Genomic DNA, 55765 nt, shown 5'->3' on the forward strand with positions numbered 1-55765 from the left:
AGCGGGTTCTTCGCGGCGGCGTGGCGGGTGGACCACCCCGCGACCGCCGACGTGCTGGAGGCGATGGGGCGGCTGCACCCGGACAAGAAGGTGGCCAAGGAGGCGCGCAAGGCCGCCTTCAAGGCCCGCTCGCAGCAGGGCGGCTAGGCGGAGGCGGCCCGGCGGGCCGGCCGCGCGGCGGAGAGGGCCGCGCGGCGGAGAGGGCCGTGCGCACGGTGGAGAGGGCCGTTCACGGCTGAGCGGCGGCGGGCCGCCGAGCGCGGACACCGGTGGGGCGGGGCGCGCCGGGCCCGCCGCCTGCTGCCTGCCCGCCCGCGGGTGGGGCCGAGCGGCCGCGGCCGGTTCCTTGACCGGCCATGGGGCAGTGCTTACGGATTCATGGAACAGGGACCCCGGCGGTAGCCCGGCGTTCAACTCCCGTTCAGTACCGGCCGGGAGCGTGAGCGCCGACCGCAGGACGCCACCCTCCACGGCACGCCCACTGTCACAGGAGACACCATGTCGCTCAGCCGCAGGGACTTCGCCAGAACATCCGCGCTCACCGGTGCCGGAGTCGCGCTCGCGGGCAGCGTCGGCGCCCTCGCCACCGCCCCGGGCGCCCTCGCCGCCACGGACACCGGCGGCGCGGACGGCGAGTCGGCCCACGGGCAGGGGCACCACGGCGTCGGCTACGGCCCCCTGCTCCCCGACCCCGACGGCATCCTCGCGCTGCCCGCCGGATTCAAGTACCGGGTCATCACCTACAGCGGGAAGACCAAGCTGGAGTCGGGCGAGTTCACCCCGTCCAACCACGACGGCACCGCCACCTTCGACGGCCCGCGCGGCACCACGCTCCTCGTCAACAACCACGAACTCGCCGGGGCCCGCGCCCAGTGGCCGCACCCGGTGCCGCTCACCGAGGGCCTCGTCTACGACCCGGCCGCGGCCGGCGGCTGCACCGTCGTGGAGGTCCGGCGCGGCGGCGAGGTCGCCGAATGGGTGGGCATCGCCGGCACCGCCACCAACTGCGCGGGCGGCAGCACCCCCTGGGGCACCTGGCTCACCTGCGAGGAGACCGAGGACAAGGCCGGCAAGAACGGCTTCACCAAGGACCACGGCTACGTCTTCGAGGTCGACCCCGAGGACCGCCGGGCCAACCGCGACCCCAAGCCGGTCAAGGCCCTCGGCCGGTACGCCCACGAGGCCGTCGTCGTCGACCCCAAGCGCGGTCACCTCTACCTCACCGAGGACGCCTCCGGCCCCAACGGCCTGCTCTACCGCTGGACTCCGCCGGAGGGCTTCCGCCACGGCCGCGGCAAGCTGCGCACCCTCGCCGACGACGCCGGCGTCCTCCAGGCCTTCAAGTGCTTCGACTCCGGCGGCCAGTTCGTGGACGACCTGTCCCGCGCCACGAAGACCGGCACGGTCTACGGCGTCGACTGGGTCACCGTCCCGGACCGCGACGCCCGGCAGGTCTCCATCCGCAAGCAGTTCGGCGACGGCCAGATCACCCGCGCCCGCAAGCTCGAGGGCATGTGGTGGGGTGACGGCGGCGCCTACATCGTCTCCTCCTACGCCCGTGCGGAGAGCCCGGTCCAGCACGACGGCCAGGTGTGGTTCTACGACCCCAAGCGCCGCACCCTGACGCTGAAGGTCCTCATCGGCGTCAACCCGGACCCGACCGCCGACGGCGACTTCGACGGCCCGGACAACATCACCGTCTCCCCCTACGGCGGCTTGGTCATCGCTGAGGACGGCGAGGGTGTGCAGCACCTGTTCGGCGCGACGGAGAGCGGCCGCACCTACCCCATCGCCCGCAACGAGCTGAACCTGGGCACCGCCGAGGAGCCCGAGTACAGCGAGTTCACCGGCGTCACCTTCTCGCCCGACGGCAGGACGCTTTACGCCAACATCCAGACGCCCGGCATCATGCTGGCCATCACGGGCCCGTGGAAGCGGCAGCAGCGCTGAACCGGCCGGTTTCCTCCGGCTGAGCGGCGTCCCGGGGGCGGCGGCCGGCGAGGGGCGGGGCCATGATGGAGGCGTGTCCCGCCCGTCCGCGCCCGGTCCGGCCGCCGCCCCGGGACGGCTCGCGTCGGCGCCCACGCCCCGGACCGCCGTCGCCTGGCTGCCCCCGGGGCCGCTGTGGCCCGCCGTCCAGCGGATCCGCGCCGAGCACGACCCGCAGATCCGCCGGTGGCCGCCGCATGTGAACCTGCTCTTCGGCTTCGTGCCGGAGGACGACTTCCCGGCGGCGCTCCCGCTGCTGGCCGCGGCGGCCGTGGAGCGCGAGCCCTTCGGCATCCGGCTCGACGGGGTCCGCTTCTTCCGCCACCGCGCCTCCGCCACCGTGTGGCTCGACCCCGCGGCGGCCGGACTCGACCCCTGGACCCGGCTCCACGCCGCGCTGGCGGAGCCGTTCCCGGCCTGCGAGCACCACTTCCCGCGCTTCACCCCGCACCTCTCGCTCGGCCGCACCCGGGCCCCGCGGGAGCTGGCGGCCGAGTGCGCCGCCCGGCTCGGTGCGCTGCACGCGCGCGTGGCCGGGGTCTGTGTGCTGTCCCGCCGCGGTGACGGGCCGATGCGCATCCGCGCCACGATCGCCCTGGGCACCGGCGTGATCGGCCGCCGGCCCGGCCCGGACCCGGCCGGCGCCTGTTACGAGCCGCCGGACAGCCGCTGACCGCGGGGCCCGAAGCGCTCCCGGTACTGTTCGGGATCGGCACGGTTCGCGAGGAGTTCCCGGATGACGCAGGCCAGACCCATGCGCGCGGACGCCCGGCGCAACTACGACCGGCTGCTGCGGGTGGCGGCCGAGGTCTTCGCCGAGCACGGGGAGAACGCCTCGCTCGACGACATCGCCAAGCGCGCCGGAGTCGGTTCCGGCACGCTGTACCGGCACTTCCCCAACCGCCGGGCGCTGCTGGAGGCCGCCTACACCGACCGGATGGCGGCGCTCGCCGCACGGGCCGACGAGCTGGCCGAGGCGCTGCCGCCGGGGGAGGCGCTGGAGGAGTGGCTGAACGAGCTGTGCGCCGGGACGATCCGGGTGCGCGGGCTGAAGGCGCTGCTGGGTTCGGCCGTCATGGACGGCGGGGCGGCGCCGATCCCGGTCTGCGGCGCCCCGGTCCGGGACGCGGCCGCCCGGCTGGTGGCCGCGGCCCGGGCCGCGGGCGCCCTGCGGTCCGACGTGGAGCCGCTCGAACTGCTGCGGCTGGCGCACGGCGTGGCGACGGCGTCGGAGTTCGCGGACGGGCAGGGCGGGCAGATCCGCCGCTATCTGGCCCTGCTGATGGAAGGGCTGTACGGGCAGCGGGACCGGCCGGCCGGCGGGCGCCCCGCGCGGGAGCGCCCCTGACCGTCGTACGGGCGGCGGCTACAGCGCCCGGGCTCCCGGGTCGACCATGTTCCGCACCGTGCGCGCCTTCACGAAGTCGCCCATCGCCGTCATCTCCCACTCGCCGGAGTACTGCCGGATGAGCTTGGCCATCATCACGCCGGTCTGCGGCTCGGCGCTGGTCAGGTCGAAGCGGACCAGCTCCTCGCCCGAGGCCGCGTCCACCAGACGGCAGTAGGCCTTGGCGACCTCGGTGAACTTCTGGCCGGAGAAGGAGTTGACCGTGAAGACCAGGCCGGTGACCTCCTGCGGGATCCTGCCGAGGTCGACGACGATCACCTCGTCGTCGCCGCCGCCCTCGCCGGTGAGGTTGTCACCCGAGTGCTTGATCGCGCCGTTCAGGATCGACAGCTTGCCGAAGTAGCAGCTGTCGACCGGGTTGCGCTGCGGGCCGTAGGCGATGACCGAGGCGTCCAGGTCGATGTCCCGGCCGCGGTAAGCGGGCTCCCAGCCCAGGCCCATCTGGACCCTGGAGAGCAGCGGGCGGCCGCCCTTGACCAGGGACACGGTCTGGTTCTTCTGGAGGCTGACCCGGCCCTTGTCCAGGTTGATCTTCCCGGCGCCGGGCGCGGGCGCGGCCGGGGCGGCGGGCGCCTGCGGAGGGGCGGACGGGGCCTGCGCGGGGGCCGGCGGTGCGGCCGGCGGCTGCGGCGGGGCCGCGGGCGCCGCGACCGGCGGTGCGGCGGGCGCGGCGGCGGGCTCCTCCACCGAGACGCCGAAGTCCGTGGCGATGCCGGCCAGCCCGTCGGCGTACCCCTGGCCGACGGCGCGGGCCTTCCACTGGCCGTTGCGGCGGTAGATCTCCATGACCACCAGCGCCGTCTCGGAGCCGAGCCGCGGCGGCGTGAAGGTGGCGAGGACCGCGCCGCCGGCGGCGTCCCGGACGGTCGCCGTCGGCTCGATGCCCTGGAAGGTCTGGCCCGCGGCGTCCGGGCTCGCGGTGACCACGATCTTCTCGATCTCCGGCGGCACGGCGGCGGTGTCGACCTCGATCGCGTCGGGCGCGGCACCGCCGCCGGACCGGTACGTCACACCCGGGCCGCCGGGCTGGTTGTAGAAGATGAAGTCGTCGTCGGAGCGCACCTTGCCGTCGGCGGTGAGCAGCAGGCCCGATACGTCGAGCCGCACCGGTGCGGCGACGTCCACCGTCACGCGGGCGGCGGACAGAGGGATGTTCGAGCCGGGGGTCATAGCTGTCATGACGGGTGAACGAACGGCACCGCTTTACCGTTCCCTTACCGACGGCCCGACCCCCGTTCGGCTCAGGGGACGACGACGATCTTGCGGCCGACGCCCGCAGCGAACTGCTCCAGCGCCTCGGGGTAGCGCTCCAGCGGGATCCGGTCGCTGATGAACACCTCCGGGTCCAGCACGCCGTTCGCGAACAGCTCCGCCGCCCGCTCGAAGCTGTGCAGCACCGCCATGGAGCCCGTGATGGTGATCTCCTGGTTGTAGATCCGGTACGGGTCGATGGTCACCCGGGCCGCGTAGTCGGCCACCCCGAACTGCAGGAACGTGCCGGCCTTCGCCACCCGGTCGAGACCGTCCTGGATGGCCGCCGCGTTGCCCGTCGCGTCCACCACCACGTCCCAGCCCCGCGGCCGGTCCAGCTCGTCCGCGTTCGCGGCCGACGCCGAGACGCCGAGCCTGCGCGCCGTCTCCAGCCGGGCCGGGTTCACGTCGACGACGTCCACGCTCGCCGCGCCGGTGCGCTTGGCCAGCTCCAGCATCATCAGGCCCATCGTCCCGGAGCCGTAGATCAGCACATGGGCGCCGAGGCGCGAGTTGAGCACGTCGTAGCCCCGCACCGCGCAGGACAGCGGCTCCACCAGGGCCGCGTCCTCGGTGCGCACGTGCTCGGGCAGCCTGACGCAGTTCGCCACGGGGGCCACCGCGTACCGCGCGGCGCCGCCGGCCGTGGTCACGCCGATCGCGGCCCACCGCTCGCACAGGTTGTTGTGGCCGGTGCGGCAGTGGCGGCACTCGTAGCAGTACAGGGACGGGTCCACGGCCACCCGGTCGCCGACCGCGACCTCCGTGACCTGCGTTCCGACGCCGACCACCTCGCCCGCGAACTCGTGCCCGGGGACGATGGGCAGCTTGGGCGCGAACTCGCCCTGAAGGATGTGCAGGTCCGTGCCGCACAGGCCGCACGCGGCCACCTCCACGACGACCTCGCGGGGCCCCGGCGTGGGGTCGGGCACCTCGGTGACGACGGCGCGGCCCACGGACTCGATGACGGCGGCCTTCATTTCACGGCTCCCAACGACAGGCCCTGGACCAGCTTGTCCTGGGCGGCGAACCCCGCGGCGAGCACCGGCAGGGAGATGACGAGCGACGCGGCGCACACCTTGGCCAGGAACAGGCCCTGGCTGGTGATGAAGCCGGTCAGGAAGACGGGGGCGGTCTCGGCGACCACGCCCGTCAGGACCCGGGCGAAGAGCAGTTCGTTCCAGCTGAAGATGAAGCAGATCAGGGCGGTCGCCGCGATGCCGGGCAGGGCGATCGGGGCCACCACGCGCGCGAGGACGGTCGGCAGCCGGGCTCCGTCCACCCGGGCCGCCTCGATCACCGCCGCCGGCACCTCGGCGAGGAAGGACTGCATCATCCACACCGCGATCGGCAGGTTCATCGAGGTGTAGAGGACGACCAGCAGCCAGATGTCGTCGAGCATCCCGGTGTTCTTCGCGAACAGGTAGACGGGCAGCAGGCCCGCCACGGCCGGCAGCATCTTCGTGGACAGGAAGAAGAACAGGACGTCGGTCCACTTGCGCACCGGCCGGATCGACAGCGCGTACGCCGCCGGCAGGGCGAGCAGCAGCACGCAGGCGGTGGAGACCACCGAGGCCACCGTGGAGTTGATCAGCGCGGGCCAGGGACTGGCCCCGCCGCCGGTGCCGAAGAACTCGCGGTAGCCGTCCAGGGTGAGGGAGGCGGCGAAGGAGGGCGGGTTGGTCGCCGCGTCCGCCTCGGAGTGGAAGGACGTCAGGGCCATCCAGGCGATGGGCAGGAAGAACACGATGCCGGCCAGCCAGGCCACCAGGCCCAGGCCGGTTCCCGTGCGCACCCTGCGCTTGACGACGGTGGCGCTCATGCGCGGGACACCTCCTCGCGGAACAGGGACGACACCACGCGCAGGGCGAAGGTCGCGATGACGATGGAGCCGACGACCACCAGGACGCCGGCGGCCGAGGCCAGACCGTTCTCGTGGGCCTGGTAGAAGCTCTGGTAGACGGTGTAGGGCAGGTTGGCGCTGCCGAGCCCGCCGGAGGTGATCGTGAACACCGCGTCGAAGTTCTGGACGATGTAGATCGACCCGAGCAGGGCGCCGAGCTCCAGATAGCGGCGCAGGTGGGGCAGGGTCAGATGGCGGAAGATCTGCCAGTCGCTCGCGCCGTCGACCCGGGCGGCCTCGATCTGCTGCTGGTCCCGGCTCTGCAGTCCGGCCAGCAGGATCAGCATCATGAACGGCGTCCACTGCCACACCAGCGAGGCCTCGACCGCGAGCAGCGGGGTGTTCGAGATCCAGTCCGGCTGTGGGCCGCCCACATAGTGCAACAGCCCATCGAGCAGCCCGTATTCAGGGTTATAGAGCACATGCTTCCAGAGCAGGGCCGCCGCCACCGGCACCACGAGGAAGGGTGCGATGAGCAGGGTGCGCACGAGGCCCCGGCCGCGGAACCGCCGGTCCAGCAGCAGGGCCAGGGCCAGGCCGAGGACCAGGCTGGCCAGTACCACCGCCACCGTGAGCAGCAGGGTGGTCCAGACCGAGTGGCGCAGGTCCGCGTCGGTCAGCACCTGGCGGTAGTTGTCGAGGCCGGTGAAGTGGCGGGCCTTGGGGTAGAGGGCGTTCCAGTCGAAGAAGGAGATCACCAGCGTGGCCACGAACGGCAGCTGGGTCACGACGATCATGAAGACGAGGGCCGGGAGCAGCGGGGCCCGGGTGGCCCAGGCGCGCAGCCGGGCCGGGGGGCGGTGCGCCGCCCGTGCGGGGGTGGTCGCGATCGGTGCCGTGGTCGTCGCTGTCATCGTCCCTCGTACTCCTCGGAGATCTTCTCGGCGAGCGCCTGCGACTTCCTCAGGGCCGAGTCGACGGACTGGCGCCCGGCGATGGCCGCGCTGATCTCCTGGGAGACCTTGGTGCCGAGGTCGGTGAACTCGGGGATGCCGACGAACTGGATGCCGGGCGCGGGCCGCGGCTGCACGCCGGGGTCGTTCGGGCGGGCGCCCTCGATGGCCTTGCGGGTCATCTCCTGGAAGGCGGCGGCCGACTCGCGGTAGTCGGCGTTCCGGTAGGTCGACGCCCGCTTGCCCGCCGGGACGTTCGGCCAGCCGCTGGTCTCGCCGACCAGCCGTTCGTAGCCCTTGCCCGACGCCCAGGAGACGAACTTCCAGGCCTTGTCGGGGTTGCGGGAGGCCTTCTGGATGCCCCAGGCCCAGGTGTAGAGCCAGCCGGAGGAGCCGGTCCGCTCGACGGGGGCGGGTGCGTAGCCGAGCTTGCCGCGGACCGGGGACCTGGCCGCCTCCAGCAGGCCGGCGGCGCTCGTGGCGTCGTACCACATGGCGACCTTGCCCTGGGTCATGCCGTTCAGGCACTCGGCGAAGCCGGACTGGGCGGCGCCGGACTCGCCGTGCTCGCGCACCAGGTCGACATAGAACTTTGTCGCTTTGACGAACTCCGGGGAGTTCAGGCGTGCCTTCCAGCCCTTGTCGAACCAGGTGCCGCCGAAGGTGTTGACCACGGTGGTGAGCGGCGCCATCAGCTCGCCCCAGCCGGGCAGGCCGCGCAGGCAGATGCCCTTCATGCCGGGCCGGGCCCCGTCCGCCTTCGCGGCGAGGCCGGCCACCTGCCTCCAGGTGGGGTGGGCGGGCATCTTCAGGCCCTTCGCCGCGAACACGTCCTTGCGGTACATCAGGAAGGACGACTCGCCGTAGAAGGGCTGCCCGTAGAGCCTGCCGTCGTCCGCCGTCAGGGACTGGCGCATCGGCTTCAGCACGTCCTGCTCGTCGTAGGAGGGGTCCCGGGCGACATAGCCGTCCATGTCGTGCAGCCAGCCGTTGCGGGCGTAGATCGGTATCTCGTAGTTGGACAGGGTGGCCACGTCGTACTGGCCGGCCTGGTTGGCGAAGTCCTGGCTGATCTTGTCGCGGACGTCGTTCTCGGGCAGGACCGTGAAGTTCACCTTGATGCCGGTCTCCTTGGTGAAGTGGCCGGCGGTCAGCTTCTGCAGCTCGGTCATCTGGGGGTTGTTGACCATCAGCACGTTGATGGAGTCGCCGCCGGAACCGGTCCCGCCCGCACCGGCCCAGCAGCCGGAGAGCAGCGGGGCGAGCAGCGTCCCCGCGGCGGCCACGGCGAGCGTGGCTCGCGGCCTCCGTCGGCTCGGGATGCGCATGGATCGCTCCTGGATGTGTGGATGTATGGGGAGATAAGGGGCGTACGAGGGTGTGCGGAGGCCCGCGGGGGAGGTGCCGCGGGCGTGCGGACCCGGCGCTCCGGGCCCGGCCGATCAGACCCGGATGACCTGCGGGCCCAGCAGGGAGTAGCGGTGTGCCTCGGTGGCCGGCAGCAGTGTGCTCGTCACGATCGCCTCCAGCGCGCCGATCTCGGCGAACCGGCAGAAGCTGACGGCTCCGAACTTGGTGTGCACGCCCGCGAAGACGGTGCGCCGGGCGGCGCGGACGGCCTGGGCCTTCACTTCGCTGACCGCGGGATCGGGGGTGGTGAGCCCGTGGTCGCGGGAGATGCCGTTGGCCCCGATGTAGGCGAGGTCGATCACGAAGCCGGACAGCATGCGGGTGGCCCAGTGGTCCACGGTGGCCAGCGTGCCGGCCCGGACCCGCCCGCCGAGGAGCAGGACCGACACGTCCTCGGCCTCGGCCAGGGCGCCCGCGACCGGCAGGGAGGCGGTGACCACGGTCAGCGGCCGGCCGGCGGGCAGTGACTCGGCGATGAGCTGCGGGGTGAAGCCCTCGTCCACGAAGACCGTCTCCGCGTCGCCGAGCAGTTCGGCGGCGGCGGCCGCGATCCGGCGCTTCTCCGGGACGTGGCTGGTGGCGCGGAAGGCGAGCGTGGTCTCGAAGCCGGCGCTCTCGACCGGGTAGGCGCCGCCGTGCGTCCTGCGGACCAGGCCGTGGTCCTCCAGGGCGCGCAGGTCGCGCCGGACGGTCTCCTTGGCCACGCCCAGTTCGGCGGCGAGCGCGGTGACGTCGACCGAGCCGGCGGTGCGCGCGGCCCGCACGATCTCGCGCTGCCGTTCCTCCGCCGTCCTCATGCCCATGTCGTCACCCGCTTCCCCGCCGCGCTGCCCGTTCGGGCCCATGGGGGAATTTCTACAGCGGGCGTGCGGCGCTGACCAGGCCTGTTACGGGCCCGATCCTGCCCGGATGTGCCCGTTCGGGGCGTGCGGCGCCCGTCGCGGACCTGCGGGGCCTTCCGGGACGGGGTGGGATCGGGCGGCCCGGATGCCCGTATACGGCGGCGGGCGGGCCCGATCGGTGCCCGCCCGCCGCCGTGAACGGCCTTTTCCGGCCTCGCGGCCGGCCCTGTCAGTACGGCCAGATCGGCGGGTCGTTGACGAAGTGGCCGCCGAGGTGGCTGTGCGCGGGGTTCGCCGGGTCGAGTTCGCCCTGCTCGGCGATGAGCTTCCCGGCGTACGGCTCGGAGTCGTCCCGGGGGTCGTAGCCGAGCGCCCGCGCGCTCGTGAGGTCCCACCACAGGCGGGTGTTGGCTGAGGAGCCGTACACCACGGTGTGGCCGACCCCCTCGGCGGTCAGCGCCGCGTGGAAGAGGCGGGCGCCGTCGTCCGGGCTCATCCACACCGAGAGCATGCGCACGCTGGTCGGCTCCGGGAAGCAGGAGCCGATGCGCACGGAGACGGTCTCCAGGCCGTACTTGTCCCAGTAGAGCTGGGCCAGGTCCTCGCCGAAGGACTTGGACAGGCCGTAGAAGGTGTCCGGGCGGCGCGGGGTGTCGACGGGGATCAGCGGCCCGCCCGGGCGGGGGGCGGGGGTGTAGCCGACGGCGTGGTTGGAGGAGGCGAAGACGACGCGGCTCACGCCCTCGAGGCGGGCGGCCTCGTACAGGTTGTAGGTGCCTTCGATGTTCGACCGGAGGATCTTCTCGAAGGGCGCTTCCAGGGAGATGCCCGCGAGGTGGATGATCGCGTCCACCCCGCGCACCGCCTCGCGCAGCGCGTCCGTGTCCGTGAGGTCCGCGGTGACGGCGTCCGGTTCGCCCTCGACGGGCCGCGCGTCGAACAGGCGCAGCGTGTAGCCGTACGCCGGCAGCAGGGACCGCATCAGGGTGCCGAGCCCGCCGGCGGCGCCGGTGAGCAGAACGGTGCGGGGAGCGGGCATCCTCGGACTCCTTGATCGCCTCGGACGAGGGTGAACGGCCGTGTGCGCGGACATCACTGGCACATCATCGACATGGACATCATTCACATGCGTGGACACGCTAGAAAGCGGTGGCGGATCCAGTCAAGTGTGCCGTGGGGGTGGGAAAGTCCGCCGTCGTGTTGCGCGTTCGCACGCTTGACCGGGCCCGAAAGAGGCCCGTAGCGTGCGGATGTTCAGAAATATAGACGCTGATCAGAAGCATGCACCGACAGGGAGTGCTCGTGACGCCAGCCCCTCTCGCCGCCCGGCTCCGTGATCCGAGCGGGCCGCTGTTCTTCCCCGTCACGGCCTATGGCTCCGGCGGCTCCGTCGACCTCGACGTCTACCGCGCCCATGTGCGCGAGGGCGTCGCGGCCGGTGCCGCCGCCGTCTTCGCGTGCTGCGGCACCGGGGAGTTCCACGCGCTGCTGCCCGAGGAGTTCGAGGCCTGCGTCCGGGCCGCCGTCGAGGCGGCGGGCGGCCGGGTGCCCGTCGTCGCGGGCGCCGGCTACGGCACCGCACTCGCCGTCCGCTACGCGCGCACCGCCGAGGCGGCGGGCGCCGACGGACTGCTCGCGATGCCTCCCTACCTCGTCCACGCCGGCCAGGAGGGCCTGCTGCGGCACTACCGGGAGATCGCCGCCGCCACCGCCCTGCCGGTCATCGTCTACCAGCGCGACAACGCCGTCCTCACCCCGCCGACCGTCGTCGGACTCGCCCGCACCGAGGGCGTCGTCGGCCTCAAGGACGGGCTCGGCGACCTGGACCTGATGCAGCGGATCGTCAGCGCCGTGCGCACCGAGGCCCCCGGCGACTTCCTGTACTTCAACGGGCTGCCGACCGCCGAGCAGACCCAGCTCGCCTACGGCGCCCTCGGCGTCACCCTGTACTCCTCGGCCGTCTTCTGCTTCGCCCCGGAGATCGCCCTCGCCTTCCACCGGGCGCTGCGCTCGGGCGACGAGGCCACCGTGCGGCGTCTCCTGGACGGGTTCTACCGCCCGTTCGTGGAGCTGCGCGCCGAGGGCCGCGGCTACGCCGTGTCGCTCGTCAAGGCGGGCGTACGGCTGCGCGGCCTGGACGTCGGGGAGGTCCGCCCGCCGCTGCACGAGCCGGGCAAGGAGCACGTCGAACGGCTCGCCCTGCTGATCGAGCGCGGACACGCGCTGCTGGAGGAGGAGGCGTGAAGGCGTCGGCGTTCCTCTACCCCTGGGACGTGGCCGGGGATCCCGAAGCCCCCGCGCGGATCGCCTCGCTCGGCGCCGGGCAGGTCACCCTCGCCTCGGCCTACCACTCCACCCGCGCCCTGACCCCCCGCCACCCCCGCCACCGCATCGTCACGGCGGAGCACGCCGCCGTCCTCTACCCGCCGGGCGACCGCTGGGCGGGCCGGGTGCTGCGCCCGTACCCCGCCGGACGCTGGGCCCCGGGCGACGCCTACGGCGAGGCCGCCGGGGCGCTCGCGGAGGCCGGTCTGGAGGTGCACACCTGGGTCGTCCTCGCGCACAACTCCCGCCTGGGCGCCGAGCATCCGGACACCTCGGTGGTCAACGCCTACGGCGACCGCTATCCGTGGGCGCCGTGCATCGCGCAGCCCGCCACGCGCGCGTACCTGGTCGACCTGGCCGCCGAGGCCGCGGTGCGCCCCGGCGCGCACGGCACCGAACTGGAGTCCCTCGGCTGGTACGGGCTGCAGCACCTGCACGCGCACGACAAGACCTCCGGGATCGCCCTCGGGGACGCCGGGCAGTACCTGATGTCCCTGTGCTTCTGCCCGTCCTGCGGCGCCGGTTACGGCGAGCGGGGGCTGGACCCCGCCCGGCTGGCGGCCGGCGTGCGCGCCGCGCTGGAACCGCTGTGGCGGGGCGCGGCGGACGACGGGGGCTGGCCGTCGGTCGGCGCACTCCTCGGGGAGGACACGGCGGCGGCCACGCGCGCCTGGCGCGACACCGTCGCCCGCACGCTCCAGGAAGAGGCCGTCGCCGCCGTGCGCGCCGTCGCGCCCGAGGGCTTCCAGGTGCTGCTGCACGCCGACCCGGTGCCGTACCACTGCGGCGCCAACGCCGGCGTCGACCCCGCCCACATCCTCGGTGTCGCGGACGGCGTGGTGGTGCCGTGCACGGGCGGCGCGCGGCTGCTGGCGCCGTTCGCGGCGCGGGCGGGGGAACGGACGGTCCTGGCGGCCAACCTCACGGTGGTCACCGGGATGGGCGGCAGCCCCGCCACCCTGGCGGCGGACGCCGCACGCGCGCGTGCCGAGGGCGCGACGGAGCTGCGGCTCTATCACGCCGGACTGGCGTCGGACGACGACCTGTCCGCGGTGCGGGAGGCGCTGTCGGGGCGGTGAGCCAGGGCGGCCGCCGTCGCGAGCAGCGCAGCCCCGTAGAACGGCAGCAGCAGCCCCACGCCGGCCAGTTCGACCAGACCGGCCCCGACGCCGAGTCCCAGCACGTTCGGGGCGAAGACCAGCGTGCCGGCGGTGGCCGTCACGCGGCCGAGCAGCGGGCCCGGCGTCTCCCGCTGGACGGCGGTGAAGGCGGCCACCAGCACGCAGGGCAGGCCGAGGCCGATCACCACGCCGGCCGCAAGGGCCACCGGGTCCGACGGCAGGGCCCGCGCCGCCACCGCGATCCCGGTCAGCGCGATCCCCGTCGCCGCGAACCGGCGCGCCCCCAGACGGCGCAGCGCGGGCCCCGAGACCAGCCCGGCCGCCACCGAACCGGCGCCCTGGAAGGCGTACAGCACGCCCGCGTACGCGGGGGAGTGGCCGAGGCGGTCGACGACGGCGTACACCGCGGAGCCGGCCAGCGCCGCCAGCAGCATGGCCGTGCCGCCCGCTCCGACCAGCGGGCGCAGCACGGGGTGGCCCCACAGGTGCCGGACGCCCTGCGCGGTCTGGCGCCGCCAGCCGTCGCCGGCCCGGGCGGGCCGCTCCTCGCGCACCCGCGGCAGGGCGTACAGCCCGGCGGCGAGGACGAAGGTGACGGCGTCCAGACAGGCCACGGCGGGACCGCCGTAGACCGCGTAGAGACCCGCCCCCGTCAGCGGGGCGACGAGCTTCATGCCCTCCGTGAGGGTCGTCCGCAGCCCGTTGAAGTCGCCGAGGAGGCCGGGCGCGACGGCGGCGGCGACCAGGGCCGACTCGGCGGCGTCGTGCACGACCCCGATGGCGCCGTAGAGGAACAGCACGGCGAACAGCAGCCACAGCCGGCCGGGGGAGTCGACGGTGAGCAGGGTGAGGAGGAGCGCCGCAAGGCACAGGTTCGACGCGACGAGCAGGGGCTTGCGCCGCATCCGGTCGGCGAGCGCGCCGAGCAAGGGACCCGCCGGCGTGGGCGCCCACAGCGCGAGCACGCTCAGGGCCGCCAGACCGTCGGACCCCGTGAGGTCCTTCACCCACACCCCCGACGCCAGCCACAGCGAGGAGGTGCCGAAGGCGGACACCACCACGCCGGTGAGGTACAGCGCCGCGTCGCGGTTCCGCAGGACGCGGACCAGGGACCAGGAAGTCGTCATGCCTGCCCATCGTGGGCCTGAGGCGGGGATCTGGCATCGGCACGATGCCCTACTCGCGGGACGGCGGCGGCCGTGCGCCGTGGGGGTGGTCCGGCGGCACCGATGAGTTCCGGCGAGCAGGACGGTCAACCCTTCGTACGGAGAGCGCGACCTTGAAGGAGTGACCCATGACCATGGTGGATCTCGGCCCGCAGACCCGGATCGTGGCGCGGCTCGCCGAGGCCGTGGCCGACGAGCGGCTCACGGCCGCCACGCCGTGCCCGGACCTGGCGGTGCGGAACCTGCTCGGCCACATCCTGCACCTGTCCGTGGCCTTCCGGGACGCCGCCCGCAAGGACCTCGGCGCGACGACCGACACCAGGCCGAACGCCACCGTCCCCGACATCGGCCCCGGCTGGCGCGAGGACCTGCCGAAGGCGCTGGACGAACTGGCCGACGCCTGGCGCGACCCGGACGCCTGGACCGGCGCCACCCGGGCCGGCGGCGTGGACCTGCCCGGCGCGGTCGCGGGCGCGGTCGTCGCCGACGAGCTCGTCGTCCACGGCTGGGACCTGGCCCGCGCGACGGGCCAGCCCTACGACCCCGACCCGGGCGCCCTGGAGGCGGCCCACTCCTTCCTCGCCGCTGCCGCCGCGGAACCGTCCCGCGCCGACGCCCCGTTCGGCCCGGTGGTCCCGGTCCCGCCCACCGCCCCCCTCCTGACCCGCACGATCGGCCTGAGCGGCCGCGACCCGAACTGGCGGCCGTGACCCCGGGCTGACTCACCGCCGGCCCGGCCGCCCCTTCGCCCGACCCCGGCGCGACCATGCGGCGCGGGCCCGCCGGTGCCGTTCCGATGGCGCCGCCGGCTGTACCGCCCCGGTGCCGGGCGCGTTCCGCGTCGAGGGTGCCTGCGGCCAGGTCGGGGCGGGTTCCGCGGCGGGAGTGCCCGTGCGGTCGCGCAGGGGCGCCCGCGTCGAGAGCTTCGCCGGCCACGGGGCGACCGCAGCCTTGCCGAAAGCCGCCGGGGCCCGGTGCCGCACCCCGTACCCTCCGTGCCATGCCGCTCACTCTCACCGTCCTCGGCGCCGCCTCCCCGCACCCCGGGCCCGACCGGCCGTGCTCCGGGTATCTGCTGGCCGGTGGGGGCGCCGAGGTGTGGGTGGACGCGGGGCCCGGGACGTTCGCGGCGTTGCAGCGGCACACGGATCCCGCGCGGCTCACCGCGATCTGGATCTCGCACCTGCACGCCGACCACAGCGCCGACCTGCTCGCCGCCGCCTACGCCTTCGCGTTCGGCGGGATGACCCCGGCCGCGCCCGTGCCGGTGTACGCGCCGCAGGACTGCGCGCGCCGGCTGGCGGGCTTCTTCGGGCGCTCGGACGTGGAGTTCCTGAAGGGCGTCTTCGACTTCCGGGCCCTGTACGACGGGCACGACGTCCGGCACTGGAACCTCCGGCTCACCGCCCGCGCCGTCGCGCACGACGCCGAGGCGTACGGGCTGCGCGCCGAGAGCCAGGGGAGCGTGCTCGCTTACTCGGGGGACAGCGGCCCCTGCGCCGCGCTCGGTGAACTCGCGGCCCGCGCCGACCTGTTCCTGTGCGAGGCGGACATCGACGAGCATCGCGGTGGCGAACACTTCCCGCAGGTCCACCTCACCCCCGAGGACGCCGGCCGCGTCGCCCGGGAGGCACGGGTGCGCGAGCTGCTCGTCACGCATGTCGGACCCACCCTCACCCGGGCGGCGGCCACCGCCCGGGCCGCCGAGGTCTCCGGCCGGCCCACCCGCGCCGCCGTGGAGGGCGACACCCACACCGTCTGAGGCGCCTTCCGGCAACCCGAACTCCCTTTGTCAGAAGCATTGACGAAACACACGCCCCCTCCTACCTTCAACGCGTCGTACTTCGTACGTCATATATGAGACGCGATACGCGAGATCCGAGAGGGCCGTATGACCTCTGTGCCCACGCCGATCCCGTCCCGCACGCAGTACGTGCTGGACGCGATCAAACACCGCATCCTCACCGGGCAGCTGACGCCCGGCCAGGCCCTGGTCGAGACGGAACTCGCCGCGCAGTTCGGGGTGTCCAAGACCCCCGTGCGGGAGGCCCTGAAAACCCTCGCCGGGACCGGGCTCGTCGTGATGAGCCAGTACAAGGGCGTCACGGTGCGCATGGTGGACGCGGACATGGCGCGCGAGGTCTACGACGTCCGGCTGCTGCTGGAACCCGAGGCGCTGCGCCGGGCCGTGCGGCGCGGGGCGCCCCTCGACGCCGCGCGCGACGCGCTGGCCCGCGCCGACTCCGCCGCCGACACCGCCGAACGCTCCCTGGCCAACCGCCAGTTCCACCGCGCCCTGTACCTGCCGTGCGGCAACCCGCTGCTCGGCCGGATGCTCGACGAGGTCCGCGACCAGGCCGCCCTCGTCGCGGCCGTGGCCTGGGCGGCCGACCCCTCCTGGGAGCGGGAGGCCACCGAGCACCGGGAGATCCTGCGGCTCGCGCTGGAGGGCGACGCGGACGGCGCCGCGAGCGCCCTGCACGCCCACATCGCGTCGTTCGTACGGCGGGCGATCTCCGAGCCCCAGCCAGAGGAAGGCCAGGAATGAGCAGCGTGACGTTCGAGACCCAGCGGGCGGCCCTGGCCGACGTGGTGGCCATCCCGGTGACCCCGTTCGCCGAGGACGGCTCCGTCGAGCGGGACACCCACCGGGCCCTGCTGCGCCGGCTGCTCGACGGCGGGATCACCACCATCACCTCCAACGGGAACACCGGCGAGTTCTACGCCCTCACCCCCGAGGAGCGCCGCCTGGTCACCGAGCTGACCGTGGACGAGGCCGGCGGCCGCGCCGCGGTCCTGGTCGGCGTCGGCCACGACCTGCCCACCGCCATCGACTCCGCCCGGCACGCCCGCGACGCCGGCGCCGCGATGGTGATGGTCCACCAGCCCGTGCACCCCTACGTCTCGGCCGCCGGCTGGGTCGACTACCACCGCGCGATCGCCGAGTCCGTGCCCGAACTGGGCGTGGTGCCGTACATCCGCAACGAGGGGCTGGCCGGCGCCCGCCTCGCCGAACTCGCCGACCAGTGCCCGAACGTCGTGGGCGTGAAGTACGCCGTCCCCGACGCCGCGCACTTCGCCGGCTTCGCCCGGGACGCGGGCCTCGACCGCTTCGTCTGGGTCGCCGGCCTCGCCGAGCCCTACGCGCCCTCCTACTTCTCGGCCGGCGCCACCGGCTTCACCTCGGGACTGGTGAACGTCGCCCCGGCCGTCTCCCGCGGCATGATCGAGGCGCTCCGGGCCGGCGACTTCCCGGCCGCCATGAAGGTCTGGGAGGAGATCCGCCGGTTCGAGGAACTGCGCGCCGCCCACGGCAACGCCAACAACGTCACGGTCGTCAAGGAGGCGCTCTCCGCGCTCGGCCTGTGCCGCCGGGACGTCCGCCCGCCGAGCAAGCCGCTGCCCGCGGACGAGCGCGCCGAGGTCGCCGCCATCGCTTCCGGATGGTCGATATGAACGCGCCCCGCAGGAACCCGGAGGACCTCCGCAGCCACCAGTGGTACGGCACCGACGGACTGCGCTCCTTCAGCCACCGCGCCCGCACCCGCCAGCTCGGCTACCTCCCCGAGGAGCACCTCGGCAAGCCGGTCATAGCGATCCTCAACACCTGGTCCGACATCAACCCCTGCCACGTCCACCTGCGCGACCGCGCCCAGGCCGTCAAGCGCGGGGTGTGGCAGGCGGGCGGCTTCCCGCTGGAGTTCCCGGTCTCCACGCTCAGCGAGACCTTCCAGAAGCCGACGCCGATGCTCTACCGCAACATGCTCGCGATGGAGACGGAGGAGCTGCTGCGCTCCTACCCCGTCGACGGCGCGGTGCTGATGGGCGGCTGCGACAAGTCCACGCCCGCCCTGCTCATGGGCGCGGCCTCGGCGGACCTGCCGGCCGTCTTCGTCCCGGCCGGGCCCATGCTCCCCGGCCACTGGCGCGGCGAGGTCCTCGGCTCCGGCACCGACATGTGGAAGTACTGGGACGACAAGCGGGCCGGCCTCATCGGCGACTGCGAGATGACGGAGCTGGAGAGCGGCCTGGCCCGCTCGCCCGGCCACTGCATGACCATGGGCACGGCGTCCACGCTGACCGCAGCCGCCGAGGCGCTCGGGGTGACCGTGCCGGGCGCGTCGAGCATCCCGGCGGTGGACTCCGGGCACGACCGGATGGCGGCCAGGGCGGGCATGACCGCCGTCGAACTGGTCCACCGGGACCGCAGGCTGAGCCGGATCCTCACCCGCGAGGCCTTCGAGGACGCCGTGACGACCGTCCTCGGTCTCGGCGGCTCCACCAACGCCGTGATCCACCTGATCGCCATGGCCGGCCGGGCCGGGGTGCGGCTCACCCTGGACGACTTCGACCGCATCGCCCGCACGGTCCCCGTCCTCGCCAACGTCCGCCCCGGCGGGCAGCGGTACCTGATGGAGGACTTCCACTTCGCGGGCGGCCTGCCCGGCTTCCTCTCCCGGATCCCCGACCTGCTCCACCTGGACCGGCCGACGGTGTCGCACGACACCCTGCGCGAGCAGATCTCCGGAGCCCGGGTGCACGACGACGACGTGATCCGCCCCCGGGACAACCCGGTCGCGAGCGAGGGCGGGGTCGCGGTGCTGCGCGGCAACCTCTGCCCGGACGGCGCCGTCATCAAGCACATCGCCGCCGAGGCCCGCCTGCTCCGGCACACCGGCTCCGCGGTCGTCTTCGACGACTACCGGACCATGCAGCGCACCATCAACGACCCGTCCCTGGGCATCACCGAGGACAGCGTGCTGGTGCTGCGCAACGCCGGCCCCAAGGGCGGCCCGGGCATGCCCGAGTACGGCATGCTCCCCATCCCGGACCACCTGCTCAAGCAGGGCGTGCGGGACATGGTGCGGATCTCCGACGCCCGGATGAGCGGCACGAGTTACGGCGCCTGCGTGCTGCACGTGGCGCCGGAGTCGTACATCGGCGGACCGCTGGCGCTGGTGCGCACCGGCGACCTCATCACCCTCGACGTCGAGGCGCGCACGCTGCGGCTCCACGTCGACGACGCGGAGCTGGAGCGCAGGCGGGCGGGCTGGACGCCCCCGCCCGCACGGTACGAGCGCGGCTACGGCGCCCTCTACAACGAGCAGATCACCCAGGCCGACACCGGCTGCGACTTCGAGTTCCTGGCCCGCCCGGGCAGCGTGCCCGACCCGTACGCCGGCTGACCCCGCCCCACGACGGAAGCGCTTCACCCATGTGTACGTAGCAAGCGCTTCCTGTCCCCGCTGAAACCGCCCCACTGCGAACGGAGAAGAGTCATGGCCCAAGCCGCAGCCGTGGCGAAATCGCCCGCGCCACCCCGGCGGCGCCGTGCCTCCGCGACACCGCGCAGGCTGCCCTACCTGCTGATCGCGCCGGCCGCCCTGCTGATGCTGGGCTTCATCGCCTACCCGGTGATCAGCGTCTTCTACTACAGCCTGCAGAACTACAACCCCACCAAGCCCTGGCGGAACGGCTTCGCGGGCCTGGACAACTTCACCCAGGCCTTCAGTCACGACCCGCAGTTCTGGAACACGCTGACCTTCAGCGCCAAGTGGGTCGTCGTCGAGGTCGGACTGCAACTGCTGTTCGGCCTGGCCCTGGCGCTCATCGTCAACCAGACCTTCGTGGGCCGCTCGCTGGGCCGCGCCCTGGTCTTCTCGCCCTGGGCCGTCTCCGGCGTGCTGACCTCCGTCATCTGGGTGCTGCTCTACAACTCCCAGACCGGCATCACCCGTTACCTCGCCGACGCCGGGATCGGCTCCTACGGCACGAGCTGGCTCTCCGACACCTCGACGGTCTTCCCGGCCGCGGTGGTCGCCGACCTCTGGCGGGGCGTGCCGTTCTTCGCCATCCTCATCCTCGCCGACCTGCAGTCCGTCTCCCGGGACCTGTACGAGGCCGCCGAGGTCGACGGGGCGAGCCGCCTCAAGCAGTTCTGGCACATCACCCTGCCCCACCTGAAGGACGCCATCGTCCTGTCCACGCTGCTGCGCGCGGTGTGGGAGTTCAACAACGTCGACCTGCTCTACACCCTGACCGGCGGCGGACCGGCCGGCGAGACCACCACGCTGCCCCTGTACATCGCCAACACCAGCGTCGACGCGCACAACTTCGGCTACGCCTCCGCCCTGACGACGGTGGCGTTCGTGATCCTGCTCTTCTGCTCGATGGTCTATCTGCGGCTGAGCAAGTTCGGAGGTGAGACCAAGTGATCACCGAGGTCGCTCCCGCACCCGAGCGGGCCGGGTCCGTGCCCGCCCGCCCGCGCGGCAGGAACCGAGCCTGGGACGAGGTGCCCCGCTGGCACGTCTACCTCCCGCTGTCGGTCTACCTGCTGTTCACCCTGGTCCCCTTCTACTGGATCCTGCTCTTCGCCCTCCGCCCGGCCGGCTCCACCTCGCTGGTCCCCTGGCCGGTGACGTTCGAGCACTTCGGCAAGGTGTGGACCGACCGCGGCTTCGGCACCTACTTCGCCAACAGCGTCTACGTCGGCCTCGCCACCCTCGTCCTGACCACGGTGGTCGCCCTGGCCGGCGGCTACGCCCTCGCCCGCTTCGACTTCCGCGTCAAGCGCGGCTTCATGCTGGCCCTGCTCTGCTCCCAGTTCGTGCCCGGCGCGCTGCTGCTGGTGCCGCTCTTCCAGATCTTCGCCAAGCTGTCGATGATCAACTCGCTGGGCAGCGTCGTCATCGCCGAGACCGTCTTCCAGCTCCCGCTGTCGATGATCCTCATCAGCGGGTTCATCCGGAACGTGCCGTACTCCCTGGAGGAGGCGGCCTGGGTGGACGGCTGCAACCGGTTCACCGCCTTCCGGATCGTCGTCCTGCCGCTGCTGCGGCCCGGACTGATCGCCGTCGGCTCCTTCGCCTTCGTGCACGCCTGGAACCACTTCCTGTTCGCCCTGATGTTCCTCTCCGACCAGGGCAAGCAGACCATCCCGGTCGGCCTCAACACCCTGATGAGCGCGGACAGCGTCGACCTCGGGGCGCTGGCCGCGGGCGGCATCATCGCGGCCGTGCCGGTGGTCGTGGTGTTCGCCTTCATCCAGAAGTGGCTGATCACCGGCTTCAGCGCGGGGGCGGTGAAGGGATGAGCGTCCCCATCGTGCTGGCGGGCGCGCGCGGTCACGGCCGCTGGCACCTGGACAACATCCGCCGGCTCCAGGCGAAGGGCGCCGTCCGGCTGGCGGGCATCTGCGAACTGACCCCGCTGGGCGGGGACGAGATCCCGGACGGCCTCGGCACCCCCGAGCAGTCCGCCGACCTCGGGGCGCTCCTCGACTCCACCGGAGCCCGGGTCGCCGTCGTCTGCACCCCGATCCCCACCCACACCGGCCTGGCGCTGACGGCCGCCGCGCGGGGCGTGCACCTGCTGCTGGAGAAGCCGCCCGCGCCGTCCTTCGCCGAGTACCGGCGGATGGCCGACGGTGTCGCCGCGGCCGGTGTCGCCTGCCAGATCGGCTTCCAGTCGCTCGGCTCGCACGCCGTGCCCGCCATCCGGCGGCTGCTCGCCGAGGGCGCGATCGGAGAGGTCACCGGGGTCGGCGGCGCCGGGGCCTGGGCCCGGGACGAGGCCTACTTCCGGCGGGCGCCCTGGTCCGGCCGGCGGCGGCTGGACGGCGCCGACGTGGTCGACGGCGTCCTCACCAACCCGCTCGCGCACGCGGTCGCCACCTCACTCGCCCTGCTCGGCGCCACCCGCGCCGAGGACGTCACGGGCATCGAGACCGAACTGCTGCGCGCGAACGACATCGAGTCCGACGACACCTCCTGCGTCCGGGTGCGCACCACGCGCGGCCCGGTCACGGTCGCCGCCACCCTGTGCGCCGAGGAGCCGGGGGAACCGTACGTCCTGGTGCACGGCGGCAGGGGCCGGATCACCTTCTGGTACAAGCAGGACCGGGTCCTGCTCCAGCGGTGCGGGCACGGCCCGCGGGAGACCTCCTACGGCCGCACCGACCTGCTGGAGAACCTGCTCGACCACCTCGCGGACGGCACCCCCCTGCTGGCCGCCCCGGCGGAGACCGGCGCCTTCATGCGGGTCGTCGAGGCCGTCCGCACCGCCCCCGACCCGGTTGCGCTGCCCCGGAGCGCCTGGCGCCGGCCGCCCGGCGCGGACCGCCGGGTCGTGACCGGCGTCGACGGCCTGGTCGCGGCCTCGGCCGACACCCTCGCCCTCTACTCCGAGCTGGGCGCCTCCTGGGCCCTCGCGAAAGAGGTGAGCTCCTCATGACCCACGACACGCCGGTGCTGCGGGTCGCGGGCCGGCCGGTCGGCCGGTACGTCACCCGGCCCGAGCTGCCGGCCCGACTCTCCCCCCGCCCCTGTCTGCACCCCGTCACCACCCTGGCCGGCACGGCGGTCACCGAACTGGGCCCCGCCGACCACGCACACCACCTCGGCGTCGGTGTCGCCGTCCCCGACGTCGAGGGGCACAACTTCTGGGGCGGCCGCACCTTCGTCCGCGACCGGGGCCCCACCGAGCTGGACAACCACGGCGCCCAGCGGCACACCGGCTTCCAGCTCCTGGACCCCGACGGGTTCGTGGAGGAGCTGCGCTGGGTCGCCGACGGGAGCGAACTGCTGCGCGAGCGCCGCACCGTCGCCGCCACCGGGCTCGACCACCGGGCCTGGGCGCTGGACCTGACCTTCTCCCTGACCAACGTCACCGGCGGCCCGCTGTCCCTCGGCAGCCCCGCCACCAACGGGCGGCCCGGCGCGGCCTATGGAGGCTTCTTCTGGCGGGCCCGCAAGGAGCCGCGGGCGCCGGAGGTCTTCACCGCCGACCGCGAGGGCGAGACCGAGGTGCACGGCGGGCGCGCCGACTGGGTCGCGCTGGCGGGCGCCGGCTGGACGCTGGTCTTCGCCGGGGCCACCGAGGAGACCCGGCGGGACCCGTGGTTCGTGAGGGCCGCCGAATACCCCGGGGTCGGCTCGTCGCTGGCCTCCGCCGCGCGGCTGCCGGTGCCGGCCGGCGGGACCGTCGTGCGCCGCGTCGTCACCGTGGTCGCCGACGGGCGGCTCGACCGGGCCGAGGCGGCCGCCCTGGTCCGCGGGGCGGTGGGCCGGTGACCGCCGGCACGTACGAGAACCCGGTGCTGAACGCCGACTGGTCCGATCCGGACGTGGTCCGCGTCGGCGACGACTTCTACCTCACCGCCTCCAGTTTCGGCCGCGTCCCCGGCCTGCCGCTGCTGCACTCGCGCGACCTGGTCAACTGGACCCTGGTCGGGCACGCCCTCGAACGCCTGGAGCCGGAGGAGGAGTTCGCCGTCCCCCGGCACGACCGCGGGGTGTGGGCGCCCTCGATCCGCCATCACGAGGACCGCTTCTGGATCTTCTGGGGCGACCCCGACCAGGGCGTCTTCCAGGTCAACGCGCCCGGCGTCCGCGGTCCCTGGACCCGTCCGCACCTGCTCAAGCCGGGCCGCGGCCTGATCGACCCGTGCCCGCTGTGGGACGAGGAGACCGGCGAGGCCTATCTGGTGCACGCCTGGGCCAAGTCGCGCTCCGGCGTCAAGAACCGGCTCACCGGCCACCGTATGCACCCCGACGGAACGTCGCTGCTGGACGAGGGCGAGGTGATCGTCGACGGGGACCGGATACCCGGATGGTTCACCCTGGAGGGGCCGAAGCTCTACCGCCACGACGGCTGGTTCTGGATCCTCGCCCCGGCCGGCGGCGTGGAGACCGGCTGGCAGGGCGCCTTCCGCTCGCGCGGCTTCTTCGGGCCGTACGAGGAACGGATCGTCCTGGAACAGAAGGACACCGGGGTCAACGGGCCGCACCAGGGCGGCTGGGTGCGCACGGCGGCCGGCGAGGACTGGTTCCTGCACTTCCAGCAGCGCGGCGCCTACGGCCGGGTGGTGCACCTCCAGCCGATGCGCTGGGTCGACGGGGGAGCGGCCGGGAGCGGGGGAGGCTGGCCCGTGCTGGGCGACGACGGCGCGCCCGTCGCCGTGCACCGCCGGCCGGACCTTCCACCGCAACCGCCGGCCGCGCCCGCCACCGACGACGACTTCCCCGGCGGACGCCACGGCCGCCAGTGGCAGTGGACCGCCAACCCGGGCACCGGCTGGACCATCCGGCACTCCGCGGACGGGCTGCGGCTGGCCTGCGTCCGCTCGGCCGACGCCCACGATCCGCGGCGGCTGCCGAACGTGCTCACCCAGCGGCTGCCCGGTTCCCCCTGCGCGGTCGAGGTCGACCTGCGTCTGGACGGCGGCGGGCCGGGGGCGCGGGCGGGACTCGCCGTGCTCGGCGACGCCTTCGGCTGGATCGGGCTCGAGCGCGGGACCGACGGGACGGTCCGGCTCGTGCACCGGTTCGCCGAGGCCGCGGCCGGGGCGGAGCGGGACGCCGGGGCGCCGTGCCCCGCGCCCGGCGGCCGGGCCCGGCTGCGCGTCGAGATCGGAGCCGGGGCGCGCTGCCGGTTCCACTACGACGTCGGCGACGGCCCGCGCTCCTCGGGGCCGGTGTTCACGGCCACCCCCTGGCGCTGGGTGGGCGCCCTGCTCGGCCTGTTCGCCGTCGCCCCGGAAGGCCCGGGGGGACCGGGCGGACCGGGGGCCGCCGGGACGGCGACGTTCACCCGGTTCCGCATCACCCCTTCCGGCCCGCGGGCGCGGACCGGTCACTGACCCCACAGCACCACCCCACCATTCGGATCCAGCAGAAGAGAGCCGACCGATGAAGAGCAGCATCCGCAGAAGCAGGCGCGCCGCCACGGCGGTCGCCCTGGGCTCCGTCCTCGCGCTGACCGCCACCGCCTGCGGCGACGACGGCAGCGGCGGCGCGGGGGACAAGGGGGGCGAGGGTTCCGGCAAGGGAACGATCACCTTCTGGGACAACAACGGCGGTGTCCGCACCGACATCTGGAAGCAGGTCATCGCCGACTTCGAGAAGAAGTACCCCGACATCGAGGTGAAGTACGTCGGCATCCCGGCCGCGAGCGCCCAGTCCAAGTACGACACCGCCATCCAGGGCGGCGGGCTGCCCGACGTGGGTGGGGTGGGCACCGCGATGCTCGCCGAGGTCGCCGTGCAGGGCGCACTGGAGCCGTTGGACGCCCGGCTGGAGAAGAGCCCGCTGAACGGCAGGCTGAGCCGGAACCTGCTCGACGTCAGCAAGTCGGCCGGCGGCGGGGACGCCCTGTACCAGGTGCCGACCTCCGCCAACAACGGCACCCTGTGGTACCGGACGGACCTGTTCGAGAAGGCCGGCCTGGACGCCCCGTCCACCTGGGCGAAGTTCTACGAGGCGGCCGGCAAGCTCACGGACAAGGGCAGGAACGAGTTCGGCTTCACCATCCGCGGGGGCGAGGGCGCCATCGCCCCGGCCCTCGACGCGGTCTACGGCCAGACCGGCATCACCTCGTTCTGGAACGGCGACAAGACCACCGTCAACGACCCGAAGAACGTGGCCGCGCTCGAGAAGTACATCGCGCTCTACAAGAAGGACACCCCGTCCGCCGACGTCAACAACGACTTCACCAAGATGGTCGCCCAGTGGGACAGCGGCACCATCGGCATGCTGAGCCACAACCTGGGCTCCTACCAGGACCATCTGAAGGCTCTGGGCAAGGACAGGTTCCGGGGCATCCCCAACCCCACGCTGGACGACGGCACCCGGGTGCAGGTGTCCAACCCGGTGGACGGGCTGAGCCTGTTCAAGTCCAGCGAGAACAAGGCGGCCGCCTGGAAGTTCATCGAGTTCGCCCTCTCCGCCGCGGAGAACTCCAAGTTCAACGAGTCGGCGGGCCAGGTGCCGGCCAACACCGACGCGGCCAAGGCCGCGTGGATCCAGCGGGCCGAGCCGACCAGGCTGGCGGCCGAGGCGCTGAACGGGACCGACACGAAGATCGTCCAGCTGCCGTACTACCTGCCCGACTGGAACACCATCTCCAAGGCGGACAACGAGCCGAACTTCCAGAAGCTGCTGCTCGGGAAGATGACCGCGAAGGAGTTCCTGGACACGCTGGCCGACCAGCTCAACGCGGCCCAGGCGGACTGGAAGAAGAACCACTGAGCCCGGGTGGCCGCCGCGCGTGGGGGCGCCCCGGTCCGGCGGGACCGGCCGCGGGGCCGAACCGCGTCTCGGCGGCGGTCCCGCGCCCCTGATCTCCCCGCCCCTGTTCGAAAGGCTGGTGGCGCGGGAGCTGCTGCGCACCCGTGTCCTGGCCCGGCCCGACGTGGTCCGCCTGGCCCGGGACGTCTCCACGTCCTGGATCACCTGGCCGCCCGCGCCGTCATCGTCAGCTTCGTGAAAGAGGAGAGCCGCACAGTGCGTACACCGAAATGTCATGGACGTGTCATAATAGCCCTGGTGGGCTGCACGGCGCTCGTGCTCGCCGTCACCGGGACCGCGCCCGCGCAGGCCGGGCAACGGGCCGGGGCCGAACGGCAGGTGCTGCCCGCCGGGGACGGCTGGGCCGCCTACGGCGCCGGGACGACCGGCGGTGCGGCCGCCGACCGGTCGCACGTCTACACCGTCACCACCTGGGAGCAGTTCAAGGCCGCCCTCGCCGACGGCGGCAGCGCCCCGAAGATCATCAGGGTGCGGGGCACCATCGACGCCGACGGGCCGAGCTGCGACTCGTTCGCCGTGCCCGGCTACGACTTCGGCGCCTATCTGGCCAAGTACGCCCCGGAGAGCTGGGGACGCGCCACCACCCTGGACGGCGAGCCCGCCGACAGCCCCGAGGGCCTGCGCCGCGCGTCCGCCGCGAACCAGGACGCCTACATCAAGGCGGAGGTCCCGGCCAACACCACCGTCATCGGTGTCGGAAAGGACGCCGGCTTCAACGGCGCCAGCCTCCAGATCAAGGGCGTCGACAACGTCATCGTCCGCAACCTGCGTTTCGAGAGCCCCCTCGACTGCTTCCCGCAGTGGGACCCGACCGACACCGCCGACGGCAACTGGAACTCCGAGTACGACAGCGCGGTGGTCTACGGCTCCGCCCACGTCTGGATGGACCACGACACCTTCACCGACGGCGACCACCCGGACAGCACCCTGCCGTACTACTTCGGCCGGATCTACGAGCAGCACGACGGCGAGCTGGACATCGTCAAGGGCGCCGACTACGTCACCGCCTCCTGGAACGTCTTCGAGGACCACGACAAGACGATCCTCGTCGGCAACAGCGACAGCGCCGCCACGGCCGCCGTCGACCGCGGCCACCTCAAGGTCACCTTCCACCACAACCTGTTCCGGAACCTGGTGGAGCGCGCGCCGCGGGTCCGCTTCGGCCAGGTCGACTCGTACGACAACCACTTCGTGGCGGGCGACGGCTACTCCTACAGCTACGGCATCGGCATGGAGTCCCAGCTCGTCGCCGAGCACAACGCGTTCACGCTGCCCGCCGGGGCCAAGGCCGGTTCCATCCTGAAGAAGTGGAAGGAGGCGCCGGTCACCGCCGCCGACAACTACGTCAACGGCCGGCACACCGACCTGATCGCCGTCCACAACGCCGAGGTCCCCGGCGAGACCCTGCAGTCCGGGGCCGGCTGGACCCCGGCCCTGCGCACCAGGGTCGACCCGGCCAGGGCCGTGCCCGGCCTCGTCGGCCACCGCGCGGGCGCCGGCCGCGTCGGCTGAACCGCCCGGGGGCCGGGTCTCCGGCCCCCTCCTCCCGCCGGCCCGCACCGGTTCTCCCGCGAGCCGGGCCGGCGCCACGGACACCCTCACCCGCCGCACCGCGAAGGAACACGCCCATGCCCTCGCCCCACCCACCCCTGTCCAGGCGCGGCCTCCTCGTCGCGGGCGCCACGGCCGCCGCCGCGTTCGGCCTCGCCTCCGCGCCCGCCCGGGCCGCCGCCCGGCCCGGCCCGTTCGGCCGCCACGGATCGCCGGCCCGCCGCAGCACCCCGGGGACGCTGTACGTCGACCCCCACGGCCGGGGCGACTTCAGCTCCGTCCAGGCCGCCGTCACCGCGGCCACCGGCACCGGCCGCACCCTGGTCATCGCCCCGGGCACCTACCGGGAGACGGTCCTCGTCGACGCCGGCCGTACCGGCATGACCTGGATCGGCGCCTCCGGGGACCCCCGGGACACGGTGATCGTGTACGACAACGCGGCCGGCACCCCCAAGCCCGGCGGCGGCACCTACGGCACCACCGGCTCGGCCACCACCACCGTGCAGGCCGACGGCTTCACCGCCCGCTGGATCACCTTCGCCAACGACTGGCTGCGCGCCGATCACCCGGACGTCACCGGCACCCAGGCCGTCGCCCTCAAGGCGCAGGGCGACCGGGGCGCCTTCCTGCACTGCCGCTTCCTCGGCCACCAGGACACCCTGTACGCCGACACCATGGCCCTCGGCGCCTTCGCCCGCCAGTACTACGCGCACTGCCACGTCGAGGGCGACGTCGACTTCGTCTTCGGGCGGGCCACCGCGGTCTGGGAGCACTGCCACTTCCGCACCCTCGACCGGACGGACCTGGCCGCCGCCCCCTACGGTTTCGTCTTCGCGCCCTCCACGGCCGCCGCCGACCCGCACGGCCACCTGGTGATCCGCGGCCGGGTCAGCAGCGAGGCCCCGGACGCGTACTACAAGCTGGCCCGCCCCTGGGTGCCCAGTTCGGACACCACCGCCCGCCCGATGCTGACCGTCCGCGACACCTGGCTCGGCCCCGGCATCGACGCGGTCACCCCCTACACGGACATGTCGGCCTCCCACCCCTGGCAGGCCCAGCGGTTCGCCGAGTACCGGAACACCGGCCCCGGCGCCGTCGTCACCGTCCCCGAGAACCGGCCGCAACTGACCGCCGCGCAGGCGGCGTCGGCGACCCGGGAGGCCCATCTCGGCGACTGGGCCCCCTGGCAGGAGTGCTGACGGCACGTCCGGCCGGTCCGGCGGGCATGTGAGGGCACGCGAGGGCCTTTTCGCCCGATGGCTTGATATCGATCGGGCAAAGGTCCTCGCGCTACCCCTGGTGACGCGCGTAGAAAACCTGTCATGCGTAAATCACTGCGGATCGCGGCGGCCACCGCCGCCTGTGCCCTCGCCGGCGGCGCCCTGTACGGCGCCGGCGCGGCCACCGCCGGTCAGTCGACGGCGAACTCCACCCACGAGCCCTACAACATCGGGCTCCTGGTGAAGGACATCGACACCTACTACGGCACCACCGCCGACAGCGCCGGCGTCTACCAGGCGTCCCCGGTCAGCCCGTACGCCAAGGACCTGGCGCGCATCGACGCCGACGCCCGGAGCTACATCGACAAGGCGGCCCGCAAGGCCCACCACCACGGCGAGAAGCCGGCCGTCGTCTTCGACATCGACGACACCCTGCTGCTCAGCCTCGACTACGAGAAGCGCTACAACTACACGTACAACTCCACCACGTGGAACGACTACGTGAACCGCGCCGACCGCCCGGCCGTCTTCGGCAGCCCGGAGCTGGTGCGCTACGCCGAGTCCAAGGGCGTGGAGGTCTTCTACAACTCCGGTCTCAGCGAGGCGCAGCGCGCCGGCGCCGTGGAGAACCTGAAGAAGGTCGGCGCCGACGTCAACCTCGACGCCGGCCACATGTTCCTCAAGGACAAGGCCAACCCCCCGGCCTACCTGAGCGACTGCGCCACGCCGGGCACCTGGAACTGCACGACCGTGCAGTACAAGTCCGGCACCCGCGAGCACATCGAGGACGACCTCGGGTACGACGTCATCGCCAACTTCGGCGACCAGTACTCGGACCTGGACGGCGGCCACGCCGACCGCACCTACAAGCTGCCCAACCCGACGTACTTCGTGTCCTGATCCGTTCCGGACGGCCGTACGCCCCGGTGGCGGTTCGTGACGAAGGCCCCGCCGGCCAGCTCCGGCGGGGCCTTCGTCCGTCGCGGTGACGTCCACGTCGTCGAGCTCCCATTCCGTAACACGAGGAAAACCTGAAACGGGTCCGACAGGGGAACAATCCAGCCAGCATCCACGCACCCTTGATCAGCCGACGAGGAGTACGACCATGTCCGACACGCAGAAGGCGGAGCAACGGCGCGGCACCGCACCGCCCCCGGGCAACGGCGTCGACCGGTACTTCCGAATCTCCGAACGGGGATCCACTTTCGGCCGGGAGATACGCGGCGGCTTCGCCACGTTCTTCACCATGGCCTACATCCTCGTCCTCAACCCCATCATCCTGGGCAGCGCCAAGGACAAGTTCGGCCACACCCTGGACACCGGCCAACTCGTCACCGCGACCGCCCTGGTGGCCTGTGTGATGACGATCGTGATGGGCGTCGGGGGCAACCTCCCGCTCGCCATCGCCGCGGGCCTCGGCCTCAACGCGGTCGTCGCCTTCCAGCTCGCCCCGCTGATGAGCTGGGCGGACGCCATGGGCCTGGTCGTCCTCGAAGGCGCCGTCATCTGCCTGCTGGTGCTCACCGGACTGCGCGAAGCGATCATGAACGCGATCCCGCAGCAGCTCAAGCAGGCCATCGGCGTCGGCATCGGCCTGTTCATCGCCTTCATCGGCTTCGTGGACGCCGGCTTCGTCAGCCGCATCCCGGACGCCGCGAACAGCACCGTGCCCGTGCAGCTCGGCGCGGTCGGCCGGCTGACCGGCTGGCCGGTGCTGGTCTTCTGTCTGGGCGTGCTGCTGACCATCGCGCTGCTCGCCCGGAAGGTGAAGGGCGCGATCCTCATCAGCATCGTCACCATGACGGTGGTCGCGATCGCCATCGACGCGGTCGCCGACATCAAGAGCTGGGGCCTGACCACACCGAAGGTCCCGGACGAGATCGTCGCCGCCCCGGACTTCGGCCTGGTCGGTCACTTCAGCCTGTTCGGCGGCTTCGCCGAGGCGGGCGTGCTCACCGCCGTGCTGCTGGTCTTCACCCTCATCCTGTCCGACTTCTTCGACGCCATGGGCACCATCGTGGGCATCAGCGCCGAGGCCGGACTGCTCGACGACAGGGGGCAGGTGCCCGGCATCGGCCGGGTGCTGTTCATCGACGGCGCCGCCGCCGTCGCCGGCGGGGTCGGCTCCGCCTCCTCCAACACCGCCTACATCGAGTCCGCGGCCGGCGTCGGGGAGGGCGCCCGCACCGGCTTCGCCAACCTTGTCACCGGCGGCCTGTTCGGGCTGGCGCTCTTCCTCACCCCGCTGCTGACCATCGTCCCGCTGCAGGCCGCGGCGCCCGCCCTGATCGCGGTGGGCTTCCTGATGATGACCCACGTCAAGCACATCGACTGGGACCGGTACGAGATCGCCATCCCGGCGTTCCTCACCATCGCCGCGATGCCGTTCACCTACTCCATCACCGACGGCATCGGCGCGGGCTTCCTCTCCTACGTGATCGTCAAGACCGTCCTGGGCAAGGCCCGGGAGGTCAACTGGCTGCTGTGGGGCGTCTCCGCGCTGTTCCTGGTGTACTTCGCCATCGACCCGGTGGAGCAGGTCCTGGGCGTCAAGTGAGGCGAAAGGGGGGCGGTCCCGCCGGACCGCCCCCCTCGCCCCCTCCGCTTGAGGCGCCCGCCTACTTGAGCGCCGCCTGCATCATCGCCCTGGCCACCGGCGCCGCGAGCCCGTTGCCGCTGACCTCCGAGCGGGCCGCGTCCGACTGCTCGACCATCACCGCGACGGCCACCTCCTTGCCGGTGCTGCCGGACTTGCCGTACGAGGTGAACCAGGCGTACGGCGTCTTGCTGTTGTTCTCGCCGTGCTGGGCGGTGCCCGTCTTGCCGCCGACCGTCACCCCGTCGATCCGCGCGTTCGTGCCGGTGCCGTCCTCGACCACCGTCTCCATCGCCGAGCGCAGCTGGGCGGCGGTGTCCGAACCGACGACCTGCTCGCCGTCCGCGTCGTCGTAGTCCCGCAGCACGTCGCCGTCGCCGTCGGTGATCCGCGACACCATGTGCGGCGAGACCAGCTTGCCGCCGTTCGCCATCACCGCGGACACCATCGCCATCTGCAGCGGGGTCGCGGTGACGTCGAACTGGCCGATGCCGGACAGGGCCGTCTGCGCCTCGTCCATGCCGGAGGGGTAGACGCTGGGGTACGCCCGCACCGGGACGTCCTGCTCCTCGTCGTTGAAGCCGAACTTCTCCGCCATCGCCCGCACCTTGTCCTGGCCGAGGTCGACGGCCATCTTGCCGAAGACGTTGTTGCAGGAGTAGCGCAGCGCGACCCGGATCGAGGCGTTCTCGCAGGGAGCCGACCTGTTCTCGTTGACCAGGTCCTTGGTGGTGCCCTTCAGGGTGTACGGGTCGGGGCTGTCGGTCGGGTCGTCCACGTTCTTGTAGAGCCCGTTCTCCAGCGCGGCGGCGGCCACGACCAGCTTGAACGTCGAGCCCGGCGGCAGCGGCTGGCGCAGCGCGCGGTTGACGAGAGGCTTGTCCCTGTCCGTGGTGAGCGACTTCCAGGCGGCCCCGGCGGTGTTCGCGTCGGTGAGCCGCGTCGGGTCGTACGACGGCGTCGACACCACGGCCAGGATCTTCCCGGTCTTCGGGTCGAGGGCGACCGCCGCGCCCTTGTTGCCGCCGAGCGCCCGGTACGCCGCCTTCTGCACGGCGGGGTCGATCGTCGTCAGCACGTCGCCGGGGTCGGCGCGCTTGCCGGTCACCGTGTCCAGCACGGTCTTCAGCTTGCTGTCCGTGCCGTTCAGCAGGTCCTGGTAGATGCCCTCCAACTGCGTCGGGGCGTACGCCTGCGAGGCGTAGCCCGTCACCGCCGCGTACAGCTCTCCGTCCTTGTAGGTCCGCTTGTACGCGAGGTCGCCGCCCTTCGTCCGCGCCGAGCCGGTGACGGGGCTGCCCGCCACGATGATGTTGCCCAGCGGCTGCGCGTACGTCTGGATGGCGTTCCGCCGGTTCGCCTGGTCGTCCGCGAGGGCCTTGCCGTCGTAGTACTGCACCCAGGTCGCCCTGACCAGCAGGGCGAGCACGAGCAGCAGTGTGAAGACGGACGCCCGCCTGATCGTCTTGTTCATCCCGCTCGTGATGACGACCGGGGCGGGGCAATCGTTCCCGTACGCCCGTATTTCTCATCCCGCGTTCAGAAACCCGGCCTCGTACGCGGCGATCACCGCCTGGGTCCGGTCCCGGGCGCCGGTCTTCGCCAGCACCGCCGCGACGTGCGACTTCACCGTCGCCGGCCCGACGCCGAGCCGCCGCGCCAGCTCGGCGTTGGTCAGCCCGGCGGCCAGCAGCCGCAGCGTCTCGCTCTCGCGTCCCGTGAGCCTGCTCACCCAGGCCGGGGGAGCGGACGCCCGCCGCGCGTGCCCGGCCGCCAGGGCCCGCACGGCCGCGGGGAACAGCAGGCTGTCGGTGCGCGCCACCAGCCGCACCGCCTGGACGAGCGTCTCCGCGTCGGCCCGCTTCAGCAGGAACCCGGCGGCCCCCGCGCGCAGCGCCTCGTACACGTAGGAGTCGTTCTCGAAGGTGGTCACGACCAGGATCCGGGGCGGCCCGTCGAGGCCGGCGAGGATCTGCTCGGTGGCCCGGATGCCGTCGGTCTGCGGCATGCGGACGTCCATGAGGACCACGTCGGGGCGCAGCTCCCGGACGACGGACACGGCCTCGGCGCCGGTCGCCGCCTCGCCCACCACCTCGATGCCGGCCTCGGCGGAGAGGATGGCGCGCAGCGCGGTGCGCACCATGCGCTCGTCGTCGGCGAGGACGACCCGGATGGCGGGCTGGGTCATGACGGTCCCCTCGTCTCCTCGGTCAGCGGTGCGCCCGCGTGTTCGCGGACAGGCAGCCGGACGTGCAGCCGCCAGGCGCCCCCGGCCGCCCCGGCCCGCGCCGTGCCGCCCAGCAGCCGCACCCGGTCGGCGACGCCGCGCAGCCCGTGGCCGCCGCCGGGGCGGGCCGCCGGACCGGCGCCGAGCGGGTTCTCCATGGTGATCTCCAGCCGGCCGTCCGCGGTGGCGACGCGGAGCGTGACCGGTTCGCCGGAGTGCCGCAGGGCGTTGCTCAGGCCCTCCTGCACGATCCGGTACGCCTCTCGGGAGACCAGCGGGGGCAGGGCGGCGGGGTCGGTGCCGACGGTGGCCGTCACCCGCAGTCCGGCCGCCCGGGTCCGGCGCAGCAGCCCGTCCAGGTCACCGGCGAGGGTCGGCGCGGGCGCGGTGCCGGGAGCGTCGCCGTCCCGCAGCACCCCGAGCACCGCGTCGAGTTCGCCGACCGTGCGTCGGGTGGTCTCCTCGATGGCGGCCAGCGCCTCGCGGACGAACTCCACGTCGCTGTCCAGGACCCGGCGGGCCGCGCCCGCCTGCAGGGTGACGGCGCTCAGCGCGTGTCCCACCGAGTCGTGCAGCTCGCGCGCGAGCCGGTTGCGCACGGCGAGGTCGGCGGCGCGGGCCTCGGCCGCGGCGAGCCGGTCCTCGGGCGTGGGACCGAGCAGGGCGGGCGCGCAGCGGGCGAGCAGCGCTCCGCCGCCGGCGGCGCAGGCGGCGAGGGCGGCCAGCATGGCGAGACCGGCCGGCGGGCACAGCGCCAGCGCCCACGTGTGGTCGAGGACTCCGGGCAGTTCCAGGGAGCCGCCCCGCAGCGGGACCACCAGGGGCAGCACCACGAGGGCGGCGGCGAACGGCGGCACGGCCAGCGACATCCCGGAGACGATCCCGCCGAGCCCCAGGTGCAGCGTGAACCAGGCTGCCGTACGCGTCCGTTCCGCCCGCGTGCGGGCCGGACCGTCGGCGAGGAGGCCCGCGTCCACCCCGCACAGCGCGCGCACCGCCGCCGACTCCAGTGGGCGGGTCAGCGGGAAGAGCGAGGTGGCGGCGGCGATCGGCAGCCCGACGGCGAACGAGCCCAGTTGCGCGGGCAGGGACGCGAAGACGTCGTTCACCCCGGTGAACACCGCGACGGCCACCGAGCCGGCGAGGACGTACGGCATGGCGAGCGCCCCGCCCAGGACCAGATGGATCCAGCGCCGCCGCGCCCGCCCGCCGAACAGGAACGCCGCCGCCCGCACCGGCGGGGACGGAGCGGGGGAGGACGAGGTCGGCATGGCCCAACTCTCCCGTACCGCACCGCCGTCGCGCCTCCTGCCCGACGACGATCCCGCTCCGCCGCACGGGGGAGAGCCGGCCCGCCGCGCCGGACTACAGCCGCCGGGTCGCCAGCGTCAGCCGGTCCCGCGCGTCGAACAGCGCGTCCTTGATCATCTGCTCGTGGGCGGGGGTCAGCCGGGCCACCGGCACCGAGCAGCTGATGGCGTCCCGGGCGGGGGTGCGGTACGGGACGGCCACGCCGAAGCAGCGCAGCCCCAGCGTGTTCTCCTCGCGGTCGACGGCGAAGCCCTGCTCGCGGATCTGGTGCAGCTCCCCGATCAGCTTCTCGCGGTCGGTGATGGTGTGCTCGGTGAGCGCGGGCAGGGTCTCCGGGAGCAGCTTGCGCACCTGCTCGTCGGTGTGGGTGGCGAGCAGCGCCTTGCCGAGGGAGGTGGAGTGGGCGGGCAGCCGCCGGCCGACCCGGGTGAACGGGCGCAGGTAGTGCTGCGACTGCCGGGTGGCCAGGTACACCACGTTGGTGCCGTCGAGCCGGGCCAGGTGGATGGTCTCCGTGGTGTCGTCGGAGAGGCGGTCCAGGGTCGGCCGGGCGGCCGCCACCACCTCGTCGCCGTCGATGTAGGACGTGCCGACCAGCAGCGCCCGCACCCCGATGCCGTACCGCGTCCCCGTGGCGTCCGTCTCCACCCAGCCCAGCTCCACGAGCGTGCGCAGCAGCATGTACAGGCTGGACTTGGGGTACCCCACGGCCTCCTGCACGGCCGCGAGGGAGTGCATGCCGGGCTTGCCGGCGAAGTACTCGAGCAATTCAACGGTCCGCACCGCGGACTTGACCTGGGCCCCGCCCGTCTCGCCTGCCGACATCGCCCTTGACCCCTTCGTTCGACGGGAAATAGTCTCCGAGCAGCAAATTCATCATCAGAGACAGCGTTCAGTATATCGAACGCGGCTGATGGTTACCCAGCGAATGCGGCCTTATCTGGAGGGATCCGCGGTGGCAGCAGCACCAGTCTGGAGTGTCGACCCGCGCACCGGGAAGCAGCGTGAACAGGTCGCGGTGGAGGCGACGGCCCAGGAGGTGGACGCCGCCGTCCGGGCGGCGCGCGCCGCGCGCGGCGCCCTCGCCGACCGCACCGTGCGCTCGGCCTTCCTGCGCTCGGCCGCCGCCGGCCTGGACGCGGCCGCGGACGGCCTGATCGCGACCGCCGACGCGGAGACCGCCCTCGGCCCGGTCCGCCTCACCGGGGAACTCGCGCGCACGGTGTACCAGTTGCGGGCCTTCGCCGACATCGTCGACGAGGGCGCCTTCCTCGACGTGATCATCAACCACCCCGACGACACCGCCACTCCGCCGGTCCCGGACCTGCGCCGGTACAAGGTGCCGCTGGGCGTGGTGGCCGTCTACTCCGCCTCCAACTTCCCCTTCGCCTTCTCCGTTGCCGGCGGCGACACCGCGAGCGCCCTGGCCGCGGGCTGCCCGGTGGTCGTCAAGTCCCACCCCGACCACCCGGCCCTGTCCGAGCAGGTCGCCGGGGTGCTGCGCCGGGCCGCCGCCGAACACGGCATCCCCGAGGGGGTCGTGGGCCTCGTGCACGGCTTCGAGGCCGGCGTCGAGCTGATCAAGCACCCGCTGGTCGCCGCCGCGGGCTTCACCGGTTCGGTGCGCGGCGGACGCGCCCTGTTCGACGCGGCGGCCGCGCGTCCGGTGCCGATCCCCTTCCACGGTGAGCTGGGCTCGCTGAACCCGGTCCTGGTCACCGAGGAGGCGGCGGCCGAGCGGGCCGAGGCGATCGGCTCCGGTCTCGCCGGCTCCATGACCCTCGGCGTCGGCCAGTTCTGCGTCAAGCCCGGCCTGGTGCTCGTGCCGTCCGGCGACGCCGGCGACCGGCTGCTGAAGTCCCTGGCCGACGCCGTCGGCGACACCGCCGCCGGGGTGCTGCTCGACCACCGGATGCGGGACAACTTCATCGCGGGTGTGGCCGAGCGCGCCCAGCTGCCGGGAGTGGAGGCGCCGGTCACGCCGGGCGCGGGCGACGAGCACACGGTGAGCCCGGGCTTCCTGACGGTCCCGGCGAGCGGTCTGACCGCCGAGGGCGCGTACGACCTGCTGCTGGAGGAGTGCTTCGGGCCGGTGACCGTGGTGGTCCGCTACGCCGACGACGGCGAGGCCACCGCCGTGCTGTCGCGGCTGCCGGGCAACCTCACGGCCACGGTCCACCTGTCGGCCGGGGAGGCCGCGGGCGAGGGCCGGGGCACGGAGATCCTGGCCGAGCTGACCCCGCTGGCCGGGCGCGTGCTGGTGGACGCGTGGCCGACCGGGGTGGCGGTGGCGCCGGCCCAGCACCACGGCGGCCCGTACCCCGCGACCACCTCCACCTCCACCTCCGTGGGCGGCACCGCCCTGGAGCGGTGGCTGCGGCCGGTCGCCTACCAGAACGCGCCCGAGGCCCTGCTGCCCCGCGAGCTGCGCGACGACAACCCGCTCGGGCTGCCCCGCCGGTTCAACGGCCGGCTGGAGCGCTGACCGCGGCACAGGGACGCCGGACGAGGAACCTGGGACACTCGCGCGATGGACGTAGAACTCCCCGAACTGCCCTTTCCCCTGCGGACCTACGGGCCCGGCGGCAACTGGTCCTACGAGGGGGGCGTGCTCACCGGCTGGGCCGGACCCCGGCAGGACCGGTTCGTGCCGCCCACCGGCGACGCCCTCGACCCGGCCGCCGACGCGCCCCGGCTGCTCGGGGCGCCCGAGGGCGACTTCCAGCTCATAGCCAGGGCCACCGTCGGGTTCGGCGCCTCCTTCGACGCCGGGGTCCTGTACGTCCACGTCGGCGACCGGGCCTGGGCCAAGCTCTGTCTCGAGTACTCCCCGGACGTGCCCACCGTCTGCACGGTGGTCACCCGGGGGCACTCCGACGACGCCAACTCCTTCACCGTCGACGGGAGCTCGGTGTGGCTGCGGGTCAGCCGCACCGGCCGCGCCTTCGCCTTCCACGCCTCCCGGGACGGCGGGCACTGGACCTTCGTCCGGCTCTTCACCCTGGGCGAGGAGAAGGAGTCCGGCGCGGCGCTGGTCGGCTTCATGACCCAGTCGCCGCTGGGGGAGGGCTGCGTGGTGACCTTCGACCACCTCGAGTTCCGGGCCGGCTGGCCGGACGACCTGCGCGACGGCAGCTGAGCGGGGCGGCCGGGGCGCGCCGCGCGGAACCGCGGCGCGCCCCGGCACGTCTACCACCGCATGATCGACGCGCACCGGATCCCCCGGTCCCTGATGATCAGGACCGCCCTGCCCGCCGAGGCCGAGGCCGTCGCCGACGTGATGGTGCGGGCCCGGTCCACGTACTACCCGGACGGCCTGCCGGACCCGGACACCGACTGGACCGAACGGTGGCGGCAGGCCATCGAACGGCCCGACGGCCAGGTGCTGTGCGCGGTGCGCGACGCCCGCCTGGTGGGCCTGGCCTCCTTCCGCCCGCCGGAGGGCGCACCGGCCGGCACGGTGAAACTGTTCCAGTTCCACGTGGACCCCGGTCACTGGCGCGAGGGCGTCGGCACCGCCCTGCACGCCGCCTGCGTGGAGCAGTGGCGGGCCGACGGAACCCGGACGGCCCGGCTCGAGGTGCACGTCGACAACCTCCGCGCCCAGGCCTTCTACGCCCGCCAGGGCTGGGTCGCGGACCCGGAGTGCCCCGACGACGGCCATCTGCACCTCAACCTGGTGTTCGCGGTCCCCGGGGAATGAAACCCGCTGCTTGAACGTTCACGTACGTGCGCGGGGACCGCCTCCGCCGCCGTACGAGCAGGAGAAGAGCCGAGAGCATGCGCGTCGAAATCTGGAGCGACATCGCCTGTCCCTGGTGCTACGTCGGAAAGGCCCGCTTCGAGAAGGCGCTCGCGGCCTTCCCGCACCGCGACGACGTCGAGGTGGTGCACCGCTCCTTCGAGCTGGACCCCGGCCGCGCCAAGGGCGACGTCCAGCCGGTGCTCACCATGCTCACCCGGAAGTACGGCATGAGCGAGGCGCAGGCCCAGGCCGGCGAGGACAACCTCGGCGCCCAGGCCGCCGCCGAGGGCCTGGACTACCGCGCCCGCGACCGCGACCACGGCAGCACCTTCGACATGCACCGCCTGCTGCACTTCGCCAAGACCCGGGGAAGCCAGGACGAGCTGCTGCAGATCCTCTACCGGGCCAACTTCGCCGAGGAGCGGTCCGTGTACACCGAGGGCGACGAGCGGCTGGTGGAGCTGGCCGGCGAGGCCGGGCTGGACACCGAGGCCGCCCGGAAGGTGCTCGCCGACCCGGACGCCTACGCCGACGAGGTCCGCGCCGACGAGCGCGAGGCCGCCGAGCTCGGCGCCACCGGCGTGCCCTTCTTCGTCCTCGACCGGAAGTACGGCGTCTCCGGCGCCCAGCCCGCCGAGGTCTTCACGCAGGCGCTGACCCAGGCCTGGGGCGAGCGCTCCCCGCTGAAGCCGGTCGGCCAGGACGGCGCCGAGGTCTGTGGCCCGGACGGGTGCGCGGTACCCCAGCCCTGAGAAACCGCAGGTCGGCGCGGACGTATAACGATCTCTGAGAGGATCCACGCAAAAATCCGCAATGGACTGTGACTTCATCGGGCCGCAGAGTGGTCCCATGGAGACCACGGAGACGTTCGAGAGCCTCGTCCGCGCCGAGTTCGCCCCCACGACCAGCTACCTCAACACCGCGAGCAACGGCCTGCTGCCCGCCCGTACCGTCACCGCCCTGCACCAGGCGGCGCTGCTGCGGGCCGAGGGCCGGCCGCTGCTGCCGCTCTACGACGACGTCGAGGCCTGCCGGGCCGCCTACGCCCGGCTCGCCGGCGTACCGGCCACCCGCGTCGCGGCCGGCGCCTCGGTCGCCGCGCACACCGGCGTGATCGCCGCCTCGCTCCCCGCCGGCGCCGAAGTCCTCACCGTCGAGGACGACTTCACCTCCGTGGTGAACCCCTTCCACGTCCGCGGCGACCTCAAGGTCCGCGCCGTCCCGCTGGAGCGGGTCGCCGAGTCCGTCCGCCCGGGCACCGCGCTCGTCGCGCTCAGCTCCGTCCAGTCCGCCGACGGGCGGATCGCCGACCTGGCCGCCGTGCGCGAGGCCGCCCGCGAGCACGGCGCGCGCACCTACGTGGACTGCTCCCAGTCCGCCGGCTGGCTCCCCATGGAGGCGGACGCCTTCGACTTCAGCGCCGCGGTCTCCTTCAAGTGGCTCCTCGGCCCGCACGGCGCGGCGTTCCTGGTGGTCCCGGAGGACTTCGGCGGACTGAGCCCGGTGCTGGCGGGCTGGGTCGCGGGGGAGCGGCCGTGGGACAGCTGCTACGGACCGGTCCAGGAACTGGCGCACTCCGCCCGGCAGTTCGACCTCAGCCACGCCCTGTTCACCTACGCCGGGCTGCGCCGCTCACTCGAGCTGATCGAGGAGGCCGGGCTGCCCGCCCTGCACGCGCACGCCGTGGGGCTCGCCGACCGGTTCCGGGCCGGGCTCGCCCGCCTCGGCCACGAACCGGTGCCCGCGCCCGGCTCGGCCATCGTCTCGGTGCCCGGACTCGGCGACCGCCAGCCCGGGCTGGGCGAGTCGGGCATCGTGGTGTCCGACCGCGCGGGCAATCTGCGCGCGGCCTTCCACCTCTACAACACGCCGGCGGACGTGGACCGCCTGCTGGACGCGCTGTCCCGCTGACGGCACGACCGGGCCGGGGCCTCCCGTCCCACACGAGGAGGCCCCGGCCCGGTGGTCGAGGAGCGCGGCCCGGTCTACTTCACCGAGTGAAGTCCCGCGCCCCGATGCTGTGTTCTCCGGGGGGCGACCCCCGGACCCCCGGCCGGAGGCGGCTCACCGGACGGGCGTGAAGTCCCTGGCCCCGATGCTGTGTTCTCCGGGGGGCGACCCCCGGACCCCCGGCCGGAGGCGGCTCACCGGACGGGCGTGAAGTCCCTGGCCCCGATGCTGTGTTCTCCGGGGGGCGACCCCCGGACCCCCGGCCGGAGGCGGCTCACCGGACGGGCGTGAAGTCCCTGGCCCCGATGAACTCGGGCCTGCGCACCGGTGCCGCGAACGGCTCCACCGCCTTGTTCTCCACGCTGTTGAAGACGATGAAGACGTTGCTGCGCGGGAACGGCGTGATGTTGTCGCCGGAACCGTGCATGCAGTTGCAGTCGAACCAGGTCGCCGAGCCGGCCTTGCCGGTGAACAGCCGGATGCCGTGCTCGCCGGCCAGCTTCGTCAGCGCCTCGTCGGACGGGGTGCCCGCGTCCTGCATCTGCAGCGACTTCTTGTAGTTGTCCTCGGGCGTGGCCCCCGCGCAGCCCAGGAACGTGCGGTGCGAGCCCGGCATGATCATGAGCCCGCCGTTGGTGTCGTAGTTCTCGGTCAGCGCGATCGAGACGGACACCGTGCGCATGTTCGGCAGGCCGTCCTCGGCGTGCCAGGTCTCGAAGTCCGAGTGCCAGTAGAAGCCGCTCGCGCCGAAGCCCGGCTTGACGTTGATCCGCGACTGGTGGACGTACACGTCCGAACCGAGGATCTGCCGGGCCCGGCCGACCACCCGCTCGTCGCGCACCAGCCTCGCGAACACCTCGCTGATCCGGTGCACCTCGAAGACCGAGCGGATCTCCTTGGTCTTCGGCTCGACGATCGAGCGCTCGTCGGCCCGGATCGCCGGGTCGGCGACCAGCCGGTCCAGCTCGCCGCGGTAGACCTCGACCTCGTCCGGGGTGATCAGCTGGTCGACGGCGAGGAAGCCGTCACGCTCGTACGCCTGCAGATCGGCCGTCGGGATCGGGCCGGGCGTGTCCGGGGAGCCCCAGACCACCGGGTCCTGACGGGGCACGGCCACCTCGCTGGTGCCGCGGCTGGGGTACAGGTCGGTGACAGCGGTCATGGGTGTCACACCTCCTCGGGCTCGGTGAGCAGCGGGTAGACGCCGTTCTCGTCGTGGTCCTCCCGTCCGGTCACGGGCGGGTTGAACACGCAGATGCAGTGGAAGTCCTCCTTGACGCGGAGCGTGTGCCGCTCGTGCCCGTTCAGGAGGTACATGGTGCCGGGGGTGATGGTGTACACCTCGCCGGTCTCGCGGTCGGTGAGCTCGGCCTCGCCCCGGGTGCAGACGACGGCCTCGATGTGGTTGGCGTACCACATGTTCGTCTCGGTCCCCGCGTACAGGATGGTCTCGTGCACGGAGAAGCCGACCCGCTCCTTGGCGAGGACGATGCGCTTGCTCTCCCACGTGCCGGACGCGGACTTGATGTGCCGGTCGGTGCCTTCGAGATCCTTGAACGATCGGACGATCACGGTGCTGAACTTCCTCCTGGTCGTACGGTGTGCTGTGCGTGCGGCCGGCGGGCCGTACGGAAGCGGGGTCAGACGGTCTCGCGGACCGAGCGGGAGAGGATGCTGAGACCCTCGTCCAGTTCCTCGGGGGTGATGGTGAGCGCGGGCAGGAGCTTGACGACCTCGCCCTCCGGGCCCGACGTCTCGATGAGCAGGCCCAGTTCGAAGGCGCGCCGGGCGACCCGCGAGGCGCGGTCCTTGTCGCGGAACTCAAGGCCCCACACCAGGCCGCGGCCGCGGTACTCCTTCACGTCGGCGAGGTTCTCCTCGGTGATGGAGATCAGCGCCTGCTCGACCTGCTCGCCCCGGGTGCGGGTCTGCTTCTCCATGGCGGAGCCGTCGGTCCAGTACGTCTCGAGGGCCGCGGTGGCGGTGACGAACGCCGGGTTGTTGCCGCGGAAGGTGCCGTTGTGCTCGCCCGGCTCCCAGACGTCCAGCTCGGGCTTGAACAGGCACAGCGACATCGGCAGGCCGTAGCCGCTGATCGACTTCGACACGGTGACGATGTCGGGCGTGACCCCCGCCTCCTCGAAGGAGAAGAAGGCGCCCGTGCGGCCGCAGCCCATCTGGATGTCGTCGACGATGAGCAGCATGTCCTGGCGCTCGCAGAGCTCGGCCAGCGCGCGCAGCCACTCCGGGCGCGCCACGTTGATGCCGCCCTCGCCCTGCACCGTCTCCACGATCACGGCGGCCGGCTTGTTGAGGCCGGACCCCTGGTCCTCCAGCAGCCGCTCGAACCACAGGAAGTCGGGGACCTGGCCGTCGAAGTAGTTGTCGAACGGCATGGGGGTGCCGTGCACCAGCGGGATGCCCGCGCCGGCCCGCTTGAAGGCGTTGCCGGTGACGGCGAGCGACCCCAGGGACATGCCGTGGAAGGCGTTCGTGAAGGACACGATCGCCTCCCGGCCCTTCACCTTGCGGGCGAGCTTCAGCGCCGACTCCACGGCGTTGGTGCCCGTCGGGCCCGGGAACATGACCTTGTAGGGGAGGTCGCGCGGGCGCAGCACCAGGTTCTGGAAGGTCTGCAGGAAGCTCCGCTTGGCGGTGGTCGACATGTCCAGGCCGTGGGTGACGCCGTCCCGGGACAGGTAGTCGATGAGCGCCCGTTTGAGCACCGGGTTGTTGTGGCCGTAGTTCAGTGAGCCGGCCCCGGCGAAGAAGTCGAGGTACGCGTGGCCGTCCTCGTCGTACATCCGGCTGCCCTGCGCACGGTCGAACACGGTGGGCCAGCCGCGGCAGTAGCTGCGAACCTCGGACTCGAGGGTCTCGAAGACGCTCAGGTCGGGCTGGGTGATCGTCACGGTGAATCGCTCCTCAGTGCGCGGTGGTGGGGGCCAGAGGGCCGATGCGGTACAGGACTTCGGGGTCGTGCGGGCCGTCCGGGAAGAGGTCGGCCTGGAACAGCACCTCGCGGGTCACGTCCGCGCCGTGGCGGGCCGCGAACGAGGTGAACAGCCGCTCGGAGGCGGTGTTCCCCGGGGTGATGGTGGTCTCGATGCCGGTGATCGCGCGCTCTTCGGCGAGCCGGGCGGTCAGCCCGTCGAGCAGCGCGGCGGCTATGCCGTGGCCGCGGTAGGCGGGGTCCACGGCCACCTGCCAGACGAGCAGGGTGCGGGGGTCGTCCGGCCGCACGTACCCGGTGACGAAACCGACGGGCTCGCCGTCCGCGTCGCGGGCCAGCGCCGAGGTGGCCGCGAAGTCCCGGCACCACAGCAGATAGCTGTACGAGGAGTTCAGGTCGAGGGTTTTGGATTCCTTGGCGAGCCGCCAGAGCGAGGCTCCGTCGGTCACCGCCGGTCGGTCGATCAGCAGGTCTGCTGGTGCGGCAGTCATGCGGAAAGAATTTAGCGAGACAAATTGCAGAATGCACGGCCAGGGTTGCCGTGACACGTGTCCAGCATGACTGAATGTCGGCTTTGACCCATGTCAAATCATGACAAAAGGGCTCGCTTGTGGAGTGTGTCACATACATGAAACCCGCCGGAAAACCAGCTCGTTTAGCTTCGCAAAAACCGGGCAGAAGAAGACGGGAAGCTATCGACAGGTGAATTCGCGGAAATTGTGAAAGTGATTTGAATTCCCATTCGGGCAATGAAAACGGCCCGCACGGTGCGTGCGGGCCGTCGTTTCGCGTACCTCTGTGGTCACCGCCAGGCTTCGTCGGCCGCCCGGCGGGCCGCCGCCACGTCCACCGTCAGCCCCCGCCCGGCGAGCGCCGCGCCCAGGGCCGCCAGACAGGCGTGCACGGTGTCCGGCGTCGCGTCCGGTCCGTAGTGGTTCACCCGGATCATCTCCTTGGCCAGGGCGCCGCCGCCGGCGGCCAGCGGCAGCCCCGCGTCGCTCCCCAGCGCGCTCGCCACCAGCTCCGACGCCACCGTCCCGGCGGGCGCCCGCAGGGTGGTGGCGACCGGCGCCGCGTCCTTCGCCTCGCGCACGTACGGCTCCAGGCCGCCGCCCAGCGCCGACGCCCCCGCCCGGGTGGCCCGCGCGGCCGCGGCGTGCCGCGCCATCACCGCGTCCAGGCCCGCCGACTCGATCCGCTCCAGGCACGCCTCAAGGGCCAGCATCTCCAGCTGGGCGGGAGCGTGCAGCAGCGCCTTGCGGCCGCCGTCGATCCAGCGGTCCTTCCAGTCCAGCAGCGAGAGGTAGGAGCGGCGCGGGGCGCCCGGGTTGGCCGCCATACGGGCCCACGCCCGCTCGCTCACCGAGATCGCCGACACCCCGGCCGGCCCGCCCATCGCCTTCTGGGCCCCGATCACGCACAGGTCGACGCCCCACGCGTCCGGCAGCACCGGCTCCGCGCCGACCGAGGCGACCGCGTCCAGGTAGAACAGCGCGCCGTGCTCGCGCACCGCCTCGCCGATCTCCGCGACCGGGTTGGTGTTGCCCGTCGCCGCCTCCGCGTGGACCAGCGACACGAAGTCGATCTCCGGGTGCTCGGCGAACGCCTCCCGGATCCGCTCGGCCGTCACCGCGGTGTGGAAGGGGACCTCGACGTCGTGCACCGTGGCCCCGCAGTCCCGCAGCCAGTCCCCGAAGGTCTGCCCGTACGGGCCCGTGATCACGTTCAGCGCCGTCGTGCCGGGTCCGGCCGCGGCGCGGATCGCGCCCTCCAGCGGCAGCAGCGCCTCGCCCTGGGTGATCACCACGTCCTGCCGGGTGTCCAGCAGCCGGGCCACCCGGTCCTCGATGGCGGCGAACCGCTCGGCGCTCAGCGGGGGCAGATCGAGGAGGGGGTGGGTCACGGCGCTGCTCTCTTCGCTCACGAGGGTCCACGAGGCCGGCCGGAAGCCGACGGGAACGAGGGTAACGCTCGCCCTCCGCCGCCCCGCGACCGGCGAGTTCTCAGGCCGGACGGCCCCTCGGCCATCGGTTTGATTTGAGAGACCCAAACATCTCCTTATAATCGGAACCCACGATTCCCCCCACTGGAGATCTCCATGAACACGCTCCTCCGGCGCCGGACCCGTCTTCTGGCCGCCACCACCGCCACGGCCGGGCTCGTGCTCGTGGCCGGCTGCTCCTCGGGCGACGGGGGGAAGGGCGCCACGGTCAAGGGGGTCCACCTCGTCAAGGCCGGGCAGCTCACCACCTGCACCCACCTGCCGTACCCGCCGTTCCAGTCGGAGGTGAACGGCAAGGTGCAGGGCTTCGACGTCTCCCTCGTCGACCTCGCCGCCAAGAACCTCGGCGTGAAGCAGCAGATCCTGGACACGCCGTTCGAGAACTTCAAGACCGGCGCCTTCCTCAACTCCGGGCAGTGCGACCTGGCCGCGGCCGGGATGACCATCACCGCCGAGCGCAAGAAGAACGTCGACTTCTCCGACCCGTACTTCGAGGCCACCCAGGCGGTCCTCGTGGACAGGAACAGCGGGATCAACTCGCTCGAGGACGTCAAGGCCAAGGGCAAGAAGCTCGGCGCCCAGGCGCAGACGACCGGTGAGGACTACGTGAAGGGCAAGGGCTACGACCCGATCTCCTTCGAGTCCTCCGACGCGGTCCTCAACGGCCTGCGCACCGGCCAGGTCCAGGCCGTCGTCATCGACTACCCGGTGGTCCAGGGCTGGCTGAAGGACAAGGCCAACGCCGACAAGTTCAAGGTCGTCGGCAACCTCAAGACCGGTGAGCAGTACGGCTTCACCGTCAAGAAGGGCAACACCAAGCTGCGCGAGGCCCTGAACAAGGCGATCGCCGACGCCAAGGCCGACGGCACGTACAAGAAGCTGTACGAGAAGTGGATCGGCCCGTACGACGCCTCCGCCGCCTCTCCCTCGGCCTCATGAGCGACACCGGCGTACGACTCCAGCCGAAGAAGAAGGGCCTGACCCGGCGGCAGCGCCGCAGCCTGTCCCGGGCCGTGCAGTACGCCGTGTTCGCCGCCGCCGTGATCGCGTTCGCGGTCGCGGCGGACTGGGGCCGGCTGAAGAACCAGTTCGCCCAGGGCAGCATCGCCAAGCAGATGTTCCCCGAGGTCATCACGCTGGCGCTGAAGAACACCGTGCTCTACACGCTGTCCGGCTTCGTCGTCGGACTCGTGCTCGGCATGGTCATCGCGTTGATGCGGCTGTCCTCCGTGGGCCCCTACCGCTGGGTGGCGGGCGTCTACATCGAGATCTTCCGCGGCCTGCCGGCCCTGCTGATCTTCATCTTCGTGGGCGTGGCCGTGCCGCTCGCCTTCCCGGGCACGGAGATCCCGGGCGGCACCTACGGCAAGGTCGCCCTCGCGCTGGGTCTGGTCTCCGCGGCGTACATGGCGGAGACGATCCGCGCCGGCATCCAGGCGGTGCCCAAGGGGCAGATGGAGGCGGCCCGTTCACTGGGCTTCTCGCCCACCCGGGCCATGGTCTCCATCATCGTCCCGCAGGCCTTCCGGATCATCCTGCCGCCGCTCACCAACGAACTCGTCCTGCTCTTCAAGGACTCCTCGCTGGTGCTGTTCCTCGGGGTCACCCTGGAGGAGCGGGAACTGTCCAAGTACGGCCGCGATCTGGCCAGCACCACCGCCAACTCCACGCCGATCCTGGTCGCCGGCCTGTGCTACCTGCTGGTGACCATCCCGCTCGGCTACGTCGTCCGGCGCATGGAGTCCAGGTCCCAGGAGGCGATCCGATGAGCGGCGCGGAGATCCAGGTCAAGGACCTGCACAAGTCCTTCGGCGACAACCACGTGCTGCGCGGCATCGACCTGGAGATCGGCCAGGGCGAGGTCGTCTGCGTCATCGGGCCCTCCGGCTCCGGCAAGTCCACGCTGCTGCGCTGCGTCAACCTGCTCGAGGAGCCCACCAAGGGCCAGGTCTTCGTCGGCGGCACCGAACTGACCGACCCCGACGTCGACATCGACGCCGTCCGCCGCCGCATCGGCATGGTCTTCCAGCAGTTCAACCTCTTCCCGCACCTGAACGTCACCGACAACCTCACGCTGCCGCAGCGCCGGGTCCTCGGCCGGGACAAGGCGACGGCCGCGCGGATCGCCGCGGAGAACCTGGACCGGGTCGGCCTGGCCGAGAAGGCGCGGGCCTATCCGTCCTCCCTCTCCGGCGGCCAGCAGCAGCGGGTGGCCATCGCCCGGGCCCTCGCCATGGGCCCCGAGGTCATGCTGTTCGACGAGCCGACGTCCGCGCTCGACCCCGAGCTGGTCGGGGACGTCCTCGCGGTGATGCGCCGGCTCGCCGAGGAGGGCATGACCATGATGGTCGTCACCCACGAGATGACCTTCGCGCGCGAGGTCGCCGACCGCGTCGTCTTCATGGACGGCGGGGTGATCGTCGAGGAGGGCGACCCCGGCCAGGTCATCGGCGCCCCGCGGCACGAGCGCACCCGCCACTTCCTCTCCCGCCTGCTGGACCCGGCGATGGCCGAGGTGGAGGAGGAGACCTCGGACCAGGTGGGCGAGCGCGGCGAGTAGACCGCCGGGCGCCCCCCGGCCCGCAAGCCCGGGGGGCGGCTCGCCGCGGCGGCTCACTAAGGTGCCGGGTATGAGCGATGACGCGGTGCTGCATGTGAGGGGGCGGGTCCTGGCCGGGCCCGAGGACGTGCGCGACGAGCTGTGGGTGGTCGGGGGCCGCGTGTCCTACGACCGCCCCGCCGGGGCGCGCGACGTCACCACCGTCGAGGGCTGGGCGCTGCCCGGCCTGGTCGACGCGCACTGCCACGTCGGCCTCGGCGCCGAGGGCCCGGTGGACGCCGACACCGCGGAGAAGCAGGCGCTGACCGACCGGGAACGCGGCACCCTGCTGATCCGGGACGCCGGCTCGCCCTCCGACACCCGCTGGATCGACGACCGGGAGGACCTGCCGAAGATCATCCGGGCGGGCCGGCACATCGCCCGCACCCGCCGCTACATCCGCAACTACGCGTGGGAGGTCGAGCCGGAGGACCTGGTCGCCTACGTCGCCCGGGAGGCGGAGCGCGGTGACGGCTGGGTGAAGCTGGTCGGCGACTGGATCGACCGCGACCTCGGCGACCTGTCCGCCTGCTGGCCCCGGGAGGCGGCCGAGGCCGCCATCGCCGAGGCCCACCGGCTGGGCGCCCGCGTCACCGCGCACTGCTTCGCCGAGAGCTCGCTGCGCGACCTGGTCGAGGCCGGCATCGACTGCGTCGAGCACGCCACCGGCCTGACGGACGACCTGGTCCCGCTCTTCGCCGAACGGGGCGTGGCGATCGTCCCGACCCTCGTCAACATCGCCACCTTCCCGCGGCTCGCCGCGGGCGGCGAAAGCAGGTATCCGCGCTGGTCGGCCCATATGCGCCGGTTGCACGAGCGCCGCTACGACACCGTGCGCGGCGCCCACGACGCCGGCATCCCGGTCTACGTCGGCACCGACGCCGGCGGCTCGCTGGCCCACGGTCTGGTCGCGGCCGAGGTCGCGGAACTGGTCACCGCGGGCATCCCGGCCGTCCAGGCGGTGGCGGCGGCGAGCTGGAGCGCCCGAGCCTGGCTGGGCCGCCCCGGCCTTGAGGAGGGCGCACCGGCCGACCTCGTGGTGTACGAGGCCGACCCGCGGGCGGACGTCCGGGTGCTGGCGGCCCCGCGCCGGGTGGTGCTGAACGGCCGCGTCGTGGAGTGAGGAGCGGCGGGGCCCGGGTGAGACGGGGGAACGCGTGTGCACGGTGATTCGAAGAGGTGTGCTGAAACTCCACGATGGAGTGAAGTAACGCAGGATCGCTGACCGTTCACCCACAGTGCGTACAAGGTTGACGGGTCCCAAGCAAGTTTTCTCTGGGGGTCCCACCGCCTTGAACAGCAACGACTTCCGCATGCCCGCCCGCAGGCTCGCCACAGTGGCGACGGTCACCGCGCTCGCCGCGGCGCCCGCGCTGCTGGGCGTGGGCGCCGCGCACGCCACCACCGGCCACGGTCGCGCCTCCGCCGTCGTGCTCCGCACCGGACTCGACGTGTCCCTGCTCAACAAGACCGTGAACGTCCCGCTCGCGGTCAGCCTCAACGAGGTCCAGGCGCCGCGCAGCGCCGACCGGACGGCCCTGACGGCCCGGCTGGACGGCGTGAACGGCGGCCGGCCGTTCACCGTCCTCGGCGCGGAGGCCGCCTCGGCCACGGCCACCGCGAACGGCCGGCTCGCCGAGGGCTCGGTCCGCCTCGTCCACGCCCGGCTGCACGTCCCGGGCCTGCCGCTGCTCTCCGTCGTAGAGGTCGGCACGGTCACCGCCAAGGCGACCTGCGCCGCCGGGAAGGCGCCGGTCGCCTCCGCGAACGTCCTCGGCGCCGTCACGGTCCTCGGCAAGCGCGTCTCGCTGACCGCGGGCGGCCCGACCGAGGTGAAGGTGCCCGGCGTCGGCGAGGTCCGCCTCGACCTCTCCCAGCGCCGGACGACGTCCCGCACGGCGGCCGCCACGGCACTCGAACTCAAGGTCTCCGTGAACCCGCTGAAGCTGAACGTGGCCGAGGTGAACGGCACCGTCACCCTCGCCAAGGCCACCTGCGAGACCCCCGCGCCCGCCCGGCACACGACCCCGAGCGACGCCGGCACCGCCCCCGAGGTCAAGCCCCAGGGAGCCCCGGGCGCCCAGGCCGACCTCGCGGAGACCGGCGGCGACTCCTCGACCCCGTACATCGCCGGCGGCGCCCTGGCCCTGCTGCTGCTCGGCGGCGGCGCGGTGACAGTGGCCCGGCGCCGCAGGAACTGACGGACGGCGGCGCGTTCCCGGACGCGCGGGGCCGCGGTGGAGCGTGACGGCCGGCCGGAGGCGCGGTGCCGGGAGCGAGCCGACGGTGCCTTCGCAGCCGGCCGGGACGGGTGGGCGAGTGGGACGCGGGGTCCGGGGGCGGCGCCCCGGTCACTGCAGCGCGTCCGACAGCGCGGCCAGGAACCCGCTCACCGTTCCCCGGTCCCGCACCGCCACCCGCACCCACGCGTCCCCGCCGAGACCGGGAAACGTGTCCCCCCGCCGCACCGCGTACCCCAGCCCGCGCAGCCGCCGCCGCACCGCGTCCGCCCCCGGCAGACGCACCAGCACGAACGGCCCCTCCGCCGGCGACACCACCCGCACCCCGCGGGACGCGAACGCGGCGAGCCCCGCCTCCAGATGGGCGCGGTCCGCCGCGATCCGGTGCGCCGCGTGCGCCGCCTCGGCCAGCGCCCGGGGCGCCACACACGCCTCGGCCGCGGCGAGCGCCGGCGTCGACACCGGCCACAGCGGCTGAGCCCGCTCCAGCCCGTCGATCGTCTCCGGCGCGGCCAGCACGTACCCGATGCGCAGCCCGGCCAGCCCCCAGGTCTTGGTCAGGCTGCGCAGCACGACGAGACCGGGCACGTCCGTCCGCCCGGCCAGCGCCTCCCGCTCACCCGGCACCGCGTCCATGAACGCCTCGTCGACCACCAGCGTCCGGCCCGGCCGGGCGAGTCGGGCGATGGAGCCGGCCGGATGCAGGACCGACGTCGGATTCGTCGGGTTGCCGATCACCACCAGGTCCGCGTCCTCGGGCACCGCCGCCGGATCCAGCCGGAACCCGTCCGCCTCCCGCAGCAGCACCCGGTCCACGGTGTGTCCCGCGTCCCGCAGCGCCGCCTCCGGCTCGGTGAACTGCGGATGCACCACGACCGGCCGGCGCACCTTCAGCGCCCGCGCCAGCAGGACGAACGCCTCCGCCGCCCCCGCCGTCAGCAGCACCCGCTCCACCGGCAGTCCGTGCCGCGCCGCCACCGCCGCCCGCGCGGCCCGCCCGTCCGGGTAGGCCGCGAGGGACGGCAGCGAGGCGGCGATCACGTCCCGCAGCCACGGCGGAGGCGTGTCCGCGCGGACGTTGACGGCGAGGTCGACCAGCCCGGCGCCCTCGTCGCGCATCTCCGCGTCGCCGTGGTGCCGCAGGTCGTGCCCGGCCGCCGGGCCGCCCCCGGTGTCCTCAGTGCGCATGGCTGTGGGAGTGCCCCCCGTGCTGGTGGTGCCCGTGCCCGTGGTCGTGGCCGTCGTCGTCCGGGTGGAAGTGCGGCTGCTGCGGCAGCCCCACCTTGTCCTCGAAGCCCGGCAGCGCGATCCGGTACACGCAGGAGTCGCAGTTCATCCGCAGATCACCCTTGACGGCCTCCGCGTACCGCTCCATCACCAGGTCCAGCAGCTCCGGCTCGGGCCCGATGACGTCCGCGGAGCGCACCTCCAGGTCCGGGTGCGCGGCCGCCCACTCCTCGGTCTGCCTGCGCACCCGGTCCGGCAGGATGCCGGTGAACAGGAAGTACGGCAGGACGACGATCCGCCGCGCACCCAGCCTCGCGCACCGGTCGAGCCCGCTCGGCACGTCCGGCGCCGCCAGCGACACGAACGCCGTCTCGACGCCCGCCCAGCCGCGCCCCTCCCACAGCAGCCGGGCCGCCTTGTGCACCTCGGCGTTGGCGTCCGGGTCGGTCGACCCGCGCCCCACCAGCAGCACGGTCACGTCGGACCGCTCGCCGGACGTGCCGGCCAGCGCCTCCTCCAGCCGCCGCTCCAGCACGTTCAGCAGCGCCGGGTGCGGGCCGAGCGGACGCCCGTAGGTGTACGAGATGCCCGGGTGCCGTTCCTTCTCCCGGGACAGGGCGGCCGGGATGTCGCCCTTGGCGTGGCCGGCGGACACCAGCATCAGCGGTACGGCCGCGAACCGGCGCACGCCCCGGTCCACCAGGTCGGCGACCGCCTCGCCCAGCGGCGGCGGGGACAGCTCGATGAAGCCGCCGGCGACGGGCAGTTCGGGGTGGCGGCGGCCCAGCTCCCGTACGAAGTCGCGGAACGCCTCGGCTCCGGCCTCGTCCCGGGTGCCGTGGCCGGCGATGAGCAGGGCGGGCGGCGGGGTGGTCACGGGGTCTCCTTGGGGGAAATCGGGTGGTACAGCAGGGCGTTGAGCGCGGCGGCGGCGACCGCCGACCCGCCCTTCTCGGACACGTTGCTCACGGCGGGCAGCCCGCTCGCGCGCAGTGCCTCCTTGGACTCGGCCGCGCCGACGAAGCCGACGGGCAGGCCGATGACGAGCGCGGGGGAGGCGTCCAGGGTCAGCAGCTCCTCCAGGGCGGTCGGGGCGTTGCCGATCACCCAGAGGGCGCCGGGCCCCACCTCCTCGTAGGCGAGCCGGATCCCGTGCGCCGAACGGGTGAGGCCCGGACCGGCCACGGCGTCCTTCAGACGGCAGACGGTCTCCCGGCGGGTGATGCCGGCCCCCACCATCTCGACGTCCACGACGACCGGCGCCCCGGCGTGCAGCGCGGCGTGCGCCGTGACCAGGTCGTCCTCGTCGGTGACGAGGTCGGTCGCGTAGTCCAGGTCGGCGGCGGAGTGGATGACCCGCTCCACCACCGCCCGGGTCAGCGGGGGGAAGCGCGAGGTGTCCAGGCGGGCGCGCAGCCGCCGGTAGGACTCCTGCTCGATGGGGTGGACGACACGGTTCACCGGGCGGCCTCCTGCCCGTCGGTCCGGTGGCTCTCCTGCCAGCGGTAGCCGCGCGGGGTCACCATGCGGCCGGCGATGTCCCGGGTCGCGGTGTTGCCCACGGTGACGACCGTCATCATGTCGACCGTCGCCGGGTCCAGTCCGCCGAGCGTGGTCAGCCGGCTCGACTCGTCCGGCCGTGAGGCGTTGCGCACCACGCCGACCGGCGTCGCCGGGTCCCGGTGCCCGGCGAGGATCGCGAGCGCCTTCGGGAGCTGCCAGTCGCGGCCGCGGGAGCGCGGGTTGTAGAAGGTGACCACGATGTCGGCCTCGGCCGCCGCGCGTACCCGCCGCTCGATGACCTCCCACGGCGTGTGCAGGTCGGACAGGCTGATGGACACGTGGTCGTGGCCCAGCGGCGCGCCCAGGATCGCGCCGGCGGCCAGCGCGGCCGTCACGCCCGGCACGCCGACCACGTCGATGTCGTCGGAGGCCTCGGCGAGCGCGGGCGAGGCCATGGCGTACACGCCCGCGTCCCCGCTGCCGATCAGCGCCACCGCGTGCCCGCGCCGGGCCTCCTCGACGGCCGTGCGGGCCCGCTCCTCCTCGGCGCCGAGACCCGACTCCAGCACCCGGGTGCCGGGCCGCAGCAGATCGCGGATCTGGTCGACGTACTGGTCGAGGCCCACCAGCACCGAGGCCCGGCGCAGTTCGTCCGCCGCGCGCGGGGTGAGCAGGTCCCGGGCGCCGGGACCGAGCCCGACCACGGCGAGCCGGCCGCGCCCCGGACGCCGCACCACGGCGCAGGTCGCCATCGCCGGGCGGCCGTCGGCGCGCACCGACTTCCGCTTGGGGACGAGGAGTTCACCGCCGCGCGCCAGCGCCGCCGCCTCCGCGACCGAGGGCGTGCCGACGGCCGCGAGCGGCGCGCCGGACGGGTTCGGCACCGCCACGTCCGCCAGCTCCGGCGCCGGGTACGTCACCAGGGGCACCCTCAGCCGCTCGGCGGCGGCCACGATGCCCGGCTCCTCGGACTTGGCGTCCACGGTGGCCAGTTCGGCGACCGACCGAGGTGACAGGCCCGCGTCCCGCAGCGACTCCTCGACCAGCGCGAGCACCTCGTCCGCCGGCGCGCCGCGGGAGGCGCCCACGCCGACCACCAGGGACGGCGGTCTGAGCAGCACCTCCCGCTCACCCGGCGCGACGGCCCGGTCGGTGAGCCGCACGGTGTACGCGCCCTCCGGCGAGGTGGGCAGCGCGGGCAGCGGCCACGGCACCTCGGCCTCCAGCGCGACCGGTTCGCCGTCCAGCAGGGCCCGCGACACCGCGGCCACCGACCCCTCGTACGGGAACCCGAGGGTGTCGAGACCGGGCAGCCCCACCGCGTCCGTCGCGGTCGTCACCACCGGCTCGGCGCCCAGCAGCCCGCCCACTTCGCGGGCCAGTTCGTTGGCGCCGCCGCCGTGCCCGCCGAGCAGCGACACCGCGAACCGGCCGCCCTCGTCCACACAGACCACGCCCGGGTCGGCCGCCTTGTCGCCGAGCAGCGGCGCGAGCAGCCGTACCACCGCGCCCGTCGCCAGGAAGCAGACGAGCTGCTCGCACTCGGCGAACGCGGCCCGTACGGCCTCCCCGGCGCCGCCGTCGTACACCCGCGTACGGTCCGGCCAGGCCGCGGCCAGCCGGTCCCGCGCCGCCGCGCCCGCCGCGGTGGCGGAAATCAGGCCGATCACTTCGCTACTCCTTCACTGGATGCCGGGGGTCGCACGCCCCACAGCAGGAACACCGGATTGGCCGCCGCGAGCCGGGTCACGTCCCCGGGCAGCGGCGTCAGCCGGGACGACTGCAACAGCACGCCCTCGCAGCGCAGCCCCGCCTCCGTCAGGGCCGCGCGGGCGGCCGGCACCCGGTCGAGGGCGGCCATGGCGACGACGACGGTCCGCCGGGCCCGGCGCGCGCACACCCCGACGACGGCGGGCAGCTCGCGGCCACCGCCGCCGACGAACACGGCGTCGGGGTCGTCGAGCCCGTGCAGCGCGTCCGGCGCCGCACCGTGCACCACGTCCACGTCGACCCCGTGGGCGGCGGCGTTGGCCCGGATCCGCTCCACCCCGTCCGCGGTCCGCTCCACGGCGACGGCGGCCGCGCCGAGCCGCGCGCACTCCACGGCCACCGAACCCGAACCGGCCCCGACGTCCCACACCAGGTCGCCCAGGCGCGGCCCCAGCCGGGCCAGCGCCAGCGCCCGCACCTCGAACTTCGTGATCATCGAGTCGCGGTGCGCGAACTCGCTCTCGTCGAGAGCCC

At 73.2% G+C, this 55765-nt stretch carries 54 protein-coding genes (2 of these 54 running past the window's edge); 32 read left to right on the top strand and 22 right to left on the bottom strand.

Features of this window, described 5'->3' with window-relative positions:
• The 4 genes from ACFYU0_RS25640 to ACFYU0_RS25655 form a co-directional block, all read left to right on the top strand.
• Positions 1-147, top strand: partial view of a hypothetical protein gene (locus ACFYU0_RS25640; protein WP_351669256.1) — the final stretch only. 1281 nt of this gene lie to the left of the window's left edge; only the last 147 of its 1428 coding nucleotides appear in the window; the start codon falls outside the window, past its left edge; it ends in the stop codon at positions 145-147.
• Between the two features lie 351 nt (positions 148-498).
• Positions 499-1950 carry an alkaline phosphatase PhoX gene (locus ACFYU0_RS25645; protein ID WP_389304393.1) on the top strand — a complete coding sequence of 484 codons (1452 nt, stop codon included), beginning with the start codon at positions 499-501 and terminating at the stop codon, positions 1948-1950.
• Positions 1951-2023: 73 nt separating this feature from the next.
• The gene (locus ACFYU0_RS25650; RefSeq protein ID WP_389304395.1) at positions 2024-2662 is read left to right on the top strand and encodes a 2'-5' RNA ligase family protein; all 639 of its coding nucleotides are present in this window, start codon (positions 2024-2026) and stop codon (positions 2660-2662) included.
• A 63-nt stretch (positions 2663-2725) separates the two neighbouring features.
• Complete coding sequence (locus ACFYU0_RS25655) at positions 2726-3337, top strand: TetR/AcrR family transcriptional regulator (RefSeq protein WP_389304397.1); 612 nt, start codon at positions 2726-2728, stop codon at positions 3335-3337.
• Between the two features lie 18 nt (positions 3338-3355).
• Here ACFYU0_RS25655 and ACFYU0_RS25660 read toward each other — a convergent pair whose 3' ends face one another.
• From ACFYU0_RS25660 to ACFYU0_RS25690, 7 genes are all read right to left on the bottom strand, one after another.
• Entirely contained in the window at positions 3356-4567 is a 1212-nt protein-coding gene (locus ACFYU0_RS25660; protein ID WP_389304548.1) for a TerD family protein, read from the bottom strand.
• Positions 4568-4638: 71 nt separating this feature from the next.
• Complete coding sequence (locus ACFYU0_RS25665; protein WP_351669251.1) at positions 4639-5628, bottom strand: zinc-dependent alcohol dehydrogenase family protein; 990 nt, start codon at positions 5626-5628, stop codon at positions 4639-4641.
• Positions 5625-6470, bottom strand: a complete 846-nt coding sequence (locus ACFYU0_RS25670; RefSeq protein WP_389304399.1) for a carbohydrate ABC transporter permease — start codon at positions 6468-6470, stop codon at positions 5625-5627. The genes ACFYU0_RS25665 and ACFYU0_RS25670 overlap by 4 nt, the downstream gene beginning before the upstream one ends.
• The gene (locus ACFYU0_RS25675) at positions 6467-7405 is read right to left on the bottom strand and encodes a carbohydrate ABC transporter permease (protein WP_389304400.1); all 939 of its coding nucleotides are present in this window, start codon (positions 7403-7405) and stop codon (positions 6467-6469) included. The genes ACFYU0_RS25670 and ACFYU0_RS25675 overlap by 4 nt, the downstream gene beginning before the upstream one ends.
• Positions 7402-8772 carry an ABC transporter substrate-binding protein gene (locus tag ACFYU0_RS25680; RefSeq protein WP_389304402.1) on the bottom strand — a complete coding sequence of 457 codons (1371 nt, stop codon included), beginning with the start codon at positions 8770-8772 and terminating at the stop codon, positions 7402-7404. The genes ACFYU0_RS25675 and ACFYU0_RS25680 overlap by 4 nt, the downstream gene beginning before the upstream one ends.
• Positions 8773-8886: 114 nt before the next feature.
• Positions 8887-9657: a DeoR/GlpR family DNA-binding transcription regulator gene (locus ACFYU0_RS25685; RefSeq protein ID WP_389304550.1), complete on the bottom strand. Its 771-nt coding sequence runs from the start codon at positions 9655-9657 to the stop codon at positions 8887-8889.
• Positions 9658-9925: 268 nt separating this feature from the next.
• Positions 9926-10735 (bottom strand): NAD-dependent epimerase/dehydratase family protein, encoded by an 810-nt coding sequence (locus ACFYU0_RS25690; protein WP_389304404.1) that lies wholly within the window; start codon positions 10733-10735, stop codon positions 9926-9928.
• A 263-nt stretch (positions 10736-10998) separates the two neighbouring features.
• Between ACFYU0_RS25690 and ACFYU0_RS25695 the strand changes: the two genes are divergently transcribed.
• Together ACFYU0_RS25695 and ACFYU0_RS25700 are read left to right on the top strand one after the other, a co-directional pair.
• Positions 10999-11940, top strand: coding sequence for a 5-dehydro-4-deoxyglucarate dehydratase (locus ACFYU0_RS25695; protein ID WP_351669241.1), 942 nt, complete (start codon positions 10999-11001; stop codon positions 11938-11940).
• Positions 11937-13100, top strand: coding sequence for a hypothetical protein (locus ACFYU0_RS25700; protein ID WP_389304406.1), 1164 nt, complete (start codon positions 11937-11939; stop codon positions 13098-13100). Before ACFYU0_RS25695 ends, ACFYU0_RS25700 begins: the two co-directional genes overlap by 4 nt.
• Here ACFYU0_RS25700 and ACFYU0_RS25705 read toward each other — a convergent pair.
• A complete protein-coding gene (locus ACFYU0_RS25705) occupies positions 13037-14269 on the bottom strand; it encodes an MFS transporter (RefSeq protein ID WP_389304408.1) in 1233 nt (410 codons plus the stop codon). The two genes, ACFYU0_RS25700 and ACFYU0_RS25705, sit on opposite strands and share 64 nt — an antisense overlap.
• Before the next feature lie 167 nt (positions 14270-14436).
• Here ACFYU0_RS25705 and ACFYU0_RS25710 point away from each other — a divergent pair, with 167 nt between their 5' ends.
• The 16 genes from ACFYU0_RS25710 to ACFYU0_RS25785 all read left to right on the top strand — a co-directional run bounded on the left by ACFYU0_RS25710 (position 14437) and on the right by ACFYU0_RS25785 (position 31725).
• Complete coding sequence (locus ACFYU0_RS25710; protein ID WP_389304410.1) at positions 14437-15018, top strand: TIGR03086 family metal-binding protein; 582 nt, start codon at positions 14437-14439, stop codon at positions 15016-15018.
• Between the two features lie 290 nt (positions 15019-15308).
• Positions 15309-16070 (top strand): MBL fold metallo-hydrolase, encoded by a 762-nt coding sequence (locus ACFYU0_RS25715; protein ID WP_351669233.1) that lies wholly within the window; start codon positions 15309-15311, stop codon positions 16068-16070.
• Positions 16071-16199: 129 nt separating this feature from the next.
• Positions 16200-16856 carry a GntR family transcriptional regulator gene (locus ACFYU0_RS25720; RefSeq protein WP_351669231.1) on the top strand — a complete coding sequence of 219 codons (657 nt, stop codon included), beginning with the start codon at positions 16200-16202 and terminating at the stop codon, positions 16854-16856.
• Positions 16853-17764 carry a dihydrodipicolinate synthase family protein gene (locus ACFYU0_RS25725; RefSeq protein WP_389304412.1) on the top strand — a complete coding sequence of 304 codons (912 nt, stop codon included), beginning with the start codon at positions 16853-16855 and terminating at the stop codon, positions 17762-17764. Before ACFYU0_RS25720 ends, ACFYU0_RS25725 begins: the two co-directional genes overlap by 4 nt.
• Complete coding sequence (araD, locus tag ACFYU0_RS25730) at positions 17752-19494, top strand: L-arabinonate dehydratase (protein WP_351669227.1); 1743 nt, start codon at positions 17752-17754, stop codon at positions 19492-19494. Before ACFYU0_RS25725 ends, araD begins: the two co-directional genes overlap by 13 nt.
• Positions 19495-19587: 93 nt before the next feature.
• Complete coding sequence (locus tag ACFYU0_RS25735) at positions 19588-20523, top strand: sugar ABC transporter permease (protein WP_351669225.1); 936 nt, start codon at positions 19588-19590, stop codon at positions 20521-20523.
• On the top strand, positions 20520-21404 hold the full coding sequence (locus tag ACFYU0_RS25740) for a carbohydrate ABC transporter permease (RefSeq protein ID WP_389304414.1): 885 nt from the start codon (positions 20520-20522) through the stop codon (positions 21402-21404). Before ACFYU0_RS25735 ends, ACFYU0_RS25740 begins: the two co-directional genes overlap by 4 nt.
• Positions 21401-22543 (top strand): Gfo/Idh/MocA family protein, encoded by a 1143-nt coding sequence (locus ACFYU0_RS25745; RefSeq protein WP_389304416.1) that lies wholly within the window; start codon positions 21401-21403, stop codon positions 22541-22543. The genes ACFYU0_RS25740 and ACFYU0_RS25745 overlap by 4 nt, the downstream gene beginning before the upstream one ends.
• Positions 22540-23382, top strand: a complete 843-nt coding sequence (locus ACFYU0_RS25750) for a PmoA family protein (protein ID WP_389304418.1) — start codon at positions 22540-22542, stop codon at positions 23380-23382. The genes ACFYU0_RS25745 and ACFYU0_RS25750 overlap by 4 nt, the downstream gene beginning before the upstream one ends.
• Positions 23379-24950 (top strand): family 43 glycosylhydrolase, encoded by a 1572-nt coding sequence (locus ACFYU0_RS25755; RefSeq protein ID WP_389304420.1) that lies wholly within the window; start codon positions 23379-23381, stop codon positions 24948-24950. The genes ACFYU0_RS25750 and ACFYU0_RS25755 overlap by 4 nt, the downstream gene beginning before the upstream one ends.
• Before the next feature lie 49 nt (positions 24951-24999).
• Complete coding sequence (locus ACFYU0_RS25760; protein WP_389304422.1) at positions 25000-26337, top strand: ABC transporter substrate-binding protein; 1338 nt, start codon at positions 25000-25002, stop codon at positions 26335-26337.
• Between the two features lie 19 nt (positions 26338-26356).
• Entirely contained in the window at positions 26357-26575 is a 219-nt protein-coding gene (locus ACFYU0_RS25765) for a hypothetical protein (RefSeq protein ID WP_389304424.1), read from the top strand.
• A gap of 59 nt (positions 26576-26634) precedes the next feature.
• Positions 26635-27909: a polysaccharide lyase family 1 protein gene (locus tag ACFYU0_RS25770; RefSeq protein ID WP_389304426.1), complete on the top strand. Its 1275-nt coding sequence runs from the start codon at positions 26635-26637 to the stop codon at positions 27907-27909.
• Between the two features lie 116 nt (positions 27910-28025).
• Positions 28026-29147, top strand: coding sequence for a pectinesterase family protein (locus ACFYU0_RS25775; protein ID WP_351669214.1), 1122 nt, complete (start codon positions 28026-28028; stop codon positions 29145-29147).
• Between the two features lie 123 nt (positions 29148-29270).
• Complete coding sequence (locus ACFYU0_RS25780) at positions 29271-30068, top strand: HAD family acid phosphatase (protein ID WP_389304429.1); 798 nt, start codon at positions 29271-29273, stop codon at positions 30066-30068.
• A 205-nt stretch (positions 30069-30273) separates the two neighbouring features.
• On the top strand, positions 30274-31725 hold the full coding sequence (locus ACFYU0_RS25785) for an NCS2 family permease (RefSeq protein ID WP_389304431.1): 1452 nt from the start codon (positions 30274-30276) through the stop codon (positions 31723-31725).
• Between the two features lie 61 nt (positions 31726-31786).
• Here the strand turns inward: ACFYU0_RS25785 and ACFYU0_RS25790 are convergent, their stop codons facing one another.
• The 4 genes from ACFYU0_RS25790 to ACFYU0_RS25805 all read right to left on the bottom strand — a co-directional run bounded on the left by ACFYU0_RS25790 (position 31787) and on the right by ACFYU0_RS25805 (position 36127).
• Positions 31787-33238 carry a peptidoglycan D,D-transpeptidase FtsI family protein gene (locus ACFYU0_RS25790; protein ID WP_389304433.1) on the bottom strand — a complete coding sequence of 484 codons (1452 nt, stop codon included), beginning with the start codon at positions 33236-33238 and terminating at the stop codon, positions 31787-31789.
• Between the two features lie 54 nt (positions 33239-33292).
• Positions 33293-33952 carry a response regulator transcription factor gene (locus tag ACFYU0_RS25795; RefSeq protein WP_351669206.1) on the bottom strand — a complete coding sequence of 220 codons (660 nt, stop codon included), beginning with the start codon at positions 33950-33952 and terminating at the stop codon, positions 33293-33295.
• Positions 33949-35262 carry a sensor histidine kinase gene (locus ACFYU0_RS25800; RefSeq protein ID WP_389304436.1) on the bottom strand — a complete coding sequence of 438 codons (1314 nt, stop codon included), beginning with the start codon at positions 35260-35262 and terminating at the stop codon, positions 33949-33951. Before ACFYU0_RS25800 ends, ACFYU0_RS25795 begins: the two co-directional genes overlap by 4 nt.
• A 94-nt stretch (positions 35263-35356) precedes the next feature.
• Positions 35357-36127: an IclR family transcriptional regulator gene (locus ACFYU0_RS25805; protein WP_351669202.1), complete on the bottom strand. Its 771-nt coding sequence runs from the start codon at positions 36125-36127 to the stop codon at positions 35357-35359.
• A gap of 130 nt (positions 36128-36257) precedes the next feature.
• Between ACFYU0_RS25805 and ACFYU0_RS25810 the strand changes: the two genes are divergently transcribed.
• From ACFYU0_RS25810 to ACFYU0_RS25830, 5 genes are all read left to right on the top strand, one after another.
• Positions 36258-37787, top strand: coding sequence for an aldehyde dehydrogenase (NADP(+)) (locus tag ACFYU0_RS25810; protein WP_389304438.1), 1530 nt, complete (start codon positions 36258-36260; stop codon positions 37785-37787).
• 45 nt (positions 37788-37832) lie between these two features.
• Positions 37833-38441: a DUF1349 domain-containing protein gene (locus tag ACFYU0_RS25815; protein WP_389304440.1), complete on the top strand. Its 609-nt coding sequence runs from the start codon at positions 37833-37835 to the stop codon at positions 38439-38441.
• A 60-nt stretch (positions 38442-38501) separates the two neighbouring features.
• Positions 38502-39005 carry a GNAT family N-acetyltransferase gene (locus ACFYU0_RS25820; RefSeq protein WP_389304442.1) on the top strand — a complete coding sequence of 168 codons (504 nt, stop codon included), beginning with the start codon at positions 38502-38504 and terminating at the stop codon, positions 39003-39005.
• A gap of 77 nt (positions 39006-39082) precedes the next feature.
• A complete protein-coding gene (locus ACFYU0_RS25825) occupies positions 39083-39799 on the top strand; it encodes a DsbA family oxidoreductase (RefSeq protein ID WP_389304444.1) in 717 nt (238 codons plus the stop codon).
• Between the two features lie 97 nt (positions 39800-39896).
• On the top strand, positions 39897-40958 hold the full coding sequence (locus tag ACFYU0_RS25830; RefSeq protein WP_389304446.1) for an aminotransferase class V-fold PLP-dependent enzyme: 1062 nt from the start codon (positions 39897-39899) through the stop codon (positions 40956-40958).
• Positions 40959-41271: 313 nt separating this feature from the next.
• On the opposite strand, the gene thpD is transcribed toward ACFYU0_RS25830, so the two are convergent.
• From thpD to ACFYU0_RS25855, 5 genes are all read right to left on the bottom strand, one after another.
• The gene (gene thpD, locus ACFYU0_RS25835; RefSeq protein ID WP_389304448.1) at positions 41272-42159 is read right to left on the bottom strand and encodes an ectoine hydroxylase; all 888 of its coding nucleotides are present in this window, start codon (positions 42157-42159) and stop codon (positions 41272-41274) included.
• A 5-nt stretch (positions 42160-42164) separates the two neighbouring features.
• Complete coding sequence (locus tag ACFYU0_RS25840; protein ID WP_351669188.1) at positions 42165-42569, bottom strand: ectoine synthase; 405 nt, start codon at positions 42567-42569, stop codon at positions 42165-42167.
• Positions 42570-42637: 68 nt separating this feature from the next.
• Positions 42638-43909, bottom strand: a complete 1272-nt coding sequence (gene ectB, locus ACFYU0_RS25845) for a diaminobutyrate--2-oxoglutarate transaminase (RefSeq protein WP_351669186.1) — start codon at positions 43907-43909, stop codon at positions 42638-42640.
• 13 nt (positions 43910-43922) lie between these two features.
• Entirely contained in the window at positions 43923-44441 is a 519-nt protein-coding gene (gene ectA / locus ACFYU0_RS25850; protein WP_389304451.1) for a diaminobutyrate acetyltransferase, read from the bottom strand.
• A 311-nt stretch (positions 44442-44752) separates the two neighbouring features.
• On the bottom strand, positions 44753-45853 hold the full coding sequence (locus ACFYU0_RS25855; RefSeq protein WP_351669182.1) for an aminotransferase class V-fold PLP-dependent enzyme: 1101 nt from the start codon (positions 45851-45853) through the stop codon (positions 44753-44755).
• A 195-nt stretch (positions 45854-46048) separates the two neighbouring features.
• On the opposite strand from ACFYU0_RS25855, the gene ACFYU0_RS25860 reads away from it, so the two are divergent.
• The 5 genes from ACFYU0_RS25860 to ACFYU0_RS25880 all read left to right on the top strand — a co-directional run bounded on the left by ACFYU0_RS25860 (position 46049) and on the right by ACFYU0_RS25880 (position 50752).
• Positions 46049-46891, top strand: a complete 843-nt coding sequence (locus ACFYU0_RS25860) for a transporter substrate-binding domain-containing protein (protein ID WP_351669180.1) — start codon at positions 46049-46051, stop codon at positions 46889-46891.
• Positions 46888-47721 (top strand): amino acid ABC transporter permease, encoded by an 834-nt coding sequence (locus ACFYU0_RS25865; RefSeq protein ID WP_351669178.1) that lies wholly within the window; start codon positions 46888-46890, stop codon positions 47719-47721. The genes ACFYU0_RS25860 and ACFYU0_RS25865 overlap by 4 nt, the downstream gene beginning before the upstream one ends.
• Positions 47718-48512: an amino acid ABC transporter ATP-binding protein gene (locus ACFYU0_RS25870; protein WP_351669176.1), complete on the top strand. Its 795-nt coding sequence runs from the start codon at positions 47718-47720 to the stop codon at positions 48510-48512. Before ACFYU0_RS25865 ends, ACFYU0_RS25870 begins: the two co-directional genes overlap by 4 nt.
• 70 nt (positions 48513-48582) lie before the next feature.
• Positions 48583-49674, top strand: coding sequence for an amidohydrolase family protein (locus tag ACFYU0_RS25875; protein ID WP_389304455.1), 1092 nt, complete (start codon positions 48583-48585; stop codon positions 49672-49674).
• A gap of 169 nt (positions 49675-49843) precedes the next feature.
• On the top strand, positions 49844-50752 hold the full coding sequence (locus tag ACFYU0_RS25880) for an SCO1860 family LAETG-anchored protein (protein WP_389304457.1): 909 nt from the start codon (positions 49844-49846) through the stop codon (positions 50750-50752).
• Between the two features lie 150 nt (positions 50753-50902).
• On the opposite strand, the gene cobC is transcribed toward ACFYU0_RS25880, so the two are convergent.
• The 5 genes in view from cobC to cbiE are tightly spaced (each overlapping or abutting the next) and all read right to left on the bottom strand, a layout consistent with a single transcriptional unit that may run on beyond the window.
• Complete coding sequence (gene cobC / locus ACFYU0_RS25885) at positions 50903-51979, bottom strand: Rv2231c family pyridoxal phosphate-dependent protein CobC (protein ID WP_389304459.1); 1077 nt, start codon at positions 51977-51979, stop codon at positions 50903-50905.
• Positions 51969-52895 (bottom strand): sirohydrochlorin chelatase, encoded by a 927-nt coding sequence (locus ACFYU0_RS25890; protein WP_389304461.1) that lies wholly within the window; start codon positions 52893-52895, stop codon positions 51969-51971. The genes cobC and ACFYU0_RS25890 overlap by 11 nt, the downstream gene beginning before the upstream one ends.
• Entirely contained in the window at positions 52892-53479 is a 588-nt protein-coding gene (locus tag ACFYU0_RS25895) for a precorrin-8X methylmutase (RefSeq protein WP_389304463.1), read from the bottom strand. Before ACFYU0_RS25895 ends, ACFYU0_RS25890 begins: the two co-directional genes overlap by 4 nt.
• The gene (gene cobJ, locus ACFYU0_RS25900) at positions 53476-55191 is read right to left on the bottom strand and encodes a precorrin-3B C(17)-methyltransferase (protein WP_389304465.1); all 1716 of its coding nucleotides are present in this window, start codon (positions 55189-55191) and stop codon (positions 53476-53478) included. Before cobJ ends, ACFYU0_RS25895 begins: the two co-directional genes overlap by 4 nt.
• Positions 55188-55765, bottom strand: partial view of a precorrin-6y C5,15-methyltransferase (decarboxylating) subunit CbiE gene (cbiE, locus tag ACFYU0_RS25905; RefSeq protein ID WP_389304467.1) — the 3' portion only. The gene runs 655 nt beyond the window's last position; 578 of the gene's 1233 nt are visible here — the last part of the coding sequence; its start codon lies off the right edge, out of view; it ends in the stop codon at positions 55188-55190. The genes cobJ and cbiE overlap by 4 nt, the downstream gene beginning before the upstream one ends.

It is taken from the genome of Streptomyces sp. NPDC003720, assembly GCF_042875075.1.
Taxonomy (GTDB): Bacteria; Actinomycetota; Actinomycetes; order Streptomycetales; family Streptomycetaceae; genus Streptomyces.

Excerpts from the sequence above, each read along its gene's own strand:
- cobC (WP_389304459.1), bottom strand. The coding sequence starts at position 51,979 with ATGCGCACTGAGGACACCGGGGGCGGCCCGGCGGCCGGGCACGACCTG.
- thpD (WP_389304448.1), bottom strand. The coding sequence starts at position 42,159 with ATGACCGCTGTCACCGACCTGTACCCCAGCCGCGGCACCAGCGAGGTG.
- ACFYU0_RS25710 (WP_389304410.1), top strand. The coding sequence starts at position 14,437 with ATGACCATGGTGGATCTCGGCCCGCAGACCCGGATCGTGGCGCGGCTC.
- ACFYU0_RS25745 (WP_389304416.1), top strand. The coding sequence starts at position 21,401 with ATGAGCGTCCCCATCGTGCTGGCGGGCGCGCGCGGTCACGGCCGCTGG.
- ACFYU0_RS25785 (WP_389304431.1), top strand. The coding sequence starts at position 30,274 with ATGTCCGACACGCAGAAGGCGGAGCAACGGCGCGGCACCGCACCGCCC.
- ACFYU0_RS25805 (WP_351669202.1), bottom strand. The coding sequence starts at position 36,127 with ATGTCGGCAGGCGAGACGGGCGGGGCCCAGGTCAAGTCCGCGGTGCGG.
- ACFYU0_RS25670 (WP_389304399.1), bottom strand. The coding sequence starts at position 6,470 with ATGAGCGCCACCGTCGTCAAGCGCAGGGTGCGCACGGGAACCGGCCTG.
- ACFYU0_RS25675 (WP_389304400.1), bottom strand. The coding sequence starts at position 7,405 with ATGACAGCGACGACCACGGCACCGATCGCGACCACCCCCGCACGGGCG.
- ACFYU0_RS25735 (WP_351669225.1), top strand. The coding sequence starts at position 19,588 with ATGGCCCAAGCCGCAGCCGTGGCGAAATCGCCCGCGCCACCCCGGCGG.
- ACFYU0_RS25685 (WP_389304550.1), bottom strand. The coding sequence starts at position 9,657 with ATGGGCATGAGGACGGCGGAGGAACGGCAGCGCGAGATCGTGCGGGCC.
- ACFYU0_RS25830 (WP_389304446.1), top strand. The coding sequence starts at position 39,897 with ATGGAGACCACGGAGACGTTCGAGAGCCTCGTCCGCGCCGAGTTCGCC.
- ACFYU0_RS25875 (WP_389304455.1), top strand. The coding sequence starts at position 48,583 with ATGAGCGATGACGCGGTGCTGCATGTGAGGGGGCGGGTCCTGGCCGGG.
- ACFYU0_RS25820 (WP_389304442.1), top strand. The coding sequence starts at position 38,502 with ATGATCGACGCGCACCGGATCCCCCGGTCCCTGATGATCAGGACCGCC.
- araD (WP_351669227.1), top strand. The coding sequence starts at position 17,752 with ATGGTCGATATGAACGCGCCCCGCAGGAACCCGGAGGACCTCCGCAGC.
- ectA (WP_389304451.1), bottom strand. The coding sequence starts at position 44,441 with ATGACTGCCGCACCAGCAGACCTGCTGATCGACCGACCGGCGGTGACC.
- ACFYU0_RS25860 (WP_351669180.1), top strand. The coding sequence starts at position 46,049 with ATGAACACGCTCCTCCGGCGCCGGACCCGTCTTCTGGCCGCCACCACC.
- ACFYU0_RS25780 (WP_389304429.1), top strand. The coding sequence starts at position 29,271 with ATGCGTAAATCACTGCGGATCGCGGCGGCCACCGCCGCCTGTGCCCTC.
- ACFYU0_RS25690 (WP_389304404.1), bottom strand. The coding sequence starts at position 10,735 with ATGCCCGCTCCCCGCACCGTTCTGCTCACCGGCGCCGCCGGCGGGCTC.
- ACFYU0_RS25645 (WP_389304393.1), top strand. The coding sequence starts at position 499 with ATGTCGCTCAGCCGCAGGGACTTCGCCAGAACATCCGCGCTCACCGGT.
- ACFYU0_RS25655 (WP_389304397.1), top strand. The coding sequence starts at position 2,726 with ATGACGCAGGCCAGACCCATGCGCGCGGACGCCCGGCGCAACTACGAC.
- ACFYU0_RS25750 (WP_389304418.1), top strand. The coding sequence starts at position 22,540 with ATGACCCACGACACGCCGGTGCTGCGGGTCGCGGGCCGGCCGGTCGGC.
- ACFYU0_RS25800 (WP_389304436.1), bottom strand. The coding sequence starts at position 35,262 with ATGCCGACCTCGTCCTCCCCCGCTCCGTCCCCGCCGGTGCGGGCGGCG.
- ACFYU0_RS25660 (WP_389304548.1), bottom strand. The coding sequence starts at position 4,567 with ATGACCCCCGGCTCGAACATCCCTCTGTCCGCCGCCCGCGTGACGGTG.
- ACFYU0_RS25865 (WP_351669178.1), top strand. The coding sequence starts at position 46,888 with ATGAGCGACACCGGCGTACGACTCCAGCCGAAGAAGAAGGGCCTGACC.
- ACFYU0_RS25705 (WP_389304408.1), bottom strand. The coding sequence starts at position 14,269 with ATGACGACTTCCTGGTCCCTGGTCCGCGTCCTGCGGAACCGCGACGCG.
- ACFYU0_RS25725 (WP_389304412.1), top strand. The coding sequence starts at position 16,853 with ATGAGCAGCGTGACGTTCGAGACCCAGCGGGCGGCCCTGGCCGACGTG.
- ACFYU0_RS25680 (WP_389304402.1), bottom strand. The coding sequence starts at position 8,772 with ATGCGCATCCCGAGCCGACGGAGGCCGCGAGCCACGCTCGCCGTGGCC.
- ACFYU0_RS25815 (WP_389304440.1), top strand. The coding sequence starts at position 37,833 with ATGGACGTAGAACTCCCCGAACTGCCCTTTCCCCTGCGGACCTACGGG.
- ACFYU0_RS25825 (WP_389304444.1), top strand. The coding sequence starts at position 39,083 with ATGCGCGTCGAAATCTGGAGCGACATCGCCTGTCCCTGGTGCTACGTC.
- ACFYU0_RS25720 (WP_351669231.1), top strand. The coding sequence starts at position 16,200 with ATGACCTCTGTGCCCACGCCGATCCCGTCCCGCACGCAGTACGTGCTG.
- ACFYU0_RS25715 (WP_351669233.1), top strand. The coding sequence starts at position 15,309 with ATGCCGCTCACTCTCACCGTCCTCGGCGCCGCCTCCCCGCACCCCGGG.
- ACFYU0_RS25790 (WP_389304433.1), bottom strand. The coding sequence starts at position 33,238 with ATGAACAAGACGATCAGGCGGGCGTCCGTCTTCACACTGCTGCTCGTG.
- ACFYU0_RS25775 (WP_351669214.1), top strand. The coding sequence starts at position 28,026 with ATGCCCTCGCCCCACCCACCCCTGTCCAGGCGCGGCCTCCTCGTCGCG.
- ACFYU0_RS25870 (WP_351669176.1), top strand. The coding sequence starts at position 47,718 with ATGAGCGGCGCGGAGATCCAGGTCAAGGACCTGCACAAGTCCTTCGGC.
- ACFYU0_RS25665 (WP_351669251.1), bottom strand. The coding sequence starts at position 5,628 with ATGAAGGCCGCCGTCATCGAGTCCGTGGGCCGCGCCGTCGTCACCGAG.
- ACFYU0_RS25795 (WP_351669206.1), bottom strand. The coding sequence starts at position 33,952 with ATGACCCAGCCCGCCATCCGGGTCGTCCTCGCCGACGACGAGCGCATG.
- ACFYU0_RS25760 (WP_389304422.1), top strand. The coding sequence starts at position 25,000 with ATGAAGAGCAGCATCCGCAGAAGCAGGCGCGCCGCCACGGCGGTCGCC.